This is a genomic window from Cellulosimicrobium sp. NPDC030954, assembly GCF_055571305.1.
Genome location: NZ_JBVIFN010000003.1, coordinates 1 through 57,671, shown reverse-complemented (window position 1 = coordinate 57,671; position 57,671 = coordinate 1). Strand labels below are relative to the sequence as shown.

43 protein-coding genes and 3 tRNA genes (1 of these 46 running past the window's edge) are annotated in these 57,671 nt (G+C 75.0%); 25 read left to right on the top strand and 21 right to left on the bottom strand.

All coding sequences use genetic code 11. From position 1 onward, the window contains the following. Window positions 1-412 carry the 5' portion of a hypothetical protein gene (locus ACZ402_RS07900; protein ID WP_375822831.1) on the bottom strand. Its footprint begins 161 nt before the window's first position, so the window shows 412 of its 573 coding nt (coding positions 1-412); its start codon is at window positions 410-412; the stop codon falls past the left edge of the window. Between the two features lie 77 nt (window positions 413-489). Next, window positions 490-1,707, bottom strand: a complete 1,218-nt coding sequence (locus tag ACZ402_RS07895; protein ID WP_375822830.1) for a toxic anion resistance protein — start codon at window positions 1,705-1,707, stop codon at window positions 490-492. Between the two features lie 401 nt (window positions 1,708-2,108). Between ACZ402_RS07895 and ACZ402_RS07890 the strand changes: the two genes are divergently transcribed. Further along, on the top strand, window positions 2,109-2,654 hold the full coding sequence (locus ACZ402_RS07890; protein ID WP_375822828.1) for a TIGR03618 family F420-dependent PPOX class oxidoreductase: 546 nt from the start codon (window positions 2,109-2,111) through the stop codon (window positions 2,652-2,654). After that, window positions 2,651-2,836: a hypothetical protein gene (locus ACZ402_RS07885; RefSeq protein WP_375822827.1), complete on the top strand. Its 186-nt coding sequence runs from the start codon at window positions 2,651-2,653 to the stop codon at window positions 2,834-2,836. Before ACZ402_RS07890 ends, ACZ402_RS07885 begins: the two co-directional genes overlap by 4 nt. Window positions 2,837-3,213: 377 nt before the next feature. Here ACZ402_RS07885 and ACZ402_RS07880 read toward each other — a convergent pair. After that, window positions 3,214-3,289: transfer RNA gene (locus tag ACZ402_RS07880), tRNA-Arg, on the bottom strand. 133 nt (window positions 3,290-3,422) lie between these two features. On the opposite strand from ACZ402_RS07880, the gene ACZ402_RS07875 reads away from it, so the two are divergent. The 8 genes from ACZ402_RS07875 (at window position 3,423) to ACZ402_RS07840 (ending at window position 14,993) form a co-directional block, all read left to right on the top strand. Then, complete coding sequence (locus ACZ402_RS07875; RefSeq protein WP_375822825.1) at window positions 3,423-5,105, top strand: GTPase; 1,683 nt, start codon at window positions 3,423-3,425, stop codon at window positions 5,103-5,105. Next, window positions 5,102-6,688 (top strand): ABC transporter, encoded by a 1,587-nt coding sequence (locus ACZ402_RS07870; RefSeq protein ID WP_375822824.1) that lies wholly within the window; start codon window positions 5,102-5,104, stop codon window positions 6,686-6,688. The genes ACZ402_RS07875 and ACZ402_RS07870 overlap by 4 nt, the downstream gene beginning before the upstream one ends. Before the next feature lie 44 nt (window positions 6,689-6,732). Beyond that, entirely contained in the window at window positions 6,733-7,392 is a 660-nt protein-coding gene (locus ACZ402_RS07865) for a single-stranded DNA-binding protein (protein WP_375822822.1), read from the top strand. A 134-nt stretch (window positions 7,393-7,526) separates the two neighbouring features. Beyond that, window positions 7,527-9,209 (top strand): energy-dependent translational throttle protein EttA, encoded by a 1,683-nt coding sequence (gene ettA, locus ACZ402_RS07860; protein ID WP_375822820.1) that lies wholly within the window; start codon window positions 7,527-7,529, stop codon window positions 9,207-9,209. 163 nt (window positions 9,210-9,372) lie between these two features. Beyond that, window positions 9,373-10,374, top strand: coding sequence for a phosphotransferase family protein (locus ACZ402_RS07855; RefSeq protein ID WP_375822819.1), 1,002 nt, complete (start codon window positions 9,373-9,375; stop codon window positions 10,372-10,374). 134 nt (window positions 10,375-10,508) lie between these two features. Continuing rightward, window positions 10,509-12,569 carry a GTPase domain-containing protein gene (locus tag ACZ402_RS07850; RefSeq protein WP_375822818.1) on the top strand — a complete coding sequence of 687 codons (2,061 nt, stop codon included), beginning with the start codon at window positions 10,509-10,511 and terminating at the stop codon, window positions 12,567-12,569. After that, window positions 12,566-14,353, top strand: a complete 1,788-nt coding sequence (locus ACZ402_RS07845) for a dynamin family protein (RefSeq protein WP_375822816.1) — start codon at window positions 12,566-12,568, stop codon at window positions 14,351-14,353. The genes ACZ402_RS07850 and ACZ402_RS07845 overlap by 4 nt, the downstream gene beginning before the upstream one ends. Window positions 14,354-14,495: 142 nt before the next feature. Next, window positions 14,496-14,993, top strand: coding sequence for an acyl-CoA thioesterase (locus ACZ402_RS07840; RefSeq protein WP_264032125.1), 498 nt, complete (start codon window positions 14,496-14,498; stop codon window positions 14,991-14,993). A gap of 57 nt (window positions 14,994-15,050) precedes the next feature. On the opposite strand, the gene ACZ402_RS07835 is transcribed toward ACZ402_RS07840, so the two are convergent. From ACZ402_RS07835 to ACZ402_RS07815, 5 genes are all read right to left on the bottom strand, one after another. Beyond that, the gene (locus ACZ402_RS07835; RefSeq protein WP_375822814.1) at window positions 15,051-17,651 is read right to left on the bottom strand and encodes a glycoside hydrolase family 9 protein; all 2,601 of its coding nucleotides are present in this window, start codon (window positions 17,649-17,651) and stop codon (window positions 15,051-15,053) included. 73 nt (window positions 17,652-17,724) lie between these two features. Continuing rightward, window positions 17,725-19,290 (bottom strand): SDR family oxidoreductase, encoded by a 1,566-nt coding sequence (locus tag ACZ402_RS07830; protein WP_375822812.1) that lies wholly within the window; start codon window positions 19,288-19,290, stop codon window positions 17,725-17,727. Beyond that, window positions 19,287-20,273, bottom strand: a complete 987-nt coding sequence (locus ACZ402_RS07825) for a DNA topoisomerase IB (protein ID WP_375822811.1) — start codon at window positions 20,271-20,273, stop codon at window positions 19,287-19,289. The genes ACZ402_RS07830 and ACZ402_RS07825 overlap by 4 nt, the downstream gene beginning before the upstream one ends. 114 nt (window positions 20,274-20,387) lie before the next feature. Continuing rightward, the gene (locus tag ACZ402_RS07820; RefSeq protein WP_375822809.1) at window positions 20,388-22,691 is read right to left on the bottom strand and encodes a glycoside hydrolase family 6 protein; all 2,304 of its coding nucleotides are present in this window, start codon (window positions 22,689-22,691) and stop codon (window positions 20,388-20,390) included. Window positions 22,692-22,800: 109 nt separating this feature from the next. Beyond that, a complete protein-coding gene (locus ACZ402_RS07815) occupies window positions 22,801-23,907 on the bottom strand; it encodes a LacI family DNA-binding transcriptional regulator (RefSeq protein ID WP_375822808.1) in 1,107 nt (368 codons plus the stop codon). Between the two features lie 149 nt (window positions 23,908-24,056). Here ACZ402_RS07815 and ACZ402_RS07810 point away from each other — a divergent pair, with 149 nt between their 5' ends. Both ACZ402_RS07810 and ACZ402_RS07805 read left to right on the top strand, forming a co-directional pair. Further along, on the top strand, window positions 24,057-26,756 hold the full coding sequence (locus ACZ402_RS07810; RefSeq protein WP_465272297.1) for a substrate-binding domain-containing protein: 2,700 nt from the start codon (window positions 24,057-24,059) through the stop codon (window positions 26,754-26,756). 106 nt (window positions 26,757-26,862) lie between these two features. After that, window positions 26,863-29,580, top strand: coding sequence for a glycoside hydrolase family 48 protein (locus ACZ402_RS07805; RefSeq protein WP_375822805.1), 2,718 nt, complete (start codon window positions 26,863-26,865; stop codon window positions 29,578-29,580). A gap of 54 nt (window positions 29,581-29,634) precedes the next feature. Here the strand turns inward: ACZ402_RS07805 and ACZ402_RS07800 are convergent, their stop codons facing one another. From ACZ402_RS07800 to ptsP, 3 genes are all read right to left on the bottom strand, one after another. Next, a complete protein-coding gene (locus ACZ402_RS07800; RefSeq protein WP_375823160.1) occupies window positions 29,635-30,480 on the bottom strand; it encodes an acyl-CoA thioesterase in 846 nt (281 codons plus the stop codon). A gap of 144 nt (window positions 30,481-30,624) precedes the next feature. After that, window positions 30,625-31,011, bottom strand: coding sequence for a globin (locus ACZ402_RS07795; RefSeq protein ID WP_087472887.1), 387 nt, complete (start codon window positions 31,009-31,011; stop codon window positions 30,625-30,627). 182 nt (window positions 31,012-31,193) lie between these two features. Further along, entirely contained in the window at window positions 31,194-32,897 is a 1,704-nt protein-coding gene (gene ptsP / locus ACZ402_RS07790) for a phosphoenolpyruvate--protein phosphotransferase (protein WP_375822803.1), read from the bottom strand. A 208-nt stretch (window positions 32,898-33,105) separates the two neighbouring features. Between ptsP and ACZ402_RS07785 the strand changes: the two genes are divergently transcribed. Further along, a complete protein-coding gene (locus tag ACZ402_RS07785; protein WP_375823159.1) occupies window positions 33,106-33,387 on the top strand; it encodes a PTS sugar transporter subunit IIB in 282 nt (93 codons plus the stop codon). 70 nt (window positions 33,388-33,457) lie between these two features. On the opposite strand, the gene ACZ402_RS07780 is transcribed toward ACZ402_RS07785, so the two are convergent. After that, complete coding sequence (locus ACZ402_RS07780) at window positions 33,458-34,594, bottom strand: mechanosensitive ion channel family protein (protein ID WP_375822801.1); 1,137 nt, start codon at window positions 34,592-34,594, stop codon at window positions 33,458-33,460. A 90-nt stretch (window positions 34,595-34,684) separates the two neighbouring features. Between ACZ402_RS07780 and malQ the strand changes: the two genes are divergently transcribed. Continuing rightward, window positions 34,685-36,868, top strand: coding sequence for a 4-alpha-glucanotransferase (gene malQ / locus ACZ402_RS07775; protein WP_375822800.1), 2,184 nt, complete (start codon window positions 34,685-34,687; stop codon window positions 36,866-36,868). A 310-nt stretch (window positions 36,869-37,178) separates the two neighbouring features. On the opposite strand, the gene pepN is transcribed toward malQ, so the two are convergent. Further along, window positions 37,179-39,758: an aminopeptidase N gene (gene pepN / locus ACZ402_RS07770; RefSeq protein WP_375822798.1), complete on the bottom strand. Its 2,580-nt coding sequence runs from the start codon at window positions 39,756-39,758 to the stop codon at window positions 37,179-37,181. 232 nt (window positions 39,759-39,990) lie between these two features. Here pepN and ACZ402_RS07765 point away from each other — a divergent pair, with 232 nt between their 5' ends. Both ACZ402_RS07765 and ACZ402_RS07760 read left to right on the top strand, forming a co-directional pair. Next, complete coding sequence (locus ACZ402_RS07765) at window positions 39,991-40,635, top strand: mycothiol-dependent nitroreductase Rv2466c family protein (protein ID WP_375822796.1); 645 nt, start codon at window positions 39,991-39,993, stop codon at window positions 40,633-40,635. A gap of 164 nt (window positions 40,636-40,799) precedes the next feature. Then, entirely contained in the window at window positions 40,800-41,990 is a 1,191-nt protein-coding gene (locus ACZ402_RS07760; protein ID WP_375822795.1) for a hypothetical protein, read from the top strand. A 103-nt stretch (window positions 41,991-42,093) separates the two neighbouring features. Here the strand turns inward: ACZ402_RS07760 and ACZ402_RS07755 are convergent, their stop codons facing one another. Beyond that, the gene (locus tag ACZ402_RS07755) at window positions 42,094-44,148 is read right to left on the bottom strand and encodes a M13 family metallopeptidase (protein ID WP_375822793.1); all 2,055 of its coding nucleotides are present in this window, start codon (window positions 44,146-44,148) and stop codon (window positions 42,094-42,096) included. Window positions 44,149-44,208: 60 nt separating this feature from the next. On the opposite strand from ACZ402_RS07755, the gene ACZ402_RS07750 reads away from it, so the two are divergent. Both ACZ402_RS07750 and ACZ402_RS07745 read left to right on the top strand, forming a co-directional pair. After that, the gene (locus ACZ402_RS07750) at window positions 44,209-44,670 is read left to right on the top strand and encodes a ribose-5-phosphate isomerase (RefSeq protein WP_375822792.1); all 462 of its coding nucleotides are present in this window, start codon (window positions 44,209-44,211) and stop codon (window positions 44,668-44,670) included. Window position 44,671: 1 nt separating this feature from the next. Continuing rightward, complete coding sequence (locus tag ACZ402_RS07745) at window positions 44,672-45,715, top strand: Fpg/Nei family DNA glycosylase (protein ID WP_375822790.1); 1,044 nt, start codon at window positions 44,672-44,674, stop codon at window positions 45,713-45,715. Window positions 45,716-45,718: 3 nt separating this feature from the next. Here the strand turns inward: ACZ402_RS07745 and ACZ402_RS07740 are convergent, their stop codons facing one another. Further along, window positions 45,719-47,059: a GNAT family N-acetyltransferase gene (locus ACZ402_RS07740; protein WP_375822788.1), complete on the bottom strand. Its 1,341-nt coding sequence runs from the start codon at window positions 47,057-47,059 to the stop codon at window positions 45,719-45,721. Window positions 47,060-47,125: 66 nt separating this feature from the next. On the opposite strand from ACZ402_RS07740, the gene ACZ402_RS07735 reads away from it, so the two are divergent. After that, entirely contained in the window at window positions 47,126-47,557 is a 432-nt protein-coding gene (locus tag ACZ402_RS07735) for an MGMT family protein (RefSeq protein WP_375822787.1), read from the top strand. 51 nt (window positions 47,558-47,608) lie between these two features. On the opposite strand, the gene ACZ402_RS07730 is transcribed toward ACZ402_RS07735, so the two are convergent. The 6 genes from ACZ402_RS07730 to ACZ402_RS07705 form a co-directional block, all read right to left on the bottom strand. After that, window positions 47,609-48,658, bottom strand: a complete 1,050-nt coding sequence (locus ACZ402_RS07730) for an LLM class F420-dependent oxidoreductase (protein WP_375822785.1) — start codon at window positions 48,656-48,658, stop codon at window positions 47,609-47,611. A gap of 270 nt (window positions 48,659-48,928) precedes the next feature. Further along, window positions 48,929-49,945, bottom strand: a complete 1,017-nt coding sequence (locus ACZ402_RS07725) for an SdpI family protein (protein WP_375822784.1) — start codon at window positions 49,943-49,945, stop codon at window positions 48,929-48,931. Further along, a complete protein-coding gene (locus ACZ402_RS07720) occupies window positions 49,942-50,295 on the bottom strand; it encodes a GntR family transcriptional regulator (RefSeq protein ID WP_087471684.1) in 354 nt (117 codons plus the stop codon). The genes ACZ402_RS07725 and ACZ402_RS07720 overlap by 4 nt, the downstream gene beginning before the upstream one ends. Window positions 50,296-50,386: 91 nt before the next feature. Continuing rightward, complete coding sequence (epsC, locus tag ACZ402_RS07715; protein ID WP_375822782.1) at window positions 50,387-51,016, bottom strand: serine O-acetyltransferase EpsC; 630 nt, start codon at window positions 51,014-51,016, stop codon at window positions 50,387-50,389. Window position 51,017: 1 nt separating this feature from the next. After that, window positions 51,018-51,953 carry a cysteine synthase A gene (gene cysK / locus ACZ402_RS07710; RefSeq protein ID WP_375822780.1) on the bottom strand — a complete coding sequence of 312 codons (936 nt, stop codon included), beginning with the start codon at window positions 51,951-51,953 and terminating at the stop codon, window positions 51,018-51,020. A 521-nt stretch (window positions 51,954-52,474) separates the two neighbouring features. After that, window positions 52,475-52,548 (bottom strand) — tRNA-Gly (locus ACZ402_RS07705). Window positions 52,549-52,741: 193 nt separating this feature from the next. Between ACZ402_RS07705 and ACZ402_RS07700 the strand changes: the two genes are divergently transcribed. The 6 genes from ACZ402_RS07700 to ACZ402_RS07675 all read left to right on the top strand — a co-directional run. Further along, window positions 52,742-52,815 (top strand) — tRNA-Pro (locus ACZ402_RS07700). 85 nt (window positions 52,816-52,900) lie between these two features. After that, window positions 52,901-53,854, top strand: coding sequence for a DMT family transporter (locus tag ACZ402_RS07695; RefSeq protein ID WP_375822778.1), 954 nt, complete (start codon window positions 52,901-52,903; stop codon window positions 53,852-53,854). Between the two features lie 109 nt (window positions 53,855-53,963). After that, window positions 53,964-55,373, top strand: a complete 1,410-nt coding sequence (gene tig / locus ACZ402_RS07690; RefSeq protein ID WP_375822776.1) for a trigger factor — start codon at window positions 53,964-53,966, stop codon at window positions 55,371-55,373. A gap of 259 nt (window positions 55,374-55,632) precedes the next feature. Further along, the gene (locus ACZ402_RS07685; protein ID WP_047232614.1) at window positions 55,633-56,280 is read left to right on the top strand and encodes an ATP-dependent Clp protease proteolytic subunit; all 648 of its coding nucleotides are present in this window, start codon (window positions 55,633-55,635) and stop codon (window positions 56,278-56,280) included. A gap of 38 nt (window positions 56,281-56,318) precedes the next feature. Beyond that, window positions 56,319-57,035: an ATP-dependent Clp protease proteolytic subunit gene (locus tag ACZ402_RS07680; protein ID WP_087471689.1), complete on the top strand. Its 717-nt coding sequence runs from the start codon at window positions 56,319-56,321 to the stop codon at window positions 57,033-57,035. A gap of 211 nt (window positions 57,036-57,246) precedes the next feature. Next, on the top strand, window positions 57,247-57,671 hold a 425-nt coding region (locus ACZ402_RS07675; RefSeq protein WP_375822775.1), incomplete at its 3' end, for a ClpX C4-type zinc finger protein.

Here is a 57,671-nt window from a genome sequence, read left to right as displayed (position 1 = left end):
CGTCGGAGATCTTGTCGAGCGTCACGCCGAGCAGGTCGAGCTGGTCGCACAGCAGCATGAGCGACGTCTTGCCCTGCGCGACGACCCGCCGGTCGGCGAAGTCGCGCGGGAGGCGCAGGTACGCGCCGACGGCCTCGGGCAGGTAGCTCGTGGCCGTCGCGACGACCGTGTGCGCCTGCTGCGACCCGCCGCCGAGGCGGTCGAGCCGCGGCACCATCTCCTCGACCGTGCCGGTGATGCGGTGCACGCGCGCCGTGACGGCGGGCGGCACCCGCCCCTCGATCTGCTGCTCCACGCGCTCGACCGAGGCGAGGATCTCGGCCGACGTCGGCGGGGCGGGCAGCTCGAGCGCGGGCTCGGGCGCGGGGGACCGGCCGCCGAGGCGGCCGATCACGTCGGAGAACCAGCCCATCTAGCTCGGGGTCCGATCTGTGGTGCGGGGAGCGGCGGTCAGGCCGCGGGAGGACGGAGGGCGGGCGTCGCCAGGGGTCACAGACGCCCGATGTCGAGCGAGCCGTTGCCGACCTGCGACTGGTCCGAGCGGCGCGCGCGGTCGAGGTACTCGTTCGCCTTCGTCGTCTCGGTCTCCAGCACGCCGATGGTCTGCGCCATCGAGTCGAGCGCCTGCGTCTTGAACGTCGAGATCGAGTCGAGCGTCGCGTAGATGTTGGCGAACGCCTGCTGGAGCTGCGGGAGGCCGACCGTCGCGCTCGCGGCCTGCTGCTGGATGCTCGCCGACTGGTCGGCCAGCATCTTCGAGGTCGAGGCGATCATGTTCGACGTCGTCGTGTTGAGCGCCGTGATCTGGTCCAGCACGAGCTTCTGGTTCGCGAGCGCCTGCGCCACGATGACGGCCGTGCGCAGGGCGGAGACCGTCGTCGTCGTCGCGCGGTCGACGCCCTTGATGAGCTCGACGTTGTTCTTCATGATGATGTCCATCGCGAGGTAGCCCTGGATGGACACCGCGAGCTGCGTCAGCAGGTCCTGGTGCTTCTGGCGGACGTAGAACAGCACGTCCTCGCGCAGCGCCTGGGCGCGCTCCGGGTCGCTCGCCTCGAGCTCGGCGATCTTCGTCGAGAGCTCGGTGTCGAGCCGCTCCGCGATGAAGATGTACTGGTTGAGGCGCGCCATCGAGTCCCAGAGGTTCTGCTTCTCGAGGTTGAGCGCGGCGTTGTCCTTGCGGAGCTCGTCCTGGCCGTTGTAGAGCGACTGGACGATCGCGTTGAGCTGCTTCTGCGAGCTCTCGTAGCGGCGGAAGTAGTCCTGGAGCTTCCCGCCGAACGGGATGAGGCCCAGGAACTTCTTGCCCATGCTCGCCTCGCTGGGGTCGAGGTCCTCGACCGTGCGACGCAGCTCGAGCAGCGACTTGCTCACCTTGGAGCTGTCGGAGACGCCGCCCTCGCGCAGCTCCTTGACCGGCATCTCGAGCATGCGGTTGGACACGTCGGCCGCGGCGCGGATGTCCTTGTCGCCCATCTTGCGGATGTCGTCGGCCTTCGCCGCGAAGTCGGGCGAGCGCGTGTCCGTCGCGAGGAGCTGGTCGAGGTAGGAGGAGACCTTCGACTCGAGGCCCGGGATCGCTGCCTCGTCGACGCGCGGCGCGAGCGACGGCGCCTGCGTGGCGGCGACCGGCTTGACGGGCTCCGGGGCGCTGAGCGTGAGCGTCTCCGTCGGGGCGGGGGGCTGGAGCGGTGCTGCCTCGGTCATGTCTGTCCTTCGCTCGTGCGTGCCGTCGGACGCCGTCGGTGGCGGGTGGGGGCGGGCCTCACGACCTCCCCCTCGACCCGGGCGAACCGGGCGGAACCGGCCTGCGCCGGTCGGCCGAGTATATCTACGGCGGGTGGCCTGATCTTTACCCTTTCCGGGGATCGGGAGGGTGAGAACTCCCCATGCCCGACCCGACGTCCGGGCGGCCGATGAGTTCCGCCCGCCCGCGCCGTCGTCCGTGTGCGAGAGCTCGGCGCGCACCCCGACCGACGAGGTGCGCGCCGCCGCCGAGGAAGGGACGAGAGCCTCTCCGAGGTCGCCGGCACGGCCGTGTACCTCGCCTCCGACGCCGCGGGCGCGACGACGGGGGTCGTCGTCGACCCCTCGTGCGGGGCGATCGTGTGAGCGCCGGCTTCGTCCCCGGGCCTGCCCACGTCCCCGAGGTCGCCCGCACGCTCGTCGCCGGTCCGCACGTCGCGCACCTCGCGACCGTCCTGCCCGACGGCGGCCCGCACGTCGTGCCGCTCTGGGTCGGCTGGGAGGAGGACCGGCTCGCGTTCCTCACCGGCCCCGGCTCGCGCAAGGCGCGCAACCTCGCGCGCGACCCGCGCGTCGCGGTGTCCGTGACCGAGACCGGGAACCCGTACGTCATGGCGACCCTGCGCGGGCGCGTCGTCGAGGTGCTCGACGACGACGCGGGCTGGGCCGTCGTCGACCGGCTCCCGTCCTCTACACCGGCGGCCCCTACCCGCGCGGAGAGGAGCGGCACGCCTACCTGGTCGAGATCGACCACGCGACGGCGCCGTCGTTCGGCTGAGCGCGGGCGGCCGGGCCGTACCGTGGACCCGTGGGCGATGCGAGGACGGACGGGACGGTGCCGCGGTACCGCGTCCTGCGGGACGGGCAGGTCGCGCTCGTCGTGCGCGGCGAGCCGGGGGTGCTCGTGAGCGTCTCCGTGCCGCCCCCGCTGCCCGGCACCGCGCCGGTCACGCACCCCTTCGCGACGGCGACGTTCACCGCCACGCTGCACGAGGGCACGCTCGGGTCGCTCCTGCGGGAGGCGCCCGACCTCGCGGCGTTCCTCGCCGCCGTCCAGCGCGCGGGCTACGTCGTCGAGCCGGACGGGTGACCGGTGCCGCGACGTCGGCCCGGACCGCCTCCAGGACCAGCGGCCCCGCCCCTCGGCGTGGAGGAGCAGGGGCGCTGTTGACGCTCCGGCGGGCGGGTGGCCCGTCGAAGAGGTGCACCGGCCGCGGGCTTCTTCACCGACCGGTGCCCCCTGCGGCACCTCGGCCGCCCGTCCACCGTAGGAGGCGGTTCCAGGTCCTCGCCACCTGTCGCCACCACCGCTCCGGGGGTGGGGGGTACGGTCGGACCCGGGACCGAGGGCCGCGTTCTCGGAGGACGGCCGAGGACGGGCTCTCCGGGGACGCCGTCGCCCACGGAGCCCTGCGGCGCGAGAACGAACGGGGACTCCTGCCGAGGCGCGTTCGCACCGGTCACGTGTGGTGCCCCGAGCAGGACTCGAACCTGCAACCTACGGATTAGAAGGCCGTTGCTCTATCCATTGAGCTATCGAGGCGCGCGCCCATCGTAGTGGGCGTCGGGCGGGCTCGGGAGGTGGGGGCCGTGGTGGCGGACGTGCAGGTGGGGTGGTCGCGCGTCGTGCGGCGCGTGCGTTTGGCGGGGCCCCCGGCAGCCGTCACTATGAACCAGTGAGAACCCCAGACGCCGCCACGAGCGACGCGAGCCCCGCCGCGCCCGGCCGGTCGCCGGGCTCGTGGAGGCCCGCGCAGGCGACCGAGGAGCTCGGTGTCACGGTCTACGACGTCGCGCGCGACCTGCGCCGCGACGTGGCGGACGTGCGCCTCCCGCTCGTGATCGAGGGCGCGGCGGAGTCGGACGCGTCACGGCGCCGCCTCCTCACGCAGCTCGACGAGCACCTGCTGCCGCGGCTGCGCGAGCTGTCGTCCCCGGCGATCGTCGTCATCGCGGGGTCGACGGGCGCAGGCAAGTCGACGCTCTACAACTCGCTGCTCGGCGAGGAGGTGTCGCAGGCGGGCGTGCTGCGGCCCACGACGCGCGAGCCGGTCCTCGCGTTCAACCCGCTCGACGCGGACGTGATCGTCGAGGGCCCGGTGACGCGCGTGGCGCGCGTCGTCGACCACGACGGCGTCCCGCGCGGCACGGGCCTGCTCGACGCCCCGGACCTGGACTCGCTCCTGTCCGAGAACCGGGACACGGCGAGCCTGCTGCTCGAGGCGGCGGACCTGTGGCTGTTCGTCACGACCGCCTCGCGCTACGGCGACGCGCTGCCGTGGCAGGCGCTGTCGCGCGCGAAGGAGCGCGGCGCGAGCGTCGCGATGGTGCTCAACCGCGTCCCGCGCGAGACCCTCACGACGATCCGTGGCGACCTGCTGCAGCGCCTGCGCGACCACGGCATGGACGGGACCCCGTTGTTCGTCGTGCCCGACGTCGGCCCGCACGAGGGGCTGCTCGACCGCTCGGTCGTGGCGCCGGTCGCGCGCTGGCTGACGATGCTCGCGGGCCCGGACCGGTCGCGCGCGGTGATCGTGCGCACGCTCAAGGGGGCGCTCGGCGCGCTGCCCGCGTGGGTCACGGGCGTCTCGGACGCGGTCGAGCAGCAGGTGGAGGCCGCGGCCGACCTGCGCTCGGCGGCGGAGAAGGCGGTCCCGCCCGTGCGCGACGCCGCACGCCAGGCCGCGCTGGACGGTGCGGTCGCGCACGGATCGCTCGAGGCGCGGTGGGCCCAGGTGACGGGGGCCGAGCGCGTGGACCGCGTCAAGGTCCGCGGTGGCGTCGTCCGGTCGTCCAAGCGGCGCGGACGCGCGCGCGACCTCGTGCTCGCCCCGCTCCTCGACGAGACGCGCGACGCCGCGCACCGCACGCTCGCGGCGAACGGCGTCCTGGCGCACGACGCGCTGCGGGCCGCGCTCGACGGGGACCGCCCGCTGCCGGGAGCCTCCGACGTCCTGCCGACCGAGGAGGACGCCGCGGCGCGGCGCGAGGCCTCGGCCACGACCCAGGTGCTCCAGTGGTCCCGACGGGCCGAGCAGGTCGTGACGGACCTCGCCGCGCCGACGGCGAGCGAGCCCGCCCGGGCGGCGGTCAAGGCGTTCGGCGAGACCGGGCTGGCCGCCCTGCTGCTCGCGGGCGCCGCCGGGAGCGACGACGCGGCCCGCCTCGTGCGGACCGTCCTCGCCGAGACGGGCGACGACGCGCTCGCGGCGCTGCGCGAGGACCTCGCCGACCGGGCCGCGACCATGGTCGAGCGCGAGGCCGAGCCCGTCCTCACCGCGCTCGCCGACCCCGCGCTCGCCGCGGACGCCGCGGTCGGGCTGCGCCTACGACTCGCCGAGCTGAGGAGGCTCATGTGACGTCCCACGACGCCCAGCTGCGTGCCCGGGTCGACGACCTCGCGCGCGCGGTGGACCTCGCGGGGGACCGCCTCGACCCCGCGGTCGCGGCCCAGGTGCGCGACGCGATCGGGGGCGTGCGCGAGCGCCTCGCGCTCGGCGTCGACCACACGGTCGTCGCGCTCGCAGGCGGCACCGGGTCGGGCAAGTCGAGCCTGTTCAACCGCGTGTCGCGGCTCGACTTCGCGGACGTCGGCGTGAAGCGCCCGACGACGGCGCGCGTCACCGCGTGCTCGTGGAGCGGCGCGGCGACGGCCCTGCTCGACTGGCTCGAGGTGGACCCCGAGCGCCGCATCACGCGCGACGGCGAGCTCGACGCCGAGGACGAGGCGGCGCTCGGCGGCCTCGTCCTGCTCGACCTGCCGGACCACGACTCGATCGAGCCCGCGCACCGCGACGTCGTCGACCGGGTGCTCCCGCTCGTCGACCTGCTGGTGTGGGTGGTGGACCCGCAGAAGTACGCCGACGACGCCCTGCACTCGGGCTACCTGCAGAAGTCGACGGGGCTCGAGGGTTCGATGGTCGTCGCGCTCAACCAGATCGACACCGTGCCCGAGGCGCGCCGCGTCGCGCTCGTCGAGGACATGGGACGCCTGCTGGAGGAGGACGGGCTCGACGGCGTCTACGTCACGACCGTCTCCGCGCGCACGGGCGAGGGCCTCGACGAGCTGCGCTCGCTGCTGGAGCAGGCGGTCGCGCGGCGCAGCGTCGCCGCGAGCCGCGTCGCGGGCGAGCTCGACCGGGCGGGCGCGCTCCTGCTGGAGCAGCTCCCGGGCGACGTGCCGTGGACCATGAGCACGGCCGTCGAGGAGGAGGTCGACGCGCTCGCCGACGCGACCGGCCTCGCCGCCGTCGCCGGGCAGGTCGGCGCGGCGGTGCGCAACGGCTACGGCCGCCCCGAGTTCTCGCCGCCGCAGCCCGACGCCGTCGCGCTCTCGCGCTCGCGCTGGCTCGCGCGCGCCGGGCGGTCCCTGCGACCGGGGTGGCAGAAGGCCCTCGACGACGCCGTCGCGCCGTCGGGGAAGGTCGCGGAGGCGACGCGGTCGGCGCTCGCGAAGATCCCCCTCGACACGCGCGGGCCGTCCTCCTCGCGCCCGACGCGACGCGCGGCCTGGACGGCGCTCGGCCTCGGGGTCGTCGCAGGCGTGCTCGCCGTGCTCGGCTCGCTGCGCGTGCTGGACCTCGGGCGGACGCTCGTCACCGTGTGCGCGATCGTCGCGGCGGTCGCCGTGGTCGGCGCGGTGGTCGCGTTCCTCGTGGCGCTCCAGGTGCGCCGCACGCTCGCCCGCCGGCGCGAGCAGCAGGTGCTCGCGTCCGGGCGGGGAGCGATCGAGCGGGTCGTGCAGGACGCGATGGGCAAGCCGACCCAGGCGCTCCTCGACACGCACCGGCAGGTCCGCGAGCTGGCGCAGTCCGCGCGCGACAAGGCCCCCGCGGCGCCGCTCACCGGGGCGCTACGGCTACCCACAGGCCCGGAGATCACGGGCCCGTCCACAGGCGACGGCACGACGACGGACGGCGCACCCGCTCCCACCGCACCCTGAGGCGGTGGCCGGGACCAGCCCGGCCGCCGACCTCAGGAGGAACCATGCCCGGTGACGTCACCGTCACGCTCTCCGGCTTCGTCGCGACGACGCCCACGCTGTTCCGCTCGCAGTCCGGCAACGACTTCACGAGCTTCCGCATCGCCCAGACGCGCCGCTACCTCGACCGCGAGCGCGGCGAGTGGGTCGACGGCCGCACGCTGTGGTTCACGGTCAAGGTGTGGAAGCACGTCGCGCGCAACGTCGCGCTGTCCCTGCACAAGGGCGACCCCGTGGTCGTCACGGGGCGGCTCTCGCTCGACGAGTGGGACGGCCCGGACGGCCCGCGCACCAGCCTCGTCGTCGAGGCCACCGCGCTGGGCCCCGACCTCACGCTCGGCGAGGCCCGGTTCACCCGCACGGTCCACCGGCGCGAGGACGACGGCGCGCGCCGGGGCGACGCGGCCGGCGTCGCCGCGTCCGGGGCCGCCGGCAGCGCGGACCGGTCGTCCGGCGGACCGGGCGCCACGGCGCACGACGGGACCGCGTTCGAGGGCGCGCCGCGCGACGAGAGCGCGCTCGACGACCCGTGGACCCTCGCGGACGCCGGGGCGGCGCTCGCGGGCGAGCCCGGCGATCCGGCCGAGACCGACGCCCCCGCCGACGCCGACCCCGAGCCGGTGGCCGACGCCGACGCCGAGACCGGCGCGCTGGCGTCCGCCTGAGCGGCGTCGTGCGGGCGGTGCCGCGGCCCGAGGGGTCGCGGCGCCGTCGGGCGCGCCCCGGCGGCCCGACCGCGTAGGCTGAGTGGTCGACGAATCCCGTACCTCTCCCGACCGAAACGGTGGAACGACAGGCTGTGGCTGAGTTCATCTACTCCATGTACAAGGCGCGCAAGGCGCACGGAGACAAGGTCATCCTCGACGACGTCTCCCTGAACTTCCTGCCCGGCGCCAAGATCGGCGTCGTGGGCCCCAACGGCGCCGGGAAGTCCACGATCCTCAAGATCATGGCCGGCCTGGACACGCCGTCGAACGGCGAGGCGCGCCTCTCCCCGGGCTACAGCGTCGGCATCCTGCTCCAGGAGCCGCCGCTCAACGAGGAGAAGACGGTCCTCGGCAACGTCCAGGAGGCCGTCGCGGACATCCTCGCCAAGAAGCAGCGCTTCGACGAGATCTCCGCGCTCATGGCGGAGCCCGACGCCGACTTCGACGCGCTCCTCGCGGAGATGGGCACGCTGCAGGAGGCCATCGACGCCGCGGACGCGTGGGACCTCGACTCGCAGCTCGAGCAGGCGATGGACGCGCTGCGCTGCCCGCCGCCGGACGCCGACGTGTCGGTGCTCTCCGGTGGTGAGCGTCGCCGCGTCGCGCTGTGCAAGCTCCTGCTCGAGAAGCCGGACCTGCTGCTGCTCGACGAGCCCACGAACCACCTGGACGCCGAGTCCGTGCTGTGGCTCGAGCAGCACCTCGCGACGTACCCGGGCGCGATCCTCGCCGTCACCCACGACCGGTACTTCCTCGACCACGTCGCCGAGTGGATCTGCGAGGTCGACCGCGGCCGCCTGTACCCCTACGAGGGCAACTACTCGACCTACCTCGAGAAGAAGGGCGAGCGCCTCCAGGTCCAGGGAAAGAAGGACGCGAAGCTCGCCAAGCGCCTCAAGGAGGAGCTCGAGTGGGTCCGGTCCAACGCCAAGGGCCGCCAGACCAAGTCGAAGGCCCGCCTCGCCCGGTACGAGGAGATGGCCGCCGAGGCGGAGCGCACGAGGAAGCTCGACTTCGAGGAGATCCAGATCCCGCCGGGCCCGCGCCTGGGCAACGTGGTCCTCGAGGCGTCGAACCTGCAGAAGGGCTTCGACGGTCGCCAGCTCATCGACGGGCTGAGCTTCACGCTGCCGCGCAACGGCATCGTCGGCGTGATCGGCCCGAACGGCGTCGGCAAGACGACGCTGTTCAAGACGATCGTCGGGCTCGAGCCGCTCGACGGCGGCGACCTGAAGGTCGGCGAGACCGTCTCGATCTCCTACGTCGACCAGTCGCGCGGCGGCATCGACCCCAAGAAGACGCTGTGGGAGGTCGTGTCCGACGGCCTCGACTTCATCAAGGTCGGCAACGTCGAGATCCCGTCGCGCGCGTACGTCGCGTCGTTCGGGTTCAAGGGCCCGGACCAGCAGAAGCCCGCGGGCGTGCTGTCCGGCGGTGAGCGCAACCGTCTCAACCTCGCGCTCACGCTCAAGCAGGGCGGCAACCTCCTGCTGCTCGACGAGCCGACGAACGACCTCGACGTCGAGACCCTGGGCTCGCTCGAGAACGCGCTGCTCGAGTTCCCCGGCTGCGCCGTCGTGGTGTCCCACGACCGGTGGTTCCTCGACCGCGTCGCGACGCACATCCTCGCGTACGAGGGCACGGAGGAGGACCCGGCGAGCTGGTACTGGTTCGAGGGCAACTTCGCGTCCTACGAGGAGAACAAGGTCGAGCGCCTCGGTGCCGACGCGGCGCGCCCGCACCGCGTGACGTACCGCAAGCTCACGCGCGACTGACCTCGCGGCCTCGATCGACCACGACGCCGGGCGGGACTCGTTCCCGCCCGGCGTCTGTGTGTCGGGTGTCCGGGTGTCCGGGAGTTCGCGCCCGCACCCGCGCTGCTCCGGGGCGCGGAAAGCCGTTGACGTCGTCGTCTGGCCCTCGGCAGGATCGCGCTCCATGACCCTCGACCTCGCTCCCTCGCGCGTACGCCCCACCTGGCCCGACCTCCCGCCGGCGGTGCGCGCCGCCGTCGAGGCCCGGCTGGGGGACGTCGTCACGGGGTGGACGAGCCACGACGGCGGTTACTCGCAGGGGCTCGCGTCGACGCTGCGGGCGAGCTGCGGGGACGTGTTCGTCAAGGCGGTCGGGCCCGAGCACGCGTTCACCCGCGACCTGTACCGGCTCGAGGCGCGCGTCGCCGCGGCGCTGCCCGCGCAGACGCCGGCGCCCGTGCTCCGGTGGGTCCTCGACGACGACCTCGACGGGGCCGGCGAGTGGGTCGCCCTCGCGTTCGACGCCGTGCCCGGCCGGGCCGTCGCCACGCCGTGGCGGGACGACGAGCTCGCCGCGGTGGCCGACCTCGCGCGCCGCGTCGCGGAGGTCGAGGTCACGGGGGACGCGCCGCTCCCGCGCTTCGCGGAGACGGTCGAGTGGCGCGAGTGGGAGGACCTCGCGGACCGTCGCCCGCAGGCCCTGAGCACCTACGACCCGTGGGTCGCGGCCCGGCTCGACCGCCTCGCCGCGCTCGCCGAGCCGTGGCCCGAGGCCACGGCGGGCGACCACCTCGTCCACGGCGACCTCCGGGGCGACAACGCCCTGCTCGTGGACGGCGCGGTGCTGGGGTCCGCGATCCGCGGCGAGCGCACCAGGGACAGGCTCGTCGCCGTCGCCGTCGACTGGCCGTACGCCGCGCGCGGCGCCGCGTTCTGCGATGCCGTCGGCATGCTCCCGGCCGTGCAGGTCGAGGGCGGGCCGCCGCCCGAGGAGGTGCTGCGGCGCCACCCGCTGCCGCGCGACGTCGAGCCCGACGCGGTGACCTGCTACCTCGCGTCGCTCACGGGGTTCTTCCTCAAGTCCTCGCTCGACCCGGCACCCCCGGGCATCCCGCACGTGCGGGCGTTCCAGCGGGCGCAGGCCGAGGTCGGGGTCGCATGGCTCCGGCGCCGCCTGGGGGAGTGAGCCACGCCCGCGAGATCGGCCCGAGCGTCCCAGATCGACCCTCCGAAGGTCGATCTCGTGCCGGGCGGGCCGATCTCGCGCGGCGCGCCGACTCACACCGGGCCTGACCAGCGGCGTTGCGGCAGACTGGCGGGATGACGGCCAGCGGTGACCCCGGAGACGGCGTGGTCCGTGCGGACGGCTCGGCCCCCGAGCCGGCGGCCGACGGGTCGCGTCCTGGGGCTGTCGCCGCGGGCGCCGCGGCGACGGCGGGGCTCGTCGAGTCCCTGGAGATCCTGCGCGGCCGGCTCGCGGCGGCGCGGCTGCCGCTGGAACCCCCGGGCGCGGCTGCCGCGCGCGAGGACCTCGACCTCGCGGTGCACCAGCTCGACGACTACCTGCTGCCGCGGCTGCGCTCGCACGCCGCGCCGCTGCTCGTCGTCGTGGGCGGGTCCACCGGCGCGGGGAAGTCGACGCTCGTGAACTCGCTGCTCGGCGAGCACGTGTCCGCGCCCGGCGTGCTGCGGCCGACCACCCGCGCTCCCGTCCTCGTGCACCACCCGCTCGACGAGCGCTGGTTCTCCACCGACCGCGTGCTCCCCGGCCTCGCGCGCGTGAGCGAGCACGGGCGGGGCCCCGCCGCGGTCGCGCGCGACGCGACCGCCGTGCCCGGCCGGACCGCGGGAACCTCGAACGCGAGCCCGGCCGACCCGACGCGCACGCTCCGGCTGGTCGCGAGCGACGCGCTGCCGCAGGGCCTCGCGCTCGTGGACGCGCCCGACGTCGACTCCGTGGAGACGGCGAACCGCGAGCTCGCGGCCCAGCTCCTCGCCGCGGCGGACCTGTGGCTCTTCGTCACGACGGCCGCGCGCTACGCCGACGCGGTCCCGTGGGACCTCCTGCACCGCGCGGCCGAGCGGCGCGCGCAGGTCGCGATCGTGCTCGACCGGGTCGACCCGGGCGCCGAGGCCGTGGCCGACGACCTCCGCCGCATGATGGACGAGAACGGGCTGGACGCCGCGCCGCTGTTCGTCGTGGGGGAGTCCGAGCTGGTCGACGGATTCCTCCCGGAGCGGTCCGTCGCCCAGGTCGCGTCGTGGCTGTCCGCGCTGGGGGCCGACGGCGACGCGCGCGACCGGGTCGCGACCGCGACGCGGGACGGCGTCGTGGACGACCTCGTGCGCCGGGCCGTGCTCGTGGCCGGAGCCGCCGACGCCCAGGCGACGTCCGACGCGCGCCTGCGGGCCGTCGTCGGGCGCGCGTACGACGAGGCGGCGGCCACCGTGGACGCCGCCACGAGCGACGGCGCGCTGCTGCGCGGCGAGGTGCTCGCGCGCTGGCAGGACTTCGTCGGGACGAGCGAGCTGTTCCGCTCCGTGGAGCAGGGCGTCGGGCGTGTGCGCGACGCCGTCGCGGCGTTCTTCCGCGGGCGCCCGGCGCAGGCGCCTCAGGTCGAGCAGGCGATCGCGCACGGGCTGGAGGCCGTCGTGCTCGACGCGACGGACGCGGCCGCGGAGCGCGCGTACGGCGGGTGGCGCGCCGACCCGGCCGGCACGGCGCTGCTGGACGGGCTCGACCTGTCGCGCTCGTCGGCCGGCGTGCGGGCAAGGGTCGCCGAGGAGATCCGGGGCTGGCAGTCGGACGTCCTCGACCTCGTGCGCGAGCAGGGCGCGGGCAAGCGTGGGGCGGCTCGGGCGCTGTCGTTCGGGATCAACGGGCTCGGGCTGAGCCTCATGGTCGTGGTGTTCGCGTCGACGGGCGGCCTCACGGGCGCCGAGGTCGGCATCGCCGGGGGGACCGCGATCCTCGCGCAGAAGCTCCTCGAGGCCGTGTTCGGCGACGACGCCGTACGGCGGCTCACGCGGACGGCGCGGGACCGCCTCGCCGAGCGGGTGCGCGCCGTGCTCGACGACGAGGCCCGGCGCTACACGGCGCAGCTCGACGCGCTCGGCACCGCGGAGGCGGACGAGACGGCGCGCACCGTGCGCGAGGCCGCGCGGGCGGTCGAGGCGGCGGCGCGGGTCGAGCGCACCGCGCGCGGGCGGGACCAGGACGCGGCCCGCCCGACCACGGGGCGGCACGCCGCGCGGCTCCTGCGGGGCGCGGGTTGGAGCGGGTCGGCGGAGGACGAGCCCGCGAGCCTGCCCGAGGGCGACGACGAGTCGGGCCGCAGGCCCGGGTTCTGGCGACGGCTGCTGGGTGGTGAGCGCGCATGACGATCGACCTCGCGGCGCGCACGACCGCGCTCGAGACCGCCGTCCGTGCCGGCGAGGGTCGCCTCGACGCCGACCTGCTCGCCGACGCACGCACCGTCGTCGCCCGGGCTCGCGAGCGCGCGGGCCTCTCGGCCGACCACACCGTCGTCGCGCTCGCCGGTGCGACGGGCTCGGGCAAGTCGTCGGTCTTCAACGCGCTCGCCGGGGACGAGCTCGCGACGGTCGGGGTCCAGCGCCCGACGACGTCGCACCCCCTGGCGGCCGTGTGGGGCACCGGCGCGGTGGCGCACCCGGCGGGCGGAACGCCGTCCGGTACGGCGCCCGGCGCAGCCGGGGCCGGGGCCCTCCTCGACTGGCTGGAGGTGCGGCGCCGGCACGAGATGGGCACGCCGCTCACGTCGGGCGACCCCGACGACGCGCGCGCGGGCGGCGGGCTCCGCGGGCTCCTCAAGGGCCGGCGCGCCGCAGAGGTCACGAGCGGCCTCGTGCTGCTCGACCTGCCCGACCACGACTCGGTCGTCGTCGAGCACCGCGTGCGCGCGGAGCGCCTCGTGGAGCGTGCGGACCTGCTCGTGTGGGTCGTCGACCCGCAGAAGTACGCGGACGCCGCGCTGCACGAGCGCTACCTGCGCCCCCTCGCGGGGCACGGCTCGGTCGTCGTGCTCGTGCTCAACCAGGTCGACCGGCTCTCGCCTGCCGACGCGGACGCGTGCCTCGCGGACCTGCGCCGGCTCGCCGCCGAGGACGGGCTCGGCGACGCGCGCGTCCTCGGGGTCTCGGCGCGCACGGGGCAGGGGCTCGACGAGCTGCGCGGTCTGCTTGCGGACGCCGCGGCGCGACGGCGTGCGGCGAACGACCGGCTCGCCGCCGACGTCCGTGCCGTGGCCCGGCGCGTCGCCGCCGCGTGCGGCGAGCCCGTCCCGGAGCGCGCCGCACGCCGGGCGCGCGACGGCCTCGTCGACGCGCTCGAGGCCGCGGCGGGCGTGCCCACCGTCGTCGCGGCGGTGCGGGGCTCGGCCGTGCGCGACGCGCGCGCCGCGACGGGTTGGCCCGTCACGCGCTGGGTCGGGCGGTTCCGGCCCGACCCGCTGCGCCGCATCGGGCTCCGTGCAGGCCCCGCGCCCGGGTCGGCCCGGGCTCGCGCCACGAAAGACCTCGGCGCCGGGGACGGCGAGGCCCGTCCCGAGCTCGCCCGGACCTCGCTGCCCGCGGTCCCGGCCGCGCTCCGCGCGGGGGCGCAGACGGCCGTGCGCGACTACGCGAGCGATGCGACCGCGGGGGTTCCGGACGACTGGGCGCTGGCCGTGCGGCGTCGGGCCTCCGAGGGGGCGGCGGACCTCGCGGACGCGCTCGACCAGGCCGTCGCCGGGACGGAGCTCGAGGCGTCGCGCCGGCCGGTGTGGTGGCGCGTCGTCGGCGCCTTCCAGTGGCTCGTGCTCGCGGCGCTCGTGGTCGGGCTGCTGTGGCTCGCCGCGCTGTGGGGGTTCACCTACCTGCGCCTGCCCGAGCCGCCGACGCCGGTGCTCACGCTCGGCGGGCCGGGAGCGCCCGAGCTCCCGTGGCCGACGCTGCTCGTGCTCGGTGGGGTCGTCGTCGGCGTCGTCGTCGCGCTCCTCTCGCGCGCGGCCGCGGCGGTGGGCGGGCGACGCCGCGCCGCGCGGGCCCGACGCCGGCTGCGCGACGCCGTCGGCCAGGTCGCCGACCGCCTGGTCCGGCTCCCGGTGGGCGAGGAGCTGTCGGCGCTCGCGAGCTGCCGCGCCGCGGCCCTCGTCGCCGCGTCCTGACGCCCCGCCTCCCCGCCGAACATGAGGTTGCTCTCGAAATCGGGCCGAGAACGACAGCGACGTCGTGCTCGACGGCGCGGAACGTCGTGGTCGGCGGTCGGAGGAGAATGGTCGCGCCACCCGTCGAGCGAGAGGACACTCCATGACCCGCCTGCACGTCCCCGTCTCCTTGAGGTGGTCGGACCTCGACGCGTACGCCCACGTGAACAACGTCGAGATGTTCCGGCTGCTGGAGGACGCGCGCATCACGGCGTTCTGGACCCACCCGGACGCGGGCGAGGACGCCTGGCCGACGGCGGTCCTGGAGACCGGGCCGGCCGCGACGAGCCACACGCTCGTCGCGCGGCAGGAGATCGAGTACCTGCGCCCGCTCGGCTTCACGCGCACGCCCGTGCGGGTCGAGCTGTGGATCGGGCACCTCGGCGGCGCGAGCCTGGAGGTCTGCTACGAGGTGCACGACGGCGCCGCGCGCTTCGAGCGCACCGGCCCCACCTCGGGCGGCGCCCCCTACGCGAAGGCGGTGACCACGATCGTCGTGGTCGACGCCGCGACCGGGGCGCCCCGCCGCATCACCGAGGCCGAGCGTGCGGCGTGGGAGCCGTTCGTCGAGGAGCCGCTGACCTTCCGCCGCCGCAGGTGACCGTCGCTCGCGCCGGGGAGCAGCGTCCCGGCGCGAGCGACGCTCGTGGGCGAGGGCTCACCCGACGGTGCACTCCGTCCCGCCCGACCCGTCGACCAGCGTGAACCGCGAGGGCGGCGTGCTCACGCCGCCGTGCGCGACGTTCGCGCCGACCTCCACGGAGGCACCGGGGGCGAGCGTCCCGTTCCAGGCGGCGGACCGCACCGTGACGTCGGCGCCGGTCTGCGTCCAGGTGGCGCTCCAGCCGTTCGTCACGGTCTGCCCGGACGGGAAGGTGAACGCGAGCGCCCACCCGTCGAGCGCCGTCGTGCCCGTGTTCGTCAGCCGGAGGGTCACCGTCCCGCCGGACCCCCAGTCGCTCGACGACCAGCGGACGGCGCAGGCGCCGGGCGCGGGACCCGTCGACGTCGCCGGGGTCGTGAACGTCGCTGCCGGCCCGGGCGCCGACGCGTTGCCGGCCCGGTCGGTCGCGACGAGGGCGACGCGGTAGGTCGTCTCGGGCGCGAGTCCCGTCAGGGCCAGCGTCGTGCCCGAGGTGGTCGCGACCCGCACGCCGTCGAGCAGCACGTCGTACCCGGAGACGCCGCTGCCGGCGTCCGAGGACGGCGGCCACGCGACGGTCGCCCCGGCCGCGGTGACGGCCGAGATCGTCGGCGCCCCCGGACTCGACGGCGGCGTGGTGTCCGGATCGACCGGCCCCGCCGACGGCTCGTCGCCCCACAGCAGCTCGTCGCCCTCGTACAGCGTGATGCGCGCGTTCTTCGTCAGGGCGTCGCCGGTCGCGACCTGTGCGAAGGACCAGTCGTCCGCGGCGTCCCAGACGTCCGCCGTGACGCGGAACTGCACCTCGCGGCGGTGCTGGGACTGGCCCCCGGGGTACACGACCGAGCCCGAGCAGTCGATCTCGACGAAGTACTGGTCGCCGCCCGCGTGGCCGACGCTCGCCGTCGCGCCGGGGCACTCGGAGTAGTTCGTCGTGGCGCGCAGGGTCGCGGGGTCGGCGCCGTCGTCGAGCGTGAACCAGTACCGCAGGCGGACGTCGTCGAGCACGCGCGCCGGGAAGGCCGACCGGTTGCGCAGCACGGCCTTGATCTCCGTGAACGCGGTGCCGGGCTGGTTGAGGCGCGACTCGACGAAGAACTCGTCCTGGTCAGGGGCCTCGGGCTGCGGGAAGTCGGCGAGCGGGGCGCCCCCGTGCTCGCCGACGAGGTAGGCGAGAGCCGACGTGAAGCCTGCGTTGTAGTCCGTGGCGACCTCGTTCGCGACGTAGTCCGAGCGGCTGTCCGTGTACGCGTCGTCCGGCGCGCCCGGGCCCCCGACGAGCGCCCCGTAGAGGACGTGCCGCGTCGCCGCAGGCTCGGCGAGCGAGTCGAGCCACGAGCCGTGCGCGGTGCGGTGGTGCGGGTTCTGCGGCGGGTCCTCGCCGTACCCGACGACGTACGACGCACCGCGCGGGTTGTCGCCGAGCGCGTAGCCGATCTGGCGCTCGCCGAAGTCCTGGTACGTCTGCGCGCGGGTCGTGTCGCCGCGACCCCGCAGCCACTCGCCGTAGGTCAGCGCGACGAACGCCGTGTTCGCGGCGTAGCGCAGCGAGCCCCACGAGTCGAGGAACGCCTGCCCGCCGGGGGAGTACCGCACGCGCGACCCTTGGTACCCGGTGGTCCAGTAGTCGAGCCAGCGGTTCGCGTCGTCGACGTACTGCTGCTTGCCGGTGGCCTGGGCCAGCAGCGCGTACGCGCCGTACGTCTTGTCGTCCCACGCGATCGTCCAGCGGTACGACGGCGTGCTCGTCTGGTTCTCGCGGGAGAGACCGGCGTACTCCTGCTCGGCCTTGGCGAGGTACGTCGGGTCGCCCGTCGCCTCGTAGAGCCAGGCCGCGCCCCAGACGAGCTCGTCCTGGTAGCCGGACCAGGAGTTGTAGAAGGCGCCCGCGGGCACGCAGTCGGAGTACGTGCCGCGGTACGTGTCGGCGAAGTCGTAGAGCTGCTCGGCGTGCTCGACGAGCTCGGCCGCGTACGCCGGGTCGTCGTCCGCGAAGACGATCGACGACGCGGCCATGGCTGCCGAGGTCTCGCCCGCGACGTCGCTCCCGGGGCACGACCGGTCGACCTTGTACGCCGGGCGGGCCATCTGCATCGCCTCGGCGGGGCCCCACCACTTGTGGTCCGCGTCGCCGTCGCCGACCTGGGCGTAGAGCACGTCCGGTTCGGGGTGCGCCTTGACGAAGTAGTCGTTGACCCAGCGCAGCGAGTCGAGCAGCTCGTCGCGCTGGCCCGACGCCGCGTACCCGTCGGGGCTCGCGATCGCGCCCCACGCGAGCATCGTCGTCGTGAACGCCATGGGCAGCCCGAACTTCACGTGGTCGCCCGCGTCGTACCAGCCGCCCGTGAGGTCGAGCCCGACGTCGGCGCCGTCGTCGAGCGCGGAGTCGCCGCGCCAGCTCACGCGGAAGTCGTCGGGGAGGTCGCCCGAGCGCTGGGCGTCGTAGAAGAAGAGCGACTTCTGGAGTGCCTCGGCGTAGTTCGGCTCGGCGGTGGCAGCGGCGGCCGCTGCCGGGACCGGCGTCGGGTCCGGCGCGGCCGAGGCCGGGGTCGTGGCCGCGAGGCTCGCGACGAGCAGGGCGCCCGCGGCGAGGACCGCGGTGGGTCGTGGGTGCATGGCTGCCTCTCGGTCCGGCTGCGTCCGCGTCGACGCAGGTCGTCGACACTGTCCGGAGGCGGCGGAACCGGGGTCAAGGACGCGCGCGGCCCTGAAACGTTTCGCCGTCCCGCGCGGCGCGCTCCGCCGCCGCGGCGACGTTGCGCTGCATCCCGCCGAACACGACGCCGTGGAACGGCTTGACCGCCCACCAGTAGAGCTGGCCCGCGAGGCCGTGGGGGTAGAACAGCGCGCGCTGGGCGAAGTAGGTCCGGCCGGGACCGCTCGCGTCCTCGGGCGAGGGGCCGGGCGCGTCGGGGTCGGTGGCATCAGGGAGCTCGGCGGCGGCCTCGTCGACGCGCAGCTCGAGCCATGCGAGCCCCGGCAGGCGCATCTCGGCCCGAAGCAGCAGGCGACGGCCCGGCTCGATCGCCTCGACACGCCACCAGTCGAGCTCGTCGTCCACGCGCAGGTGCCGCTCGTCGCGCCGGCCCCGGCGCAGCCCGGGCCCGCCGACCGCGCGGTCCAGGAGCCCGCGCACGCGCCACGCGAGCGACCACGAGTACCAGCCGCCCTGCCCGCCGATCTCCTCGACGACGCGCCAGAGCACGTCGCGCGGCGCGTCGACGACCGTCCGCCGCTCGTCGACGTACAGCGAGCCGCCGGCCCAGTCGGGGTCGCTCGGCAGCGGGTCCGACGGCGCTCCCGGCACCGAGGCGGACGACCAGCGCGTCACGACCTCGCCGTCGTGGATGCGCTCCAGGGCCAGCTCGACGGCGCGGTCGAACCCGACGAGGCCCTCGGGCGGGTCGGGCACGTACCGCCGGATGTCGTGCTCGCGGCACACGACCTCGTGCTGGAGCGACTCGACCAGGGGGCGCGCGATGCCCGACGGCACGGGCGTGACGAGCCCGACCCACAGGCTCGACAGCTTCGGCGTGAGCACCGGGACGCTGACGATCGCGCGGCGGGGGAGCCCGGCCACCTTCGCGTAGCGCTGCATCATGTCGCGGTACGTGAGGACGTCGGGCCCGCCGACGTCGAACGCGCGCGAGACGTCGGGCGGCATCGTCGCGGACCCTACGAGGTAGCGCAGCACGTCCCGCACCGCGATGGGCTGGATGCGGTTGTCGACCCACTTCGGCGTCGTCATGGCCGGGAGCCGCTCGGTGAGGTAGCGCATCATCTCGAACGACGCGGACCCGGAGCCGAGGATCACCGCCGCCTGGAGGACCGTCGTCGGGACGCCCGACGCGAGCAGGATCTCGCCGACCTCCTTGCGCGAGGCCAGGTGGCGCGAGAGCTCGCCCTCCGGGACGTCCGGGAACATCCCGCCGAGGTAGACGATCCGCCCGACGCCCGCCTCGCGCGCCGCGCGCGCGAACGTGAGCGCGGTGCGGCGGTCGCGCGCCTCGAACGTGCTCCCGGTGCCGAGCGAGTGCACGAGGTAATACGCGACGTCGGCGCCCTGGAGCGCCGCGCGGGTCTGCTCGAGGTCGGCCGCGTCGGCGGCCACCGTCTCGACGTCGTGGACCCACTCGCGCCCCGCGAGCCGCTCGGGGTGCCGTGCCAGCGCGCGCACCTCGAACCCTGCGCGCAGCAGCTCGGGCACGAGCCGCCCGCCCACGTAGCCGGTGACGCCGGTGACCGCGGCCCTCACGAGAGGAGCTCCAGGAGCTCGCGCTCGGCGCGCGTCTGCGACCGCGTGGACCCGATGGTCTCGCCACGCTCCCACAGGTCGAACAGGCGCGGGTCGATGTACGACGACCGCGCGACGGCGGGCGTGTTCCCCAGCTCCTCGGCGACGTCCTTGACGATCCCCGCGACGACCCGGCGCCGCGCCCGCTCCGAGGCCGGCGCGGCCCCGGCGTCGGCGAGCGCGCGCGCCGCGAGGACGGTGGCGTGCCACGTGCGGAAGTCCTTGGGCGTCGCGTCCTCGCCGAGCCGCTCCTTGATGCCCGCCTGGACGTCGGCGCTCGTGACGTCGTGCCACGCGGCCCGGCCGTCGGGCCCGTCCTCGCGCCACGCGAGCAGCTCGACGCCGCCGCGGCGCCGCTTGAGCGTCGTGACGAGCTCGGCGACCACCGGGTCGTCCACGACGACGTCGCGCACCTGGCCCGACTTCGCGGGGTAGTGGAAGTGCACGCTCCCGTCGCGCCGGACCCGTGCGTGCTCCTTGCGGATCGTCGCCAGGCCGTAGCTCTTGTTCTGCTGGGCGTAGATCTCGCCGCCGGCACGGAAGTACGCGAGGTCGAGCAGCCGGAACGCGAGGGCGAGCACCTTCTCGCGGCCCATGCCGGGCTGCGCGAGCTCGCGCGCGACGCGGCGCCGGGCCGCGGGCAGGCGCCGGCCGACGTCGAGCACGTGGTCGTGCTTGCGCCGCGCACGGCGCACCTGCCACTGCTCGTGGTACAGGTACTGGCCCCGACCGGCGACGTCGCGCCCGAACGCCTGGATGTGCCCGTCGGGATAGCGGCAGATCCAGACGTCGGACCAGGCCGGCGGGACCGCGAGACGCGTGCACCGTCCGACCTCGTCCTCCTCGGAGAGCGGGAGCCCCTCGACGTCGAGGAACACCCAGGAGTCGCCCTTCGGGCGCCGCGAGTACCCGGGGGAGGTCACGGACACCCGACGCAGTCGCACCCGGTCATGGTGCAGGACGCGTCGCCCGCTCGCGCGGCAGGGGGTACCGCCACCGCGTGCCAGCCGCTCGGCACGCCGACGGCCGAGGCCTGCGCCCCGGCCGTCGGCGTCAGATCAGGCGACGGTGCAGGTCGCGCCGTTCAGGGTGAACGACGTCGGCTCGCTGTTGGTCCCGGTGTGGGACCCGTTGAAGCCGACCTCGACGCTCGCGCCCGCGCCGAGGGTGGTGTTCCACGCGGCGGGGGTCACGGTGACGGTCGAGCCGGACTGCGCGTACTGCGCGGACCAGCCCTGGGTGATGGTCTGCCCGTCCGCGAAGGCGAAGGTCAGGGACCAGTTCTGCAGGGCGGTGGCGGAGTCGTTGGTGATCCGCAGCGACCCCGTGAACCCGGTGTTCCACGAGCTCGCGGTGTACGCGACGGTGCACGAGCCGGGGGTGCCGCCCCCGTCCTGTGTCGTCGTGCCGGTCACGGTGCCCGACGTCGCGGACACATTGCCCGCCGCGTCGACCGCGCGCACCGCGTAGACGTGCGCCGTGCCCGCCGCGAGGCCCGTGTCGGTGAACGACGTCGCCGCGACCTCGGCCACCTGCGTCCCGTCCCTGAAGACCCGGTAGCCGGTCACGCCGGTGTCGTCGGTGGACGCGTTCCACGCGAGCGCGACCGTGGAGGTCGTCACGCCGGAGACCCGCAGCCCGGTCGGGGCGGACGGCGCCTGGTCGTCGCCGCCCGGGCCGCCGTCCTCGTCCGTGGTCACGGTGAGCGGCGCGGACGCGGCCGAGACGTTGCCCGCGGCGTCGCGCGCCCGGACGCTCACGGCGTAGGACGTGCCGGCGTCGAGGCCGGTGACCGTGAACGAGGTCGTGGCCGTCGTGCCCACGGCCGCACCGTCGACGAGCACGGTGTAGCCCGTGACGCCGCGGTCGTCGGTGGACGCGGTCCAGCTCACGCTCGCCGACGACGTCGTGGTCGCCCCGGCCGTGAGGCCCGTCGGGACCGACGGCGCGGTCGTGTCCGCGGGGCCGCCGCTGCCGTCGCCCTCGATCGCCGGGTAGGCGTTCTCGACGAGCATCCGGAACTGGGCCTCGAACCACTGGCCCGCGAGCGGGGCGTCGGGCAGGGCGCCGGTGAGCTGGTTGGCGAGCTTGGGCGAGACGAACGTCGGGTCGCACATGCGGTCGAACCGCTTGCCCTGGTCGTTCGGGATGTCGGACGACGCGCCGTCGGACTCGCCCGGAGGCTTGACCCACACGTAGGCGTGCAGGTGCGACTCGGGGAAGCCCGCGGGCGAGGCCTGCGGGCGCTCGCCGATCCCGGCGCCCGCCGGGTTGCACCAGGCGCCGCGGTGGATCCGCCGGTCGACGCGCGACTCGTCCACGTAGGTGTCGAGGCTCGTCGACGTGCTCACCGCCGTCGGGCGGTCGTCGCCGCCCCAGCCGTTGCGCGAGGTGTCGACGAGCATGCCGATCGACGTCGGGAAGCCCTCTGCCACGAGCAGGTCGTAGAGGTGCGCCGTCCAGTCGGTCTCGTCGAAGTCGGCGTTCCACTCGTAGAAGCTCGCCGAGCGCACGGGCGTGCTGCCGAGCTGGACGTCCTCGAGGAACGGCTCGTGCAGGGGCGTGGAGTTGGCCGTGTTCGTGACGAATCCCGCGACGGACGCGTAGCCCGCGTCCGTCGACAGCACGACCTCCTTGAAGAGCTTCGCCGCCGGGCCCCCGTTGCTCGGCCAGCCGAGCCAGCCGGCGTGCGCCGCGTCGATGTAGGAGTACACGTTGCCGACGTCGTGGAGCGCGTCCAGCGCGTACTTCACGCCCTCGCGGTAGTACGGGGCGGACGCCTGGCAGTCGGGCGTGCTGATGTTCGTGATGAGGTTCGGCAGCGAGTCCGGCTCGATGGTCGCGACGATGCGCAGGTCCTCGTAGGCCGGGTCGTCGAGGATGTCGGCGATGACGTCGATGTACTCGGTCTCGTACCGCGCCATGTCCGTGGCGTTGGGCTTGAGCTCCCCGTTGGACGCGAGCGCGTAGCAGTCGCGGCCGGGCAGGTCGTAGATCACGAGGTTGAACACGATCGGCACGCCGGGCTGCTTCTGCGCGACCGCGGCGTCGAGGTGGTGCCGCAGGCCCGGGCCGTCGGCGTTGCCCTCGATCGCGCTGATGCGGTCCATCCAGACCGCGGTGGGCTCCTCGGCGATGGCCCGCATGCGGGACCCGAGGTCGCCGCCGGCGCGGTCGGCGGCGGCCTCGACGTTGGCGGACCAGAAGTCGTTGACGTACTGCGTGGCACCGGCGAACGGGTTGCTTACGCGTGGTTCGGCGGCGCTCGCCGGCGCGGCGGTCGCGACCAGCGGGGCGGCGAGCAGCACGAGCGACGCGGCGACGGCCGCGCCCCTGCGCGGTCGGCTGGATCGGGATGGCACGTGGTCCTCCAAGGGTCCAGGGGCGCGGACGGGTCCGCGCACCGGGCGGCTCTGCCCGGCGGGGACAACGTGACGACCCGTGGCCGTCGTCGGCTACCGCCTGAAACGTTTAGGCGCTCCGCGGTGGCGCCGTCGTCCCCCGCAGGAGGAGACGTGCGGCGGGGCGCTCGCGGTCGAAGGCCGGACGGGTCACGGTCGGGTCGGCGTCGGGGCGCGCGACCGGGCGCCCGAGGCCCAGCCGCGCGACGACGACGTCCGCGACGTGCGCTCCGAGCCGCTGGAACGGGCGGTGCACGGCGGTGAGCGCGGGGGCGACCAGACGGCACGTCGCGGAGTCCTCGCCGGACAGCACCGACAGGTCCCACGGCACCTCGAGCCCCTGGCCCCGGCCCGCCTCGAGCACCGCGAGCGCGGCGACGTCCGTGTCGGTGAGCACGGCGGTGGGGCGCGCGTCGTGCGCGACCAGCCGCGCCGCGCGCGAGCGTGTCTCCTCCCACGTGCGGCACTCGACGACGTCGACCCGGGCCTCCGGGCCGCCCGCGTCGCGCGCCGCCGCGACCAGGGTGCGCGCGACCTCGTCCTGCGCGTCCGAGACCAGGACCGCGATCCGGCGGTGCCCGAGCTCCACGAGGTAGCGGGCCGCGCGGGCGTCCGCGTCGCCCGCGAACCAGGTCCGCGCGCCCGGGTCGGTGGGGTCGGACGGGCCGGGAGCGACCTCGACGAGCGGGATGGCCGCCTCGCGCGCGACCCGGACCCGCGGGTCGCGCGCGTGGGCGTCGACGACGACGTACGCCGCGTGCCGTCGCTCGGACCACGCGGCCTCGAGCTCCCGGGCGCCCGCGTCGCGGTCGTCGGCGACCTCGACGCCGAGGGCGAGGTCGTGCTCCGCGAGGACGGCGCGCATGCCCGCGGCGAGCGCGAGGGCGCGGGCGGGTCCGGCGGCCCCCTCGGCCGCGTGCACGACCTGGAGCGCCACGCTGCGGGCGCTGGTCCGCAGGGAGCGGGCGGCCGCGCTCGGCCGCCAGCCGAGGTCGGCCGCGGTGCGCAGGACGTGGCGGCGGGTGCGCTCGGACACCCCTGGGCGGCCGTTGAGGGCGTAGGAGACGACGGCGATCGACACCCCCGCCGCGCGCGCGACGTCGGTGATCGTGATGCGCCGTGCGGCCGGGCCGACGGCGTGGTGCGAGGGCGGGCCCGCGGACGAGTTGGTGGTCACGCTCCCACACTGTGCCCGGTTTGGGTGCATGATGCCTACCAGGACTCGGTGACGATGACGTGACGAGGACGGTGACGAGGATGTCGACGGACGCGACGAGGCGCCCGAGACAGGCGGGGGAGCACCTGACGTTCGGTGTGCTGTGCCCCGTGGTCGGAGGGTTCTACTTCGGGCGGTCCCTGGCGGGGATCGCCCGGGTCCTGCGGGCGCACGGGCACCGGGTGGTCGCCCTCCAGACCTACCCGGCGGACCTCGACCGCGACGAGTTCCCGGGACCGCCGGGCCGGCGGCCCCTGCTGGGGCGCTCGACGTTCGACGGGTTCGTCGTGATGACGACGGCGCTCGCCGACGCCGAGCTGCGCGAGCTCGACGCGTCGGGCGTCCCGCTCGTGCTCCTGGGGGTGCGCGCGGACGGGCTGCGCGCGCCCGCGGTGTCGCCGGACAACGCGGGAGGCGTCCGCGCCGCCGTCGACCACCTCGTGGAGCACGGCCACGACCGCATCGGCTTCGTCGGCAACACCGAGCAGCGCGACACGCTCGAGCGGTACGACGCGTACCGTGCGGCGCTGGCCGCGCACGACCTCGCCTTCTCGCCCTCGTGGGTCTACCGCACGCGCGACAACCAGGAGGCGAGCGCCGAGACCGCCGCGCGGCGGCTCGCGGCCCGGGGTCTGCCGACGACGGCGACGCTCGCCGCGACCGACCGCAACGCCATCGGGTTCATGCGGGGCCTGCAGGCCAGCGGGTTCGAGCTGCCCGCGGAGCAGGCCGTGGTCGGGTTCGACCACGCCGACTCGGGGGCGCGGTCGCGACCCCGGCTGTCGACCGTCGACCCGTTGCACGACCAGGTCGGCGAGCGGGTCGCCGAGCTGCTCGTGGCACGGGCCCGCGGGGAGAACGTCGGCCGGGAGCACCGGCTGGGCCGGGCGGCCCTCATCCGGCGCGAGTCGTGCGGGTGCCTGGAGGGCACGCAGGGCGAGCTCATCGGCGCCCCGGTCGCCCGGGCGGCGGCCGTGGCGGCGCCCGCGGACCCGGACCGGCCCCTCGACGACGTCGCCCGGGTGGTCTTCGCCTCCGTCCTGGAGCGGTCCGACGTGCGCGGCGTCCTGCGGCGGCGCGGGTCGGACGGGGGCCAGCGCCCGGCCCCGGTCGACGCGTGGCTCCTGGTGCTGCGGCACCTGCTCCGGGGCGCCGCCGACACTGGCGTGGTCCCGCGGGCGGCGGCCCTGCGCTCGCTCGCGGACCGGACGGCGGCCCTGCGCCCGTCGCAGGAGGCGCTCGAGCAGATCGTGCCGGCGCTCGAGGCGGAGGTCGCCGCGCTCGTGCGGGACGTGCGACGGCGTCGCCCGGGTGTGCGCGCGTCCCAGCTCGGCCGGACCGTGCTGTCGCGCGGCGCCCACCGGGAACCCGAGGCGAGCTCCGCGGGCGCCCGGGCCGACGCCGTCCGGGCGACCGCGGCCGAGGTGGTCGTCGCCGTCGCCCGGGGGTGCGCGCACGGCGCCGTGGCGCGCACGGGTCGGCTCGAGCAGGACCTGGTGGACCTCTACGAGGTCGACCTGGGCCTGCTGCGCGGCGACGGCGAGGGCCTGCGGCGCCTCGACTGGCTGCCGCGCGGGGTGGGCGGCACGGCGGCGCTCGCGCTGTGGGAGGACGTCGACGACGACCCGGAGCGCCGCGCGCTGCGGGTCGTGGGTGCGCGCGGCGGGGGGACGGCCGTGGAGCGGCTCGTGGGGTCGGTCCTCCCGACGGCGCAGTTCCCGCCCCGCGAGCTCCTCGACCCGCGGTCGCTCACGGTCGTCGCGCCGGTCGCGTTCGGTCGCTCCGACTGGGGGTTCCTCGTGGTGGGCGGACTCGTGGACACCCGCACGACGAGCACCCGCGAGCGGTACAACCACTGGGCGGCCATGCTCGCCGTCGCGCTGGACCGGGAGGCCCTGGTCACCTCGCTGCAGGAGCAGCAGCGCGCGCTCGCCGACTCGGCCGAGCGCGTGCGCGAGCTGGCGCTCGAGGTCGAGGCGGGGGCCGAGCGGGCCGCGCTCGTGTCCATCGCGTCGCACGACGGCACGTGGGACTGGGACGTCGAGACGGGCACCGTGCGCTGGTCCCCGGCGTGGGCGCGCATCGTGGGCTGCGACGTGGCCGACCTCCGGGACGACCCCGAGGAGTGGCTCGGCCGCGTGCACCCGGACGACCGGCAGGCCGTGCACGCCGCCGTCGCCGCGCAGCTCGCCGGCACGACCGAGCCCCTCGACGTCGAGCACCGGCTGCGGTGCGCCGACGGCGAGCACGTGCGGGTGCGGTGCCGTGCCGTGACCGTGCACGACGCCGGCGGGCGCCCGGCCCGCATGGTCGGCGCGCTCGCCGTCCTGTCCGACGTCGAGCGGTACCGCAGCGAGCTGCGCGAGCGGGCGCTCGTCGACCCCGACTCGGGCGTGCTGCACCGCACCCTCTTCGTCGACCGGCTCGAGCAGGCGATCGGCCGCGGGGGGCGGGTCCCGGGGTACGGCGCGCACGTGCTCGCCGTCGGGCTCGACACGCCGCCGACGGTCCCCGCGCTGCACCGGCTCGGCGGCGCGCTGGGCGCGGCGGGCTCCCTGTGCGCGCTGGCCCCGACCGACCTCGTCGTGCTCCTCGACGGCGTGTCCGACGACGCCGCCCGCCACGCGGCGGTCCGCGCGGCAGGGGCGTGCGGGTCCGCCGTCGTCGAGCACCTGGGGGACGTCACGGGGGCGCCGGACGCGCTCGAGGTGCTGCGGCGCGCCGGGGTCGCGCTCGCACGGCGGCGGGCGCGCGCGCACGGCACGGTCATCCCGTGGTCGGCGTCGTCCGAAACGTTTCGCGCGTTGTGAGAGCCCGCGGACCCCGCCGAGAGTCGAGCGACCCGCGGGGGTGGGGGCGCCGACGACGGCGTCCCCGTGACCGCCGTCGCGGGGCTCGACGACGAGAGGGAGCACGATGCCACGCACGTCCCGGCGCGCAGCGCCACCACCCACCGCCCCGCACGCGCGGGCCGCACGGCGCCGCGCGACGGCTGCGGCGGTCGCCGCGGGCGTCGCGCTCGCGGCCCTCGCGGCGGTCCCGCCGGCGAGCGCGGACCCCGCCCCGGCCCCGTCCACGTCGGCCGGTGCGGCCGCGGCGCCCGTCGACGGCGAGTACACGCAGCGGTTCCTCGAGCTGTACGCGAAGATCCACGACCCCGCGAACGGCTACTTCTCGCCCCAGGGCATCCCGTACCACGCGGTCGAGACGCTCATGGTCGAGGCGCCGGACTACGGGCACGAGACGACGTCGGAGGCGTACTCCTTCTGGCTGTGGCTCGAGACCTCCTACGGCCAGGTCACCGGTGACTGGGAGCCGTTCAACCACGCGTGGGACACGCTCGAGGCGTACATGATCCCCACCACGGAGAACCAGCCCACCAACGGGGCGTACGACCCGGCCAAGCCCGCGACGTACGCGCCGGAGTTCAACCACCCGAGCCAGTACCCGTCGCAGCTCGACTCCTCGGTGTCCGTCGGCACCGACCCGATCGCGGCCGAGCTGCGGTCGACCTACGGCACGCCCGAGGTCTACGGCATGCACTGGCTCGCCGACGTCGACAACGTGTACGGCTTCGGCGCCGCGCCCGGCTCCTCGACGCTGCTCGGGCCGGACCACGAGGGCACGTCGTACATCAACACGTTCCAGCGCGGCCCGCAGGAGTCCGTCTGGGAGACGGTGCCCCAGCCGTCGATCGACGACTTCAGCTACGGCGGCGAGAACGGCTACCTCGACCTCTTCACGGGCGACGCGTCGTACGCGAAGCAGTGGAAGTACACCAACGCGCCCGACGCCGACGCGCGGGCGGTCGAGGCGGCCTATTGGGCGAACAAGTTCGCGACCCAGCAGGGCCAGCCCGAGGCCGTCGCCGACACGGTCGGCAAGGCCTCGAAGATGGGTGACTACCTGCGCTACGCGCTGTTCGACAAGTACTTCAAGACGCCGGGCTGCGAGTCCACGTCGTGCGCCGCGGGGTCGGGCCGGAGCAGCGCGCACTACCTGCTGTCCTGGTACTACGCGTGGGGCGGCGCGCTCGACACGTCCGGCCCGTGGGCCTGGCGCATCGGGTCGAGCCACGCGCACTTCGGGTACCAGAACCCGATGGCGGCCTGGGCGCTCGCGAACGACCCGGCGCTCCAGCCGGCGTCGCCCACGGCGAGCGACGACTGGGGCACGAGCCTCGACCGCCAGATCGAGCTCTTCCAGTGGCTCCAGTCGCCCGAGGGCGGGATCGCGGGCGGCAGCACGAACTCGTGGGACGGCCACTACGCCGACCGTCCCGACGACGTCGCGACCTTCTACGGCATGGCGTACACCGAGGCGCCCGTCTACCACGACCCGCCCTCCAACTCGTGGATGGGCATGCAGGGCTGGGGCGTCGAGCGCATCGCGCAGCTCTACGAGGAGACGGGCGACGAGCGCGCCGAGGCGATCCTCGACAGGTGGGTCCCCTGGGTGATGGACCATGTCACGGTCACGGACGACTCCTGGCAGATCCCGTCCAACCTCGCGTGGTCGGGCCAGCCCGACGACTGGGACCCCGAGAACCCGGGCGACAACGCGGGCCTGAGCGTCGAGGTGACGGGCTACGGCCAGGACGTCGGTGTCGCCGGCGCGCTCGCCCGCTCGCTCATGTACTACGCCGCCGGCGGCGAGGGGCCGCAGCACGACGCGGCGCAGCAGGTCGCGCGCGACCTGCTCGACGCGATCTGGGAGCAGAACAGCGACCCGGTCGGCGTCGCGACGACCGAGACGCGGGCGGACTACGCGCGCTTCGACGACGTGCTGACGTCGACCACGGGCGACGGGACGTACGTGCCGGCCGGGTGGTCGGGGACCATGCCGAACGGCGACGTGATCGAGCCGGGAGCGTCGTTCCTCGACCTGCGGTCGTTCTACCTCGACGACCCGCAGTGGTCGAAGGTCCAGGCGCACCTCGACGGCGGGCCCGCGCCCGAGTTCACCTACCACCGGTTCTGGGCCCAGACCGCGGTCGCGACGGCGCTCGCCGACTACGACCGCCTGTTCGGCGAGGACGTCCCGACGGAGCCGGACACCGAGGCGCCGACGACGCCCGCCGGCCTCGCCGTGACGGGGACGACGGCCACGACCGCCTCGCTGGCGTGGACGGCGTCGATGGACGACGTCCGCGTGGTCGCCTACGACGTGCTGCGCGACGGGGAGGTGGTGGGCTCCACGGCGCGCACGACCTTCACCGACGAGGACCTCGCGCCCGAGACCACGTACCGGTACACGGTGCGGGCGCGAGACGCGGCGGGCAACCTCTCGCCCGTGTCCCTCGGGGCGCAGGCCACGACGCTCGCGGACGACGGCGGGCCCGAGCCCGGCGCGTGCACCGCGACCTACGCGACGCGCGGGTCGTGGCAGGGCGGGTACCAGGGCGAGGTCACGGTCACGGCCGGCCCGTCCGGTCTCTCCGGCTGGACCGTGTCGCTCGACCTCGCGCCCGGCGGCCTGTCGCAGGCCTGGAACGCGACGACGAGCGTCAGCGGGAGCGTCCTGACCGCGACGGACGTCGGCTGGAACGGCACGCTCGCCGCGGGCGGGACGACGTCGTTCGGGTTCGTCGGCACGGGCGCGCCGCCGTCGTCAGCGACGGTCGCGTGCGGCTGACACCTGGCTGACACCTGGCTGAAACCGCGGTGAGGGCGGTCCGCCTCCCGGCGCTCAGAGCGCCGGGAGGCGGACCATGCCCTCCTGCGCGATGGACGCGACGAGCGTCCCGTCCTGCGCGAACACGCGCGCGGCACCGAGCCCGCGGCCGCCCTGGGCGCTCGACGCCGACTGCACGTAGAGGAGCCAGTCGTCGACGCGCGCGTCGCGGTGCCACCACATCGCGTGGTCGAGGCTCGCGATCGACAGGTCGGGCGTGACCCAGCTCGTGCCCGACTCGCGCAGGATCGGCTCGAGCATCACCTGGTCGCACGCGTACGCCATGAGCGCGCGGTGCAGCAGCTGGTCGTCCCCCACGTCGCCGCGCGCCCGCATCCAGACCATCTGGTGGTCCTTGGGCTCGTGGTCGGGACCGAGGTAGAGCGAGCCGCCCACGTGCCGCAGCTCGAACGCTGAGTGGTGCGACCAGAAGCGCGCGATCGGGTGGTCGATGCCGCCGAGCACGTCGAGCGCGGACGGCACCTCCTCCGGCGGCGGGGCGTCCGGCATCGGGGACGAGTGCTCGATGCCGCCCTGGTCCTCCTGGAAGGAGGCGATCATCGACAGGATCGGCTTGCCGTGCTGGATCGCGTGCGTCCGGCGCGCGCTGAACGAGCGCCCGTCGCGCAGCCGCTCGACCGCGAAGTCGATCGGCACGTCGAGGCCGCCGGGCCGCAGGAAGTACCCGTGCAGCGAGTGGGGGAGCCGGCCCTCGGGGACCGTCCGGCCCGCGGCGAGCACCGCCTGCGCGAGCACCTGCCCGCCGTAGACGCGGCCCGTCGGCTGGTGCACGCTCTCGCCGCGGAAGTGCTCGGGGTCGGCGGCCGACCCGTCGCCGTCGCCGACGCGCTCGAGGCGCAGGACGTCGAGGAGGTGGTTCAGCGGGTTGGGGACCTGCTCGCGCGGGGCGGCGTCCGACGTCGGGCCGGGGGAGGCCGCGGAGGTCGACGGCGGCGTGGGCTCGGGGGTCACGGGTGGGGCTCCTTCGCTCGGGCGGCGGGTCGGTCAGTCCTCGAAGGTGTTGAGGAGCGAGTGCGCCGCGCGCTCCAGATAGTCCCACAGCGTCGCCTCGTGGATCGGCGCGAGGTCGAGGGTGTCGACGGCGGCGCGCATGTGGGCGAGCCAGCGGTCGCGCGCCTCGGGGTTGACCTTGAACGGCGCGTGCCGCATCCGCAGGCGGGGGTGCCCGCGCTGCTCGCTGTACGTCGTCGGGCCGCCCCAGTACTGCTCGAGGAACGCGGTGAGGCGCCAGCGCGCCGGGCCGAGGTCCTCCTCGGGGTACATCGGGCGCATGACCGGGTCGTCGGCGACGCCCTCGTAGAACGCGTCGACGAGGCGCACGAACGTCTCGTGCCCGCCGACCTCGTCGTAGAACGTGCGGCTCGGGCGCACCGGCGCGGCGTCGGCCGCCGGGCCGGTCGCAGGTCCGGTCGTGCCGTTCGACAGGCCGGCGACGGGCAGCGTCGTGCGGGGGCTGGGCTCGGTCGTCACCGGCCCATCATCGCACCGGCGTCGCCGCCGTCCGGGCCGCGCGCGGCGACCCGGACGCACGTCACAGCGCGCGTCGGTGCGCGTCAGAGGCCGAGCTCGGCGAGCACCGGGAGGTTCTCGCGGACGACGGCGCGGGCCTCGGCCGCGCTCTCCGCCTCGACGGCGAGGCGCGCGAGCCGTCGGCACTCGTCGACGTCGACCTCGCGCAGGAGCGCGGCGACGTCGGGGATCGCCCGGGCCGTCATGGACAGCGACGACACCCCGAGGCCCACGAGCACGACGGCCAGCACCGGCTGCGAGGCCGCCTCGCCGCACACGCCCACGGGCCGCCCCTGCTGGGCGCCGCCCGCGCACGTCGCCTCGACGAGCCGCAGCACCGCGGGCTGCCACGGGTCGCTCAGCTCGGCGAGCGACCCGAGGAGGCGGTCGGCCGCCATCGTGTACTGCGTGAGGTCGTTCGTGCCGATCGACGCGAACGACGCGCGCGCGAGGATCGGCCCGGCGAGCAGCGCGGCGCTCGGTACCTCGACCATGACGCCGGCGACGTCGAGCCCGTGGGCACGGCAGCGTTCGACGAACCACTCGGTCTCGCCGACGGTCGAGACCATGGGCGCCATGACCCAGACCTCCGCCTCCTCGGCGGCGGCGGCCTGCGCGATCGCGTCGAGCTGCTGCTCGAGCAGCTCGGGCCACCGCGCGGCGGTCCGCAGCCCGCGCACGCCGAGCGCCGGGTTCTCCTCGTCGTCGACCGTGAGGAAGTGGAGCGGCTTGTCCGCGCCGGAGTCGAGGGTGCGGATGACGACCTTGCGCCCGCCGAACTCGCGGAAGACGGTGCGGTAGGCGGCGACCTGCTCCTCGACGGTCGGCGGCTGCTCGCGGTCGAGGAAGCAGAACTCGGAGCGGAACAGCCCGACGCCCTCCGCGCCGGAGGCGGCCGCGGCCGCGGCGCCCGCCGGGTCGCCGACGTTCGCGAGGAGCTGCACGCGGTGCCCGTCGCGCGTGCGGCCCGTGCCGTCGAACGTGCGCACCTGCTGCGACCTCGCCCGCGCCGCGGCGACCTGCTCCTCGGACGGGTGCACGACCACGGTCCCGGCGGCGCCGTCGACGAGCACGACGTCCTCCGGCGCGAGCGCGGCGCTCGCCCCGGTCGCCGCGACGACGGCGGGGATGCCCTTGGCGTTGGCGACGATCGCGGTGTGCGACGTCGGGCCGGCGCCGTCGGTGACGATCGCGAGCACGCGCGCCGGGTCGAGGGCAGCGGTGGCCGACGGCGCGAGGTCGGGCGCGACGAGCACGAACGGCTCGGCGTGCTCGGGCACGCCCGGCGCGGGGCGGTCCGTGAGCGCCGCGACGAGCCGGTCCCGCACGTCGGCGACGTCGCGGGCGCGCTCGGCGAAGTACCCGCCGAGCTCGGTGAACTGCCGCACGACCTCCTCCGCGGCCTCCCACACCGCGCGCTCGGGCACCAGGTGCTCGTCGAGGACGCGGCGGCGCGCGTCGGCCGCCAGGGTGGGGTCGCCGGCCATCGCGGCCGTCGCCTCCAGCACGTCGCGCGTCTCGCCTGCGGCGGCGTCGGCCGCGCGCTGGAGGTCGGCGGCCACCTGCGCGGCCGCGGCGTCGACCCGGCGGGCCTGCGCCTCGTGGTCCTCGCGCGGGCCCATCCGCAGCCCGGGTGCCGGCTCCGCGATCGGCTCCGGCATGAGCACCACCGGCCCGACCACCGTGCCGGGGCACACGCCGATGCCCGTGATGACCTGCCGTGCCTCGTCCTGTGTTCCGCCCGTCACGACCTCGCTCCTGTCCGACTCGGGCGTGCGACCCGGGTGCCCGGGCCGGTGCGCACGCGTGCCCGTCGCCGGCCGACGAGGGGCTGGCGCGCTGCACACCGTCGTTGCGGTGCCGTTGCGCTCCTGCGTCGATCCGGTGACAACCTCGCCAGGAGACTAGGCTGTTGCCAGGTGCACGGCACCCCGACACCCCGGATCCCGCGCGCGGATCCCCAGCCGCGACTCGCCTCAGGAGACACTTTCGATGAGCACCCCCTCGGACCAGAAGGCACAGCAGATCCTCGAGGCCCTCGGGGGCCAGGGCAACGTCGTCGACCTGGAGCCGTGCATCACGCGCCTGCGCGTCGAGGTGACCGACCCGCAGCTCGTCGACGAGGCGCGCCTCAAGGCGACCGGCGCGTTCGGCGTCGTGCGCTCGGGCCGCGTCGTCCAGGTCATCGTCGGCCCGGAGGCCGACAACCTCGCCGCGGAGCTCGACGGCCTGCGCTGACCCCGTCCGGCCCTCCGCCGCGGAGGGCCGGCGCCGCCGGGGACGGACGTGCCCGACGGCGCCGCCCGGCTCAGGCGGAGGGGCCCGCGGAACCGCCGGTCCGGTCCTGCATCGCGGCGGCCGCCGCGGCACCGCGCCGGTCGCGCGCCGCCTGCTCGTCCCGCGCTGCGCCGCGCGGACCGTCGTCGGTCCGGTCGTCGGGCCGGTCGTCGGGCACCGACGGCGAGTGGTCGAGGACGACCACCTGCTGCGCCCCCGCCAGCGGGATCCGCGCGTCGGACAGCCCCTGCCGGACGCGGGCGCGCAGAGCGCGCGCCACCTCCCACTGCATCGCCGCCCGCGTCTTGACCTGCACCTTGAGCTGCAGGGCCTCGGCCGTCATCGACTCGATGCCCGTGACCTCCGGGGGCTCCAGGAAGTACGTACCGAGCACGGGGTCGGCGCCGACGTCCTCGGCCGCGGCGAGCAGCGTCGCGCGCACCGCGTCGACGTCCGCCCAGTACGCCACGCGCACGTCGACCACGGCGCGGCCCCACTCCTGGGTCTTGTTGCCCGTGCGCAGGATCTCCCCGTTGCGCACGAACCACAGGGTCCCGTTGCCGTCGCGGACCTTGGTGACGCGCAGCGCGACCTCCTCGACGGTGCCCGTGACCTCGCCGAAGTCCACGGTGTCGCCCACGCCGTACTGGTCCTCGAGCAGCATGAACGTCCCGGACAGGAAGTCCTTCACGAGGCTCTGCGCGCCGAAGCCGAGCGCGACGCCCGCGATGCCCGCCGAGGCGAGGAACGGCGCGATGTTCACGCCGAGCTCGGTGAGGACCAGGAGCACGATCGTCGCCCCGATGAGGATGTTGGCGACGGACCGCAGCACCGAGCCCACCGTCCGCGCGCGCTGGGCCCGTCGCGCGGACGCGAGCGGGTTCGCGCGCAGCAGGACGCTGCCGACCCCGGAGTCGGCGACGCCCTGGAGCCGCTTGCTGCGCAGCGTCGGTGTCCCCTCGGCGATGTGCTCGGTGATCCTGCGGATGACGCGGCGCACGAGCGCGAGGGCGATCGCGCCGACGCCGATGATGAGGAGCACGCGCAGCGGGACCCCGACGAACCACTCGAACCAGTCGTCGGGGTTGCTCGGGTCGAAGCCGTTGCGGACCTCTTCCGGGACCTCCGCGGGCACGCGCAGGACGGGGGCGAGAAGGGGGTGGGACATGAGCGCAGGGTACCCGGGCCAGGTGGGCGGTCCTTGGGCGCGCCGGACGAACGCGCTGCTCGCGGGCCCGCGTTCTGGCAGGATGCAGGCGTGAGCGAACCCCCGCAGACGGACCTGCCCGAGCCGTTGGTGCAGCTGGCCGACGCCCACGGCGTCGCGTCCGACTTCTGGGACTTCGACGGGTCGCGCCGCCAGGTCCGCGCGTCGACGCTCGTCGCCGTGCTCGAGGCCCTCGGCGTCCCGGCGTCGTCGCCCGAGAAGGTGGCGGTCAGCCTCGAGCACTCGCGCGACGACGCGTGGCGCCAGATGCTGCCGCCGACCGTCGTCGTGCGGCAGGGCGACGCCGTCCCGCTGCCCGTGCACGTCGCCGACGGGTCCGCCGTCACGGTGTGGGTCGAGCTCGAGGCCGAGCCGTCGCGCCACGGTGGCCAGCCGACCGGGCAGCACGCGGCCCGGGCCGCGCGCGAGCGCCGCGACCTCGGCCAGCTCGACGTGTTCGTCGAGCCGCGCACGGTCGACGGCCGGCGCGTGGGGCGCGCGACGTTCGAGGTGCCCGCCGACCTGCCCCTCGGGTGGCACGACCTGCACGCCGAGAGCGACGGGACGCAGGCCCGCGCGACGCTCGTCGTGACGCCGCAGCGCCTCGAGCTCCCCGCCGCGGTCGTCGAGCGCCGCGCCTGGGGCTTCATGGCCCAGCTCTACTCGGTGCGCTCGCGCGCCTCGTGGGGCGTCGGCGACCTCGCCGACCTCGCCGACCTCGCCTGGCTGTCCGCGCGCGAGGCCGGGGCCGACTTCGTGCTCGTCAACCCGCTGCACGCCGCCGAGCCGCGCACCCCGATGACGCCGTCCCCCTACCTGCCGACGAGCCGGCGCTTCGTCAACCCGATCTACGTCCGGGTCGAGGACATCCGCGAGACGGGCTACCTGTCGGCCGCGGACCGCTCGCTCGTCGAGTGGGCGTTCGACCCGGTGCGCGACCTCGACACCGACCCCGGGCCGATCGACCGCGACGCCGCGTGGGACGCCAAGAAGGCCGCGCTCGAGGTCGTCTTCGCGGCGCCCCGGTCGACCGCACGCCAGGCGTCGCTCGACGCGTTCCGCGCCGAGCAGGGGCGCGGCCTCGAGGACTTCGCGACGTGGTGCGCGCTCGCCGACCACTACGGCGACCGCGACTGGCCGCCCGGCGCGTACGACCCGAACGGCCCGACCGTCGCGGCGCTGCGCGACCAGCTCGCCGACCGGGTCGAGTTCTACTGCTGGCTCCAGTGGGTCGCCGACGAGCAGCTCCGGGCCGCGCAGCGCACCGCGCGCGAGGCGGGCATGTCCGTGGGGATCATGCACGACCTCGCCGTCGGGGTGCACCCCGACGGCGCGGACGTGTGGGCGCACCGGGGAGTGCTCGCCACCGGGGTCTCCGTCGGGGCGCCCCCGGACATGTACAACCAGCAGGGGCAGAACTGGTCCCAGCCGCCGTGGCACCCGCGTGCGCTCGCCCGCGCCGGGTACGCGCCCTACCGCGACATGCTGCGCACCGTCCTGCGGCACGCGGGCGCGATCCGCATCGACCACGTCATCGGGCTCTTCCGCCTCTGGTGGATCCCCGGCGGGGCGCGCGCCGACGCCGGCGCCTACGTCCGCTACGACCACGAGGCCCTCGTCGGCATCCTGTGCCTCGAGGCGCAGCGTGCCGGGGCGATCGTCATCGGCGAGGACCTCGGCGTCTTCGAGCCGTGGGTCCGCGACTACCTCGCCGACCGCGGCGTGCTCGGCACGTCCGTCCTCTGGTTCGAGAAGACGGGCGACGGCGCCCCGCTGCCGCCCGAGGACTACCGACGCCTCGCGCTCGCGACCGTGACGACCCACGACCTGCCGCCGTCCGCGGGGTACCTCGCGGGCGAGCACGTCGAGCTGCGCGACCGGCTCGGCGTCCTCACCGAGGACGTCGCCGACGTGCGCCGCGCGGCCCGTGCCGAGCGCGACGCCATGGTCGCGTTCCTGCGCGAGCGCGGGCTCGTCGGCGACGACCCGTCCGAGCGCGAGCTCGTCGAGGCCCTGCACCGCCTGGTCCGCAGCACACCCGCCGTCCTGCTCGGCGTCTCGCTCGCCGACGCGGTGGGGGAGCGCCGCTCGCAGAACCAGCCCGGCACGGACCAGGAGTACCCCAACTGGAAGGTGCCGCTCGGCGACTCGTCGGGCAACGTCGTCCTGCTGGAGGACCTGTTCGACTCCGCCCGCCTGCGCTCCCTCGCGAAGGCCATGAACGACGCCCTCTGACCTGCCGAGGTACAACCCTGGTTGGCCGAGGTAGAGCCGTGGGTCGTCCAGGTCGAGGTGTCATCGGCTTGTCCGACGGCGGTCCGTCGCCTTGGGTGGTCGGGGTGGGTGGTGGTGCCGCGTCTACCATCCGCCGCTCGTTCCTCGCGGCTCCCGCCAGGCCCGACCACGACGCGGCACCACCACCCACCCCGCCCGACGTCGTCTCACCCTGGTCTGTGCTCACCCCTGATGGCTGCCCGCGTGGTGACGCTTCGTCCGACGCGCCGGGCCGCTCCGACGTGGGAGAGACCCGGCGCGTCTGGGCTGGTCAGGCGTCGGCGCCCTGGGCGGTGAGGGCGCGCTCGACGCCGGCGAGGTTCTCGACGACGAGGCGACGCAGCGCGGGGGCGGCGTCGGCGTTCGCGTCGAGCCACTCCTGCGTCGCGTCGCGGAGCACGGTGCTCGCGAGCGGCGCCGGGTAGAGCCCCGTGACCAGAGCCTCGGCGATGTGGTAAGACCGCTGGTCCCACAGCGGCAGCAGCGCGTCGAAGTACGCGCCCACGAGGGGGGCGAGCGACTCGGGGTCGTTGACGTGCTGGAAGCCGAGCGTCGTGGCGCGGACGATCGCGTTGGGCGCGTCGTCCGAGCCGACGAGGCGGTCGAACGCGGCGCGCTTCGCCTCGGCCGTGGGCACGGTCGCGCGGGCGCGGGCAGCGGACTGCTGGCCGGTCGCGGTCGAGTCGGCGGCGAGGGTCGCCTCGATCTCGGCGTCGTCCGCGAGGTCGAGCAGGACCAGGCCCTCGAGGATCTCCCAGCGCAGGTCGGTGTCGATCTCGAGCCCGTCGAGGGCGGCCGAGCCGTCGAGCAGCGAGCGGAGCGCCTCACCGTGCGCCGGCGTCGAGGCGAGGTGCGCGAAGAACTTGACGAGCTGGAACTGGAGGTCGGAGCCCGGGGCGGCCTCCTGCGCGAGCGACCAGAGGACGTCCCCGACGTGCGCGAGGGTCTCGGCGCGGCGTTCGGGCGCGACGTACGTCTTCGCCGCGAGCGCGAGCTGGTTCAGGGTCGTGCGGATCGTCGTCGACTCGGTCTCGCGAGCGATGTTGCCGAGCACGAGGCGCACGTAGTCGCCCGCAGGGGTCTCGCCGTCGCGCGTCGCGTCCCACGCGGAGCCCCAGACGAGCGAGCGGGCCAGCGGGTCGGCCAGGTCGGCGAGGTGCTCGGTCGCGACCTGGAGCGACGCGGCGTCGAGGCGGATCTTCGCGTAGGCGAGGTCGTCGTCGTTGAGGAGCACGAGCTGCGGACGGTCGAGCCCGAGCAGCTCGGGGATCTCGGTGCGGGCGCCGTCGACGTCGACCTCGACACGGTGGACTCGCGTGAGGACGCCGTCCACGAGGTCGTAGAGACCGATGCCGAGGCGGTGCGGGCGCAGCGTCGGGTGGTCGGGCGCGGCGGACTGCAGCACGGCGAACGTCGTGAAGCGGCCGTGCGCGTCGAGCTCGAACTCGGGGCGCAGCGTGTTCACGCCGGCCGTCTCGAGCCAGAGGGCGGACCACTGCGTGAGGTCGCGGCCGCTCGTGGCCTCGAGCTCGACGAGCAGGTCGCGCAGCTCGGTGTTGCCCCACGCGTGCTTGCGGAAGTACGCGGCGACGCCCGCGAGGAACTGCTCCTTGCCGACCCACGCGACGAGCTGCTTGAGCACCGACGCGCCCTTGGCGTAGGTGATGCCGTCGAAGTTGACGAACACGTCCTCGAGGTCGTTGATCGTCGCGACGATCGGGTGCGTCGAGGGGAGCTGGTCCTGGCGGTACGCCCACGACTTCTCCATCGCCGCGAACGTCGTCCAGGCCTCGTGCCACTCCGTCGCCTCGGCGGTCGCGAGCGTGGAGGCGTACTCCGCGAACGACTCGTTGAGCCACAGGTCGTTCCACCACTTCATGGTCACGAGGTCGCCGAACCACATGTGCGCGAGCTCGTGGAGGATCGTCACGACGCGACGCTCCTTGACGGCGTCGGTGACCTTGGACCGGAACACGTACGTCTCGGTGAACGTCACGCACCCGGCGTTCTCCATCGCGCCCATGTTGTACTCGGGCACGAAGAGCTGGTCGTACTTGTCGAACGGGTACGGGTGCTCGAACGCGGACTCGAAGAACGCGAAGCCCTCGCGCGTCTTGTCGAAGACGTAGTCGGCGTCCATGTGGTCGGCGAGCGACGCGCGGCAGAAGACCCCGAGCGGGATCGTGCGGCCGTCGGACGACGTGAGCTCGCTGCGCTCCACGACGTACGGCCCTGCGACGAGCGCGGTGATGTACGACGAGATGCGCGGCGTCGGCTCGAACGCCCAGCGCGCGACCTCGACGTCGCCGGCGCCGGTGCCGGTCGGGTCGGCCTTCGTGCCGAGCGCCTCGGGTGCGGGCGTCGGCTGGTTGCTCACGACCTGCCACGCCGCGGGCGCGGTGACCGTGAACGCGAACGCCGCCTTGAGGTCGGGCTGCTCGAAGACGGCGAACACGCGCCGCGAGTCCGGGACCTCGAACTGCGTGTAGAGGTAGACCTCGCCGTCGACCGGGTCGACGAACCGGTGCAGGCCCTCGCCCGTGTTGGTGTACGCGCAGTCGGCGACGACGCGCAGCTCGTTGTCGGCCGCGAGGCCGTCGAGGGCGACGCGCGAGTCCGCGAAGACCTCCGCCGGGTCGAGGGAGCGTCCGTTGAGCACGACCTCGCGCACGGTCGGGGCGACGAGGTCGACGAACGTGCTCGCCCCCTCGGTCGCGGTGAACCGCACCACGGTCGTCGACGCGAACGTCGTCGCCCCCGTCGTGAGGTCGAGGTCGACCTCGTAGGACTGGACGTCGACGATCGCCGCGCGCTCGCTCGCCTCGGCGCGGGTGAGGTTCTCTCCGGGCACTGCATCTCCTCGGTCTCGGGTCGGGCCGGGCGGCCTCGACGGCGGCCTGTGGGCCACGGACGATCATCCCACGGGTGGCCGCGCGCGACCCCGGGGCCGCCCGTCGGGAATATGCTGCGGCCGCCCGGTGTCGAGACTGGTGGGCGACGGCGCCGGCCGTCCGTAGCCCGTCGCCCACCGCTCCGGCGACCCGGACCACCGGGCGCCGCCCACGTCGAAGGAGAACCGTCCCGTGACCCTCACCGCCACGTCCGAGAACACCGCGACCGAGACCGACGTGCGCGTCGCCGACTTCTGGTTCGACCCCGTGTGCCCGTGGGCGTGGATGACGAGCCGCTGGATGGGCGAGGTCGAGCAGGTGCGCGACGTCGCGGTCCGCTGGCACGTCATGAGCCTCGCGGTGCTCAACGAGGGCCGGGACCTGCCGGAGGAGTACCGCGCGCTCATGGACAAGGCGTGGGGCCCCGCGCGCGTGGTCACCGCCGCGCGCGTCGAGCACGGCGAGGAGGTCGTGAAGCCCCTGTACGACGCGATCGGGACCCGCCTGCACCCGGGCGGCCGTGACGACTACGACGCGGTGCTGGCGGAGGCGCTGGCCGAGGTCGGGCTGCCCGCCGCGCTGGCCGACGCCGCGGGCTCGGACGCGTACGACGAGCACCTCCGGGCGTCGCACGCCGAGGGGATCGGGCGCGTCGGGGAGGACGTCGGGACGCCGGTCGTCGCGTTCGGCGACACCGCGTTCTTCGGCCCGGTCGTGACGCCTGCCCCGAAGGGCGAAGCCGCAGGTCGGCTGTGGGACGGGTGCGTGCTCGTCGCGAGCACACCCGGCTTCTTCGAGCTCAAGCGCACGCGGACCCAGGGTCCCGTCTTCGACTGACCTCGTCGGCCTCGGGACCTCGCCGGCGGGACGGTCGCGCCGCCGGCGGGGTTCGACCCGCACGGGTGCGTCGTGCCATGCTTCGTCAGGTTGCGGGCGGTGTCAGGAGCGCCCGCCGCCCGGTCGTGCCGGGCGAGTCCGACGAGGAGCCCGCGAGGAGCCGCATGTCCCCGAACGCACCCGTGCCACCGCCGCCGCCGCCCCCTGGCGGCGTGCCGGGGGCCGCGGTCCGTCGGGACGACGCGCAGCCGACCCAGGCGTTCGCCGGCCCGGTGCCGGGCGCCGCGGCGGCCGTGCCGCCGTCCTTCGCGCCCACGAGCGGGCCGACGGCCCAGGCGCCCCGCGCCACGCCCGCGGACGGGCAGCCGACCGTCGTCGCGTCGTCGTTCCAGCCGACGAGCGTCCAGCACGTCACGCCGATCACGGAGCTCCCGACGGCGGCCCAGCCCGCGGTCCCCGCGCCGTCGCCGGTGCCCCCGCAGCGGGTGCGCTACGCGACCGAGCAGAACGGGTTCGGCGTCGCCGCGCCCGTCGGGACCACTGCGAGCCGACCGGCCTACGCACCGGCGGACGCCGCGCCGACCGGCTACGCGCCGACCGGCGCGTACGCCGCGCACGGCGCCCCGGCGTACGAGCCCGCGGCGCAGGCGGGCTACGCCTCGGCCGCACCCCAGCAGCCCCAGCCGGCCTACCACCCGCCGGCGACGGTCGCGCCGACCGGCGCCGCCCCCCGGGCTGCGGCCGGCGCGGGCGGGTCGGGCACGACGCCGCGACCGCCCGCCGGGCGTGGCGGGAGCAACGGTGGTGGCGGTCGCAGGTCGGACCGCCTGAGCCCCGGGTGGATCGCGTTCATCGTGGTCGACGCGCTGCTCGTCATCGGGGCGATCGTCTTCGCGATCTCCCTGCTCGGGGGCGGGGGCGACGACCCCGCGGGCGACGCCACCCCGCCGCCGTCGGCGACCGCCACGGAGGGGACCGAGGAGACGCCCGCCGCCGAGCCCACCGTGAGCGAGACGTTCGCGTCCGAGTCGCGCAACATCACGTGCGAGGTGACCGACGTCAGCGCGACGTGCGTGATCGCCCAGCTCGGCACGCAGCCGGCCCCCGTGGCGGGCTGCGACGGCACGGTCGGGTACAAGGTGGTCCTGGGTGCCGACGGCAGCGTCGAGCAGCCCTGCGTGCCGACGGCCGAGCAGCCGCAGGCCGCCCCCGGCGACACCGCGATCCTGGACTACGGCACGTCGAAGACGGTGGGCCCGTTCACGTGCGACAGCGCCGAGACGGGCATGACGTGCCGCGACGACGCGACGGGCAAGGGCTTCACGATCGCCCGTGCCGGCATCCGGACGCTCTGAGCAGGTCGTCGAGCGGCCCTGAGCCCTGAGGGGTCCGGGTCGACCCGGCACGCACGAGGGGCCCGCGGCGGACGGAACGCCGCGGGCCCCTCGTGCTGTCGTGTCACCAGATGCGCACGCGCTCCTCGGGCGCGAGGTACAGCGCGTCCCCGGGCTGCACGTCGTAGGCCGCGTAGAACTCGTCCACGTTGCGGACCACGCCGTTGCAGCGGAACTCGTTGGGGGAGTGCGGGTCGGTCGCGATCCGCCGCACGACCTCCTCGTCGCGGCCCTTGGACTGCCAGACCTGCGCCCAGCCGAGGAACACGCGCTCGATCCCGGTGAGCCCGTCGACGACGGGCGCCTCGGCGAGCGGGCGGCCGAGCGCGATGCGGTAGGCCTTGAGCGCGATCGACAGGCCGCCGAGGTCGCCGATGTTCTCGCCGATCGTCAGCGCGCCGTTGACGTGCGGCCCGTCCTCGCCGAGCTGGGCGGGGCGGAACGCGTCGTACTGGGCGATGAGGGCCTTGGTGCGCTTCTCGAACTCCTCGCGGTCCGTCGTCGTCCACCAGTCCTCGAGGCGGCCGGCGCCGTCGTACTTGGAGCCCTGGTCGTCGAAGCCGTGGCCGATCTCGTGGCCGATGACCGCGCCGATCCCGCCGTAGTTCACCGCGTCCTCGGCCTCGGGGTCGAAGAACGGGGGCTGGAGGATCGCCGCGGGGAAGACGATCTCGTTCATCCCCGGGTTGTAGTACGCGTTGACGGTCTGCGGCGTCATGAACCACTCGTCGCGGTCCAGGGGCCTGCCGATCTTGCCGAGCTCGCGGTCCTGCTCGAACGCGTGGGCACGACGCACGTTGCCGACGAGGTCGTCGGCCTCGACGACGAGCGCGGAGTAGTCGCGCCACGTCACGGGGTAGCCGATCTTCGGCGTGAAGGCCTCGAGCTTGGCGAGCGCCTTCTCCTTGGTCTCCTCCGTCATCCAGTCGAGCGTGGCGATCGACTCGCGGTACGCGGCGACGAGGTAGGCGACGAGCTCCTCCATGCGCGCCTTGTGGGCGGGCGGGAAGTGGCGGGCGACGTACTGCGCGCCGACGGCCTCGCCGAGCGCGCCCTCGACCACGGAGACGCCGCGCTTCCAGCGCTCGCGCACCTCCTGCGCGCCCGAGAGCGTGCGGCCGTAGAAGTCGAAGTTGGCCTCGACGAGCTCGTCCGTGAGGTAGGGCGCGCGGGCGGTGACCAGGTGGTACACCATCCACAGCTTCCAGTCCTCGAGCGCCTCGCTCGCCCAGAGCGCGGCGAACCCGGTCGCGAAGTCGGGCTCGCGCACGACGACGTCGTCGAGCGAGCCCTCCGGCGCCCCGAGCGCGAGGACCCAGGCGCGCCAGTCGAACCCGGGCGCCTCGTCGACGAGCGCGGCGAGCGTGCGGGGGTTGTAGGTGAGGTCGGCGTCGCGGTCGCGGACGACGTCCCAGTGCTTCGAGGCCAGCCTCGTCTCGAGCGCCAGGACCCGCTCGGCCGCGTCCTCGGGGGTCGCGCCCCAGGTCTCGGCGGTGACGCCCGCGAGGGCGAGCATGCGCGCGACGTGCGGCACGTACTTCTCGCGGACCGGCGCGTACTGGTCCTCGCGGTAGTACGCCTCGTCGGGCAGCCCGAGCCCGGACTGGTAGAGGTAGGCGACGTAGCGCTCGGGGTCCTTGGCGTCGTTGTCCACCCAGAAGCCGACGGCGCCCGCGCCGCCGGTGCGCTGCAGCGCACCGAGCACGCCGGTGAGCTCCGCCTGCGTCGTCGCGGACGCGACGAGCGCGAGGTCCGCCTGCAGCGGGGTCGTGCCGAGGGCCTCGATCCGCTCGGTGTCCATGAAGCTCGCGTAGAGCGCGCCGACCTTCGCCGCGTCCGCGCCGACGTCCTCGGCGCCCGAGGCCACCTGCGCCCCGAGGTCGGTGATGATCTCGCGCACGTGGACCTCGGCCTGGTCGTGCAGCGCGCGGAACGCGCCGTCCATGGCGCGGTCGGCGGGGATCTCGTGCGTCGCGAGCCAGCGCCCGTTGACGTGGCGGTACAGGTCGTCCTGCGGCCGGACGACGGGGTCCAGCGCGCCCAGGTCGATGCCGGAGCGCACGGTCCCGGTCGTGCCGGACGCGGACGCGGACGTGGACGTCGGGGAGGTCTGTGTCATGCGTCTCAGGCTACGGCCTCCTCCCGACGCCCAGGTGTCCCGCTGGGGCATGATGGGCGCATGCGCGTTCACATCGCCGCGGACCACGCGGGCTACGAGCTCAAGACCCATCTCGTCGAGCACCTCGAGGCCGCGGGGCACGACGTCGTCGACCACGGGGCCCACACGTACGACGCGCAGGACGACTACCCGTCCTTCTGCTTCGCCGCGGGCGAGGCCGTCGCGGCCGAGCCGGGCTCGCTCGGCGTGGTCATCGGCGGGTCGGGCAACGGCGAGCAGATCGCCGCGAACAAGGTCGTCGGGGTGCGTGCCGCGCTCGCGTGGAACCTCGAGACCGCGCGCCTCGGCCGTCAGCACAACGACGCGAACGTCGTCGCGGTGGGGGCGCGCCAGCACACGGTGGACGAGGCCGTCGAGCTCGTCGACGCGTTCCTCGCGGAGCCGTTCAGCGGCGACCCGCGCCACCAGCGCCGGATCGACCAGCTCGCGGCGTACGAGACGACGCGCGGCGCCTCCGCCTGACGTGCCGGAGGGTCACACCGTCCACCGGCTCGCGCGCGCGTTCGGCGAGCTCTTCACGGGCGAGACGCTCGCGGTGAGCAGCCCGCAGGGCCGGTTCGCCGCGGGCGCCGCCGTGCTCGACGGGCACGTGCTCGTCGCGAGCGAGGCGTGGGGCAAGCAGCTCTTCCTCGGCTTCGCCGACCCGGCGCGCGCCGCGGTCGGGACCGCCGGCCGGCCCGACGACGTGCGCTGGCTCCGCGTCCACCTCGGCCTCTACGGGGCGTGGACGTTCGCGGGCGACGGCAGCACCGCCGTCGTGCACGCGATCGGGGCGCCGCGCCGCCGCATCGGCGAGCGCGAGACCGTCCCGGCAGGCCCGGGTGCGGCCGCCGCGGCCGGGCCCGACGACGCGTGGTCGCCCCCGCCGCCGCGCGGGGCCGTGCGGGTGCGGCTCGTCGGGGCGCACGCCGTCGCGGACCTCACCGGGCCCACGGCGTGCGAGGTCGTCACGGGCGAGGAGAAGCGGGCCGTCGAGGACCGGCTCGGTCCCGACCCGATCCGCGACGCCGCGCTCGCCGAGGGCGACCCGCGCGAGGAGTTCGTGACCGCCGTGCGGCGCTCGCGCAGCCCCGTCGGGCTGCTGCTCATGAACCAGGACGTCGTCGCCGGCGTGGGCAACATCTACCGCGCGGAGTCGCTGTTCCGCGCGCGGCTCGACCCGATGCGGCCTGGTCGTGACGTGCCCGGCGAGGACCTGCGCGCGCTGTGGGACGACCTCGTCGTGCTCATGCGCGAGGGCACCCGGACGGGCGCCATCGTCACGACCCGACCGGAGGACCGCGACGGCCCCGGCGCCGGCGATGGCCCGCCGGACGACGCCGACGGGCCGCCCGGGCGCCGCCGCGTGCGGCAGAACACCGACGGCGCGCCCGACGCCGTCCCCGCGGACGACGCGTTCTACGTCTACCACCGCGACGGGCTCCCGTGCCGCGTGTGCGGCACGCCCGTGCTGCTCAAGGAGCTCGCCGGCCGCAACCTCTACTGGTGCGGCGTCTGCCAGGCCTGAGGCTCAGAAGACCCAGCTGCACACCGGGGCGAGGGGCCAGCCGAACGCCGCGCTCGCGCGGGCGAGCGCGCCGGGGGAGTGCTCGGTGACGAGCCCTGCCGCCGCGAGGGCCGCGAGCGAGGTCCCGCCCAGGTAGGCGGCACCGAGCTCGCGCACGTCGAGCGAGAGGTCCGCGGCGTCCTCCGTCCGCTCGGCCACCGCGTCGCCGAACGCCGGCGCGCGCAGCCGCCAGCGGCCCGCGTTGTCCGGCAGGCGGGCGTCCGTCACGTGCACGACGACGTCCACGTCCGCCGCGTAGCGGCGCGCGGCCAGCGCGGCCGGCACGTCCACCACGCGCACCCAGAGGTTGTCCGCGAGGCGCGGCGACGCCGAGCGGGGGTCCACGAGCAGGCTCGTGACGACGTCGTCCACCGGCAGCATGAAGGGCGTCACCTCGTGCGTGAGGTCGAGGTCCGTGAGCACGCCCCACAGCGCGCGCGCCGCCGCGGCGTCCAGCGCGACGACCTCGCCCGTGCTCACCGGACCGCGCGGGCCCGTGACCTCCCAGGACAGCTTGCGGTGGAACCGCGCGTACCCGCGCGGCTCGCCGTCGAGCTCGACGATCGCGATGCGCGTGGGCTCGCGGTCCTTGCGCCACACCTTCGCGTCGTCCCAGAACGTGGCCTGGAGCTCCGGCGTCTCGCGTGTCGCCCAGCCCGGGCGGTTGATCCCCGTGCCCTGGCCCGTCGGGTCCGTGCCGGCGAGCTCGTGGAGCGTCGCGACGAGCGCTCCGTGCCGAGCCCGGTCGGCGCGCTCGATGCGCACGGTGTGGCGGTCGGCGCCGGGGACGTCGCGCAGCGCGACCCCGCGGGGGACGGTGAGCCGGACGTCGTCCGCGGCCTTGCCGTAGCCGAAGCGCCCGTAGATCGCCGCCTCCGCCGCGAAGAGCGCCGAGAGCGGCTCGCCGCGCTCGCGGCACCGCGCGAGGTGCGTGTCGATCATCGCGCTGAGGATCCCGCGGCGACGGTGCCCGGGGTGGACGCCGACCCACGTGAGCCCCGCGACCGGGGTGGTCGCCCCCGGCACCGGGAACCGGGCGAACGGGTACGACGCGTGCATCGCGACGAGGTCGCGGCGCACGGGGCGCGCACCGTCGACGGGCGTCGCGTCGTCGTCCTCGTGCTCCCGGGTGACGCCGAGCGCGCGGTCCCACGTGAGCGGGAACGGGAGGTCGACGAGCTCGTCGACCTCGACCGGGGACGGGAACGTCGTCGTGTCGAGGTCGAGGACGTCGCGCAGGTCGGACGCCGAGAGGGCGACGAGCTCGTAGCCGTCGGGAAGGGTCGCGGGGTGGTGGTCGCTCATGGCCTCGATCCTCGTGTCTCGGCACGCGTCGCGCCAGGACACATGCGGCGGCTAGGGTCGGGAGCCATGGCAGGGCTCGAGGCAGGACGCACGCACGGCCGCACGGCGGGCACCGCCGCCGACGGCGCGACGGCGGGGACCGACCGCACGGCGCTCGCGGCGGAGTACGCGACCGCGGTGCTCGCGCTCGTCCGCCTGATCCCGGCGGCGCGCGCGATGACCTACGGGCTGGTCGCGGAGGTCGTCGCCGAGTCCCTGCACCGCGGCGGACCGCGCCAGGTCGGCCAGGTGCTCGCGGGGTCGTCCGGCGTCGACGACGACGGCGCCCCGGTCCCGTGGTGGCGCGTCGTGAACGCGGCCGGCTCGCCGCCCGCGCACCACCTCGACGCGGCGCTCACCGAGCTGCGCGCCGAGGGGTGCCCGCTGTCGCGCGACGGCCGTCGTGTCGACCTGCGCCGCGCCGTCTGGTTCCCCGAGAGCGACACCCCCGAGCGTTGAGCGCGGGGTATCTGTCGTCCGACCGACCGCGGGACGACACGTCCCCAGCACTCAGCGCGGGGGCGGGGGCGCGAGGAGCGGGGCGAGCGTCTGGACGGCCGTTGCGTCGCCCTGGACGAGGAGCGTGGTGACCGCGGTCTCGCGCCATGCGGCGAGGTCGCGGGCGATCTTCTCCGGCGGGCCGACGAGCGCGACGTCCTCGACCATCGCCGTCGGGACGGCGGCGGCCGCGAGGTCCTTGCGCCCGGCGAGGTAGTGCGCCTGGATCTCGTCGCAGGCCTCGGCGTACCCGAGGCGGTCGAGCGCGTCGCGGTGGAAGTTCGCGCCCTTGGCGCCCATGCCGCCCACGTACAGGGCGAGGAACGGGCGCACCTGGTCCGCGGCCTGCTCGACGTGCTCGCGCACGACGACGGGCACCGTCGCGCTCACCTCGAACGCGGCCTCGGGGGAGCGCTCGGGGGAGCGGCGCGCGAAGCCGTCGGCGAGGAGCTCGCGGAACGTCGCGTCCATGCGGGGCGAGTAGAAGAGTGGGAGCCAGCCGTCGGCGATCTCGGCCGCGAGCGCGATGTTCTTGGGCCCCTCGGCCGCCAGGTGGATCGGCAGGTCCGCGCGCAGCGGGTGCACGGTCGCGCGCAAAGCCTTGCCGAGTCCCGTCCCCGTGCCCTCGGGCAGGGGGAGCGGGTAGTGCGGGCCGGACGACGTCACGGGCGCCTCCCGGCGCAGCACGTCGCGCACGACCTGGACGTACTCGCGCGTGCGGGCGAGCGGACGGGCGTACGGCTGCCCGTACCAGCCCTCGACGACCTGCGGGCCCGAGACGCCGAGCCCGAGGACGAACCGGCCACCGGAGAGGTGGTCCATCGTCAGCGCGGCCATCGCCGTCGCGGTCGGGGTGCGTGCGGAGAGCTGCGCGACGGCGGTCCCGAGCCGGATCCGGGTCGTGCGCGACCCCCACCACGCGAGCGGGGTGAAGGCGTCGGAGCCGTAGGCCTCCGCGGTCCACACGGAGTCGACGCCGAGGCGGTCCGCCGCCACGATCGCGTCCTGGATGCCGGCCGGGGGGCCTGCCGACCAGTAGCCGGTGTGGATGCCGAGACGCATGCGGGCTCCTCCTCGTCGAGGGTCGTCGTACGGGTGCTCCCGCGCTCCGGGCGCCGGTGGGGGCCGCGGGGTCGTGCGCGGGCGGGCGGGGTGCGGGCGGTACCCGGTCGCGCGCCGGGCAGGGGGTATCCGGTACGCGGAGTCTCGGGTACCGCCCGCCTCCAGACTAGCCGATCCGCCGCCGGTCTCGGGTGCGCCCGGGCGCACCCGCGCTGGACTCCGGACCGGACGCGGTGTCGACGCCACGGCGCGACGCGTCGGCGCCGAGGGTCAGCGGCGTGCTCGGTCGGCGAGGGTGTTGAGGAGCGCCGCCGCGGTCCCGGCGTCGTCGACCGTGACGACGAGCGCACGACCGCCGGTGCGCTCGACGCGCAACGACTCGCCGGCCCGCACGACGATGCCGACGGCACCGCCCCGGCCGGCGCGCCAGCCCCAGCCGCCGAAGTCGCGCAGCGGCGAGACGTCGGCGACGTCGGCCCGCACGACCTCGTCCACCGGGACGCGCGTGCGCGGGAACCCGAGCGTCGACCGGACCGACAGCCCGCCCTCGTCGACGCGCACGACCCACGACATCATCGCGGCGAGCAGCAGCCCCAGGACGACCGGCACAAGGAGGAGCGCCCACTCGCGCAGGACGAGCGCCAGGACCGTGGTGAGGACGATCGCGCCCAGTGCGACGAGCACCGTCGGCCCGCCGCTCACGCGCCCGACCCACGCGGCCCGCTCGCCCGGTCGGAGCGCGACCCGGGGCGCGTCGTCGGGGACCCCGGCGTCGGTCGGGTCCGGGCGGTCGCCCGGGACCAGCACCCCGACGGCGATGCCCACGAGGAGCCCGGCACCCAGCGCGACGGCCGTGACGGCGCTCACGCCGCCGACGTCGTGGGCGTCGGCGAGGCCGCGCTGGATCCAGAGCGAGCCGAGCGTGAGGACCGCGAGCATGACCGGGAGCCCGACGGTGACCCCCGCGGCGACCCGCCGGTTCGCGGCCGACCGCCCGAGGAACGCCGTCATCGCGGCGAACCCCGCGGAGGCGACCAGCCCCAGGACCGTGCTGCCCGTGACGGCCGTGCCGAGCGACGCGAAGCCGTCGGCACCGCTCGTGCCCCAGTGGATCGCCACGGGGTCGGGGAGGTCCGCTGACCAGGTGAGCGCGACGAGCGCCGCCACGACTGTGACGACCGCACCCGCGCCGCCGACGAGGAGCGCGAGGGTGCGGTGGTCGTCCGGGCGCGGGCGACCGTCCTCGGTCGGTCGTCCGGGGGAGCGGCGCGGGGCGGCTCGGGTCATCGGAGGGCCTCCTTCATGAGGGTGAGGACGGTCTCGGGCGGCAGGGCGAGGGCGCGGGCCTCGGCCGCGACGCGATCCACCGCGGCCCGCAGCGACGTGAGGTCGACGGCGGGCGGCGCCGTGACGACGGCACCGCGCCCGCGGCGGAGGTCGACGAGCCCCTCGTCGCGCAGCTCCTGGTAGGCGCGCAGCACGGTGTGCACGTTGACGTCCAGCGCCTCGGCGAGCTCGCGGGCCGCGGGGAGCCGCTCGCCCGGCGCGAGCCGCCCCTGGACGACGCCGAGGCGCACCTGGGCGACGAGCTGCGCGAACAGCGGCTCGTCGGCCTGCGGGTCGATGCGGAACATCACGAGCCCAGTCTAGTTGTTCTAGGGGAACTAGAACAACGAGGCTCGACGAAGGGGCCGCCGTCGTGCCGACGGCGGCCCCGGGTCCGTGCGCTCAGATGACGTACTCGATGAGGAGCGACGGGTCCTCGACGGCGTCCCGCGCCGCGGGCGCGGCGGCGGGCATGCGGATCGTCGCCGGCACCCCGACCGCGACCGCCCCGGCCGGCACGTCCTTGACGACGACGGCGTTGGCCCCCACCTGCACGTCGTCGCCGACCCACACCGGACCGAGGATCTTCGCGCCCGCCCCGACGACGACGCGGTCCCCGAGCGTCGGGTGCCGCTTGCCGCGCTTCATCGACCGCCCGCCGAGCGTCGACGTGTGGAAGAGCACGACGTCGTCGCCGACGACCGCCGTCTCGCCCACGACGACCCCCATGCCGTGGTCGATGAACAGGCGCCGGCCGATGCGGGCGCCGGGATGGATCTCCACGCCGGTCAGCGCGCGCGCCACCTGCGACACGAGGCGTGCCGGGAGGCGCAGCAGGGGCTCGCGCCACATGCGGTGCGCGAGCCGGTAGGCCCACACGGCGTGCACGCCCGGGTACGCCAGCGCGACCTCGAGGCGGCTGCGGGCGGCGGGGTCCCGCCGTCGGGCCGCCTCGAGGTCCTCGCCAAGCACGCGCACGAACCGGCGCAGCCGGTAGCCGACCGTCCGGTGGTGGGGTCGCGGGTCGGTCACGTCAGTCCAGCAGGTCGGAGTACAGGATCGTCGAGAGGTAGCGCTCGCCGAAGTCCGGCACGACCGTGACGATCAGCTTGCCCTTGTTCTCGGGGCGCTTCGCGAGCTGGATCGCGGCCTCGATGGCCGCGCCCGACGAGATGCCCACGAGGAGGCCCTCCTCCTTGGCCGCGGCGCGCGCGGTCGCGACCGCGGTCTCGGCGTCGATGTCGACGACCTCGTCGTAGACGTCGCGGTCCAGGATCTCGGGCACGAAGTTGGCGCCCAGGCCCTGGATCTTGTGCGGGCCGGGCTGGCCGCCGTTGAGGATGGCGGACTCGGCCGGCTCGACCGCGACGATCTTCACCTCGGGCTTGCGCTCCTTGAGCACCTGCCCGACGCCGGAGATCGTCCCGCCGGTGCCGATCCCGGCCACGACGATGTCGACCTCGCCGTCCGTGTCGGCCCAGATCTCCTCGGCCGTCGTGCGGCGGTGGACGTCCACGTTCGCCGGGTTGGCGAACTGGCGCGCGAGGATGGCGCCCGGGCGCTCCGCGGCGATCCGCTCGGCGGCCGCGACGGCGCCCTTCATGCCCTCGGAGCCCGGCGTGAGGACGAGCTCGGCGCCGTAGGCGCGCAGCAGCGCGCGGCGCTCCTTGGACATGGTCTCCGGCATGGCGAGCACGACGTTGTAGCCGCGCGCCGCGCCGACCCACGCCAGCGCGATACCGGTGTTGCCCGAGGTGCCCTCGACGATCGTGCCGCCCGGCTGGAGCTCGCCCGACGCCTCGGCGGCGTCGATGATCGACACCCCGATGCGGTCCTTCACCGAGTTCGCCGGGTTGTAGAACTCGAGCTTCGCGACGACCGTGGCCTCGAGGCCGTCGGTGAGCCGGTTTAGGCGCACGAGGGGGGTGTTGCCGATGAGCTTCGTGGCGTCGTCGTAGATGCGTGCCATGTCTTCCTCTTCTGTCGACGGCTCGGGGTGAGCCGGGGTGGGGGTACCGATCGGGGGACGAGGGCCGTCGCGGTCCGTGACCACGGTGCCCAGCGTCTCGCGGGGACGCTCCGGGCGCGCGGGCGCGACGGCGGGGTGGGCTCGTGCGGACGGAGCGGCCTGGTGCGGCGCGGCGGCGCGCGCGGGGTCGGCGGCGGGTCGTCAGCGACAGCCGAGACAGCGACAACAGGAGACGCGCGACACGGCGCGGTGCAGCGGTGCGGGACGCGCGATCGTCGCGGTCATTCCTCGCTCCTCCTGGTCGGTCGCGCCGCGGGCGCCCGGCGGTCCGGGCGTGCGGGCAGCGCGTGTGCCCCGAGGCTATCGGTCCGCGTCGCGACCCTGCAACGCCGTCCACGGGGCGGTCGTCCGGGCGGCGGACCCGCCCGAGCACGGGCGGGACGACGACGGGCGCCCCGCCGGCCTGGCGGGGCGCCCGTGGTGACGTGCGGGAGCGACGTTCGGGACGGAGCCCGAGGGTCTGGAGCGGGCGACGGGAATCGAACCCGCGTAGCCAGTTTGGAAGACTGGGGCTCTACCATTGAGCTACGCCCGCGCGGGCCGTGGGACCGGGGCCCGGGCTCCTCGGCAGGAGGAGCGAGGACCGGCGCGGCGCCGACCTGCGGCCGCAACCTTAGCAAACGTCGGTGGCGCGGACGTGCCGCCCACCTGCGGCAGCGGTCGCGTGCCGACGAGGGCGACCCGCTCCCGCCAGTACACTTGCCCTGGCCCGCCGCCGCGGCGGGCGACGGGGTGTGGCGCAGGTTGGTAGCGCGTCCGCTTTGGGAGCGGAAGGTCGCAGGTTCAAATCCTGTCACCCCGACCTTCGCGCGGCGCCCCTCCGGGGGCGTCGCGGGGCGTCGACGACGTCCGGGCCGCGTCGACGGCCTCGTCCTCGAGAGGTGCCCGTGACCTTGTCCACGCCCGCGGCCGGACCCGCGACCCGCGTCACCCTCGCGGCGCTGGTCGCCGCGGGCAGCGGCGCCGTGCTGTCGCTCCAGGGGCGCCTCAACGGCGACCTCGCCGCGGCGGGGACCGGCCCCGTCGTCGCCGCCTGGCTCTCCTACGTCGGGACCCTCCTCGCGACCGTGCTCGTCGTTCTCGTCCGCCGTCGCGCCCGGTCCACGCTCCACGTCCTGCGCGCCTCCGCGTCCTGGTGGTGGTTCGCGGTCGGGCTGTGCAGCGTCCCGATCGTCGTCGCCATGGCCGCCGGGGTCCCGCTCGTCGGCGTCGCCGTCGCGTCGGTGTGCTCGGTCGCGGGCCAGACCGTCGCGGGCCTCGCGCTCGACGCGCGCGGCGTCGGCCTCCCCGCCCCGCTGCGGCTCACGCCCCGCCGGGCCACCGCGGGTCTCGCGGCGCTCGTCGGCCTGGGCGTCGCGGTGCTCGGCGGCGCGACGACCGACGCGGGGTGGGGCGCCGTCGTCGCCGGGGTCGCGCTGTTCGTCGGCGGCGCCGTCCTGTGCGGGCAGCAGGCCGGGAACGGTCGCGTCACGCAGCTCACCGGCGACCCGGTCGTCGCGACGCTCACCTCGGTCACGGGCGGGCTCGCGGGCATCTCCGTCGTCTGCGCGCTGGCCGCCGTCCTCGGCGGGCTCGACGGCGTCACGCTCCCCGGTCGGTGGTGGCTCTACCTCGGCGGCCCGCTGGGGACGCTCATCACCGTGGCGGCCGCGTACGCGGTGCGCCACCTCGGCACGTTCGTCCTCACGCTGACCGTCGTCGGCGGCCAGATGCTCATGGCCGTCCTGCTCGACGTGCTCGGCGTGGTGGGGCTGCGGTGGCAGACGGTCGTCGCGACCGCCGTCGTCGGCGTGGCGGTCCTGCTCGTGGTCGGGCGTCCCGGTGCGCGCAGGTCGCCCTGACCGCGACGCTTGACCGCTCGCGTACGATGGGACGGTTGCCCGTACGCCCGCGTGCGGAGCCGTCCCCGGCCGCACGCCGGCCCGCCCCGATCAGTTGGAGACCATCGAAGTGAAGAGCGCCGTCGAGACCCTGGACCCCACCAAGGTCAAGCTGACCGTCGAGGTGGAGTACGACGAGCTCAAGCCGAGCATCGAGCACGCCTACCAGCACATCGCGGAGCAGGTGAACATCCCCGGCTTCCGCAAGGGCAAGGTCCCGCCGCGCGTGATCGACCAGCGCGTCGGCTGGGGCGCCGTCATCGAGCACGCCGTCAACGACGGCCTCTCCGGCTTCTACCGCCAGGCCGCGAGCGAGGAGAGCCTGCGCCCGCTCGGCCAGCCCGAGGTCGAGGTCACCGAGATCCCGGCCAAGGCCGGCGAGGGCCAGCTGGTCTTCACCGCCGAGGTCGAGGTCCGCCCCGAGATCACGCTGCCGTCCCTCGACTCGCTCGCCATCACGGTCGAGCCCGCCGAGGTCACGGACGAGGACGTCACCGAGCGTCTCGACGCGCTCCGCGAGCGCTTCGGCACCCTCGTCGGCGTCGACCGCCCCGCGGCCGAGGGCGACTTCGTCGTGCTCGACCTCAAGGCCGAGATCGACGGCGAGGAGGTCGACTCCGTCTCCGGCGTCAGCTACCAGATCGGCTCGGGCAACATGCTCGAGGGTCTGGACGAGGCGCTGACCGGCCTCTCGGCCGACGAGACGACCACGTTCAACGCGCCGCTGGCCGGCGGCGAGCACGAGGGCAAGGAGGCGTCCGTCACCGTCACGGCCACCTCCGTCAAGCAGCGCGACCTGCCCGAGGCGGACGACGACTTCGCCCAGCTCGCGTCCGAGTTCGACACGCTCGAGGAGCTGAACGCCGACCTGCGCGAGCAGGTCGCGAGCATCAAGACGTCGAACCAGGCCGTCGCCGCGCGCGACGAGCTCCTCAAGGCGCTGGGCGACGCGGTCGAGATCCCCGTGCCGTCGGGCGTCGTCGAGGCCGAGGTGCACCGCCACCTCGAGTCCGAGGGCCGCCTGGAGGACGAGACGCACCGCGCCGAGGTCACCGTCGAGGCGACCGACGCCATCCGCAACCAGATCCTGCTCGACACGCTCGCCGAGCAGCTCGAGATCAAGGTCGCGCAGAACGAGCTCCTCGAGTACCTCGTGAGCGCGTCGCGCCAGTACGGGATGGACCCGAACCAGTTCATCCAGTCGCTCGACCAGGGCGGGCAGATCCCCGCGATGGTCGGCGAGGTCGCGCGCTCCAAGTCGCTCGCCGTCGCGCTGCGCCAGATCGAGGTCAAGGACTCCGCCGGCAACGTCGTCGACCTGACCGAGTTCATCGGCTCGGACGACGAGGACGCCGCCGCGGACGAGTCGGTCGAGGACGTCGCGGCCGAGCCCGTCGAGGAGGCGCTCGTCGACGACTCCGCCGAGGCCGCCGCCGAGGCGCCGGTCGCGGACGACGAGAAGGACGCGACGAAGGCCTGACGCGCCGCCGGCCGGTCGGCCGGAGCAGGTCCCACGACGGCCCGCACCCTCCGCGTGAGGGGGGCGGGCCGTCGTCGTGCCCGTGCCGTGACGGCGCGCGCCGTCCGCCTGGTGCGCCGTCAGCGAAAACGCGCGCTATCGGGACGAACGCCGGGCACGGACCGCGTTAGGGTCACTGCAGCACGGCTGGACCGGGACACCCTCCCGGCACCGGCCAGGGCAGCGCAGGCGGGGGCGACCCGCGGGAGCGACGAAGGAGATGGATGTGAACGAGCTGTACCTGCCGTCCGACGCGACGGCCCCGGTCAACCGCGCCGAGGGTCCGGGCTTCGGACTCAACGACTCCATCTACAACCGGCTCCTCAAGGAGCGCATCATCTGGCTCGGCTCGGAGGTGCGCGACGAGAACGCGAACGCCATCTGCGCCCAGATGATGCTGCTCGCCGCGGAGGACCCGGAGAAGGACATCTGGCTGTACATCAACTCGCCCGGCGGGTCGATCACGGCCGGCATGGCGATCTACGACACCATGCAGTACATCCAGCCGGACGTCGCGACCATCGCGATGGGCATGGCGGCCTCGATGGGGCAGTTCCTGCTCTCGTCCGGCACCAAGGGCAAGCGGTACGCGACGCCGCACGCGCGCGTCATGATGCACCAGCCCTCCGGCGGCATCGGCGGCACGGCCACCGACGTGCGCATCAACGCGCAGCTCATCATGCACATGAAGCAGGTGCTCTCCGAGCTGACGGCCGAGCAGACCGGCAAGCCGCTCGAGCAGATCCTCAAGGACAACGACCGCGACAGCTGGTTCACAGCCGAGGAGGCGCTGGAGTACGGCTTCATCGACCACGTCGTCACCAACGCGTCGTCCGTGACCGGCGGCGGCGGCACCACGGGTTCCTGACCCCCGCACCGGACACCAGACTTCACCGAGGAGAACCCGTGAGCTTCAGCGCCGAGTCCCAGTACCTGTCCACCGCGCAGCGCCTCGCCGGCGCGGGCGCGCGCCCCGGCGGCATCGCGCTGCCGGGCGGCGCGCCGTCGGCCCGCTACGTGCTCCCGCAGTTCGAGGAGCGCACCGCGTACGGCTTCAAGCGGCAGGACCCCTACACCAAGCTGTTCGAGGACCGCATCATCTTCCTGGGCGTCCAGGTCGACGACGCGTCCGCCGACGACGTCATGGCCCAGCTCCTCGTGCTCGAGAGCCAGGACCCCGACCGCGACGTCATCCTCTACATCAACTCGCCGGGCGGGTCGTTCACCGCGATGACCGCGCTCTACGACACGATGCAGTACATCAAGCCCCAGATCCAGACGGTCTGCCTGGGCCAGGCGGCGTCCGCCGCCGCGGTCCTGCTCGCCGCCGGCCAGCCGGGCAAACGCCTCGCCCTGCCGAACGCCCGCGTGCTCATCCACCAGCCCGCGATGGAGGGCGGCGGCTACGCGCAGGCGTCCGACATCGAGATCCACGCGAACGAGCTCATCCGCATGCGCGAGTGGCTCGAGGACACGCTGGCCCTGCACTCGGGCAAGTCGGTCGAGCAGGTCCGCCAGGACATCGAGCGCGACAAGATCCTCACCGCCGCGCAGGCGAAGGAGTACGGCCTCGTGGACCAGGTCCTCGAGAGCCGCAAGGCCGTCGCGATCAACAAGCCCTGATCCGACCGCCCGACCCGCATGACCTCACGCCGCGCCGCCGTCCCCCGCCGGGGGCGGCGGCGCGACACGTTGCGCCCCGTCCGGAGAGCCCACCTGACAACGGGGGCCCCGTGGTGTGGAATGGGGAGCAGGACTCGCTCGGCCGTGCCCGGGCCCCGCGCCGTCGACCCCGACGGCAGGAGGCCTCGGCACCGGGACAAGGAGACGCGTAGTGGCTCGTATCTCAGACGGCGCCGACCTGCTGAAGTGCTCGTTCTGCGGCAAGTCGCAGAAGCAGGTCAAGAAGCTCATCGCGGGCCCTGGTGTGTACATCTGCGACGAGTGCATCGACCTGTGCAACGAGATCATCGAGGAGGAGCTTGCCGAGGCGACCGAGCTCGGCCTCACGGAGCTGCCCAAGCCCAAGGAGATCTTCGAGTTCCTCGAGCAGTACGTCATCGGCCAGGACGCCGCCAAGCGGGCCCTGGCCGTCGCCGTCTACAACCACTACAAGCGCGTCCAGGCGGGCGAGCAGTCCAAGCCGTCGAGCCCCGACGACCCAGACTACGTGGAGCTGGCGAAGTCGAACATCTTGTTGATCGGTCCGACGGGGACGGGCAAGACGTATCTGGCGCAGACGTTGGCGCGGATGTTGAA

What these genes read in the sequence shown, in the direction of transcription:
- ACZ402_RS07895 (WP_375822830.1), bottom strand. Translation starts at nt 1,707, where the DNA reads ATGACCGAGGCAGCACCGCTCCAGCCCCCCGCCCCGACGGAGACGCTC.
- ACZ402_RS07865 (WP_375822822.1), top strand. Translation starts at nt 6,733, where the DNA reads ATGCCCGGTGACGTCACCGTCACGCTCTCCGGCTTCGTCGCGACGACG.
- ACZ402_RS07855 (WP_375822819.1), top strand. Translation starts at nt 9,373, where the DNA reads ATGACCCTCGACCTCGCTCCCTCGCGCGTACGCCCCACCTGGCCCGAC.
- ACZ402_RS07850 (WP_375822818.1), top strand. Translation starts at nt 10,509, where the DNA reads ATGACGGCCAGCGGTGACCCCGGAGACGGCGTGGTCCGTGCGGACGGC.
- ACZ402_RS07845 (WP_375822816.1), top strand. Translation starts at nt 12,566, where the DNA reads ATGACGATCGACCTCGCGGCGCGCACGACCGCGCTCGAGACCGCCGTC.
- ACZ402_RS07840 (WP_264032125.1), top strand. Translation starts at nt 14,496, where the DNA reads ATGACCCGCCTGCACGTCCCCGTCTCCTTGAGGTGGTCGGACCTCGAC.
- ACZ402_RS07835 (WP_375822814.1), bottom strand. Translation starts at nt 17,651, where the DNA reads ATGCACCCACGACCCACCGCGGTCCTCGCCGCGGGCGCCCTGCTCGTC.
- ACZ402_RS07805 (WP_375822805.1), top strand. Translation starts at nt 26,863, where the DNA reads ATGCCACGCACGTCCCGGCGCGCAGCGCCACCACCCACCGCCCCGCAC.
- ACZ402_RS07780 (WP_375822801.1), bottom strand. Translation starts at nt 34,594, where the DNA reads ATGTCCCACCCCCTTCTCGCCCCCGTCCTGCGCGTGCCCGCGGAGGTC.
- ACZ402_RS07760 (WP_375822795.1), top strand. Translation starts at nt 40,800, where the DNA reads ATGTCCCCGAACGCACCCGTGCCACCGCCGCCGCCGCCCCCTGGCGGC.
- ACZ402_RS07755 (WP_375822793.1), bottom strand. Translation starts at nt 44,148, where the DNA reads ATGACACAGACCTCCCCGACGTCCACGTCCGCGTCCGCGTCCGGCACG.
- ACZ402_RS07750 (WP_375822792.1), top strand. Translation starts at nt 44,209, where the DNA reads ATGCGCGTTCACATCGCCGCGGACCACGCGGGCTACGAGCTCAAGACC.
- ACZ402_RS07740 (WP_375822788.1), bottom strand. Translation starts at nt 47,059, where the DNA reads ATGAGCGACCACCACCCCGCGACCCTTCCCGACGGCTACGAGCTCGTC.
- ACZ402_RS07735 (WP_375822787.1), top strand. Translation starts at nt 47,126, where the DNA reads ATGGCAGGGCTCGAGGCAGGACGCACGCACGGCCGCACGGCGGGCACC.
- ACZ402_RS07730 (WP_375822785.1), bottom strand. Translation starts at nt 48,658, where the DNA reads ATGCGTCTCGGCATCCACACCGGCTACTGGTCGGCAGGCCCCCCGGCC.
- ACZ402_RS07725 (WP_375822784.1), bottom strand. Translation starts at nt 49,945, where the DNA reads ATGACCCGAGCCGCCCCGCGCCGCTCCCCCGGACGACCGACCGAGGAC.
- cysK (WP_375822780.1), bottom strand. Translation starts at nt 51,953, where the DNA reads ATGGCACGCATCTACGACGACGCCACGAAGCTCATCGGCAACACCCCC.
- ACZ402_RS07685 (WP_047232614.1), top strand. Translation starts at nt 55,633, where the DNA reads ATGGATGTGAACGAGCTGTACCTGCCGTCCGACGCGACGGCCCCGGTC.